Here is a 52,065-nt window from a genome sequence, read left to right as displayed (position 1 = left end):
CATTTCACCCATTGGGTGACTCCTGTCTTTAGTCCGAAAACCTTGACACTACTACGTTTGAGCTAATTTTTGTAGATCTAACTGAGGAAAATAGGATTATTGATTTGACTTGCGCTGATAAGCTTGAAAGCTTGCCTAGATGGCAGGTATTCAAAAGTCAGTGTGAATGCCTTTGGGAAATTAATATCTGCGAATAATGTCGGGATACCGGAAGTCGTGCTTGTATTTTGTTTCATGAGTCCGTATGAGACAACTAAGATGTTGTTTCTGAAATGCGCAATGGCTGCGATCTGTGAAAGATTAGTGATTAGAGGATCAATAGTTGTGATATTTTCAAAGGGTTCTTCAAGAGGTTCTATGCAGATATTGTCTTCAAATACCAGGTAGCCTCCAGTAAGCAGCAATCTATACTTATCATCTTGCAAGTTTTCGACGGTGCTGAACCTGCTCTGTGCGGCGGCAGAAAGTACCGCTGAATCAGCTTCGCACTCAAATCCGTCATAAACGATTGACAAAGCATAAGCTTTATTGGCGAAGATATAAAGCAGAAACACTAAAAAAAACTTTTTCATGGCTTATTCCTTGCGCGTCGGTTGATTTCGTCGATATATTTGACTGAAGGACACTACACTAGATATTGATGGATAGCAATCGATGACGCTAGTCATCATTATGAACAGCGCACGGCAGACAAAAAAACCATGCCTTGCAAACAACTGGCCGGTTGTCAGACTGTATCGCCACTTCTGTATTCTGATGCAAAAATTCTGCCGAGTATTGTTCTCTATTGTTACACGGCCTGATTACAGTATGTTCTCATTGAGTTCATACGGACCGGGCAGGTGCAATGCGGTCGAATAGAAAATCGATTTATCTTTTTTGAAAATGATTATTTCTGTTTTTTAAATTGCAGCTTGCGGACAGTTTTGTAGAACAGGTGCGGCAGCAGAATATAAAAAGGCATACGAATCATATGGCTGCGCAGATACAGCAACAGCCGTGCCAGTAATGCGGACAGCGCCGGTTTGTCAGGATGTTGCGGAAATAGCGCTAATGGTACCAGCCGGTGCATTAGCCACATGTTCAGCCTGCCCGGCCGTGCGTGCAGACGATTGTAAATTTCTTCCGGTACAGGTGTTTTGAATATCGATTGACTGAAATACAGGCCGTAATACACAATGCGCGCTAATTTCAGCTGGTTGGCGCGATCCGTTAACCGGATCCAGAAATCAATTTCCTGCATGCTGAAAAAAACCAATAAGTCATGCAGATCCAACAGGTCCCGTAAATCGTTAGCGATTTCATTATTTTGAAACAGGTTGACAGCGCAGTGTATCACCATGTCTACCGGGCTCAGCACGCTAATCGTTGTATCTTTGACTGGAATTGCGGCGTCAAAAAGCAGTTTTGTGTCAATTTTCAACCGGCTGGTCACCGGTATCAGCGTGTGATGGATATCCACTTCAGTTTCACGCTCGGCATGAATCAACGGCGGAATTTCATGACTCCAGACACGGTAGTAGTGCTCATCATAGGCGGAGAGCGGGAGATGCCTCCAGCCTTTAACCATCAGAAGTGACTCAATGTCTGCCAAATCTGCTTTGGGAACCAGCAGATCGAGATCGACGGATAATCGTCCCGCTGCATACGGTATTTGCGCCAATCCGTAAGCGACACCTTTGAGGACGATAATGGAAGTATCAAAGTCATTCAGCGCCCATAGGATCCTGTTTAATTCCCATCGATTCAGCTGTTGCAGTTTTTCGGCCTGAACAAGACCCGATGACAATTGGCTGGCGATTCTTGGTGGTAACTGATTCCAGAAACCGTGTTCTTTTACAAGGAATGCCAGGCGTCCAAGAAGCTTTACACGTCTGGCCAGCCGGATCAGCAGTTCCCAGTGCGAATCGCTATAGTCGATGAGACGCGCAGGGTTAATCAATCCTTGCAGCAGGGTCTGGCAATGTGGTGGCAGGTCAGGCCTCATTAATCAATTTGTGCAACACATCCATGACATTGTCGAAATCGGAATATACCAGTTTATAGCAATCACAGCTGCGAATCAGATCTGCAACAGCCATAAACCCTGTTGCGCCAAGCACCTCATAATTAAATGCATTACTTGCAAGCAGCATGAACGCCTCAGAATCGGAAATGGCTTCAATTTTTGCCGGTGAGCCGGCAATCCATTTGGGAAAAATTATCCACTTGGCTTTTGCAGTATGTTCTGACTGCAACAGGCTTTGCTCCGGTGGGCGGACATGCGCGACCGTACCCTTTTGCGTGTTTGGTATTGATTGACCCATGACGATTTCGGGAAGATAGCTGCGGATGACGGCGATAGATTCGTTTTTAAGCGGCATCAAACGGGGAATGGGAAGAAAAAGACGCCGTCTGGGATCCATGAGTCCAAACTCATCTGAAAGCAGGCGGAACCCGCGGTAACACAAAACCGTACACAAGGTTGTTTTGCCGCTGCCCGGCCAGGCCGGAAATAAAATTGCATGACCGTTTTTTTCGACTACGGCCGAATGTAGTATCAATAAGTGGTTGACGCGCACTGCAATAGCCAGATTAATGCCCCATTCCAGCACTGCTAGCGCCTGTTCCGGAGGAAAACTATTAAAAGGAGATTGACCGTCCAGAAGAAAACGTACATTTTGCCTGAATGGATTTTTGTAAAGACGTTCGGTTACGATGCGCACATGAAATTCGGCGATTTCATCCTGTACCAAACGGTAATGGCAGTACAGCTTATAAAGCTGTTCGGCGAGCGGTGCGTATGCGGTTTGAACACAAACGTTAAAAGGGCCGATTGCAACTCTGAGTCCCTGGTTGAGCAATAGCCTGTGGAATTCCTTATACGGAATCTGCTTGATCATCATGCCGGGAATCCTGATGTAGTTTACTGACTAAACCCAGTGTATCAAAATGATGAAGTACTTTTTCTATACTTCTCAGAAAGCTATTATCCGGCGTTTGCTGAAACTGCATGGCAAGATGGGTGCTGATTTCTTCCAGTGTCGCTGGATTCTGATCAAGGTAAATGAGCATTTGTATGCTCATCTGGTTGAAGAAATGTGTTTTTCCTGAGTCGGGCTGAAACACGGTATATTCTTCATTCCAGTCTTCGATTAATAATGTGTGAAATTGATTTGCTCGCCAGCGCATGGTAATACCGAACTATTTAAAGGATCGAAGTGTATCATTAGCGGGTTGCTGAAAAACGTTTTCGAGACTGGTGCAGGAAAGAACAGGCGAAAAACAGCGTCTATGTATAATACTTGCGCATCTTGAATCTGTTCTTAACGCTGCAGCGGCGGCGCGGAAGTTTTTTCAACGGTCTCTGTTAGACTGAATCGAAGGAATATTCATCAATCTAAGTTTAGTCTGGTTTAGCGTTTAGTAAAACTGAGTGGTGCACGTTTCGGATATAACGGGTATAACGAACGGAAACCGTATTGATCAACCTTAAACGATCAAATCGTTTAAGAACTAACTGGATTTTTCTGTGAGGTGTCAATCAATCATAGGATTCCATTTAACTGGTTTAATGTGTAAACCAGAATGTTGTTGTATGCAATGACACCTTTGCCTGTTACAAAGTCAGATTGATGTTGATATCAGCTTTGGTCATTATCGAAGTATAGGCGGCGGCTGAAATCATGATTCCACCACGGGTGTGACACGCTTCCAGTTGTTGCATTTTACTGGTTAAAACTGTGTCTGCACTTGCGGTGAGATCGATCTTGGGCTCTTGTATAAGCGTTGCCTGTGGTAGTGGACCCAGATCGTAAGGTCCCCCCGGAATCTGTGTCTGCATTGGATCAGGAAACACGCAGAGCAGTTGCGGACCATTGGGCGTGTCTTTAAAAACGGCGTTTTCAATGGAATCGGCTTCTCCCGTGATATTGCTGGTACGGGCCAGAGCTGCGCCACTATACAGTGTCATGACAACCGGCACTGCAACCGCACCTTTAAGTAATTTCCTTCTTTTGTGCTTGCGTATCTTCTTCACGGAAGTTTCCGCTGTTTGATGTGTTGAGTCCGTTTGTACGTGTGATTGTTCTTCAGTCATGCTTGGCACTCATAGGTGGATACTATTCATCAGTAATAAATACATTATCGCTATATCTAATTATAAGCAAATATTGGGCCAGTTTAGTATGAAAAATATAATATTGATAATACAACAAGTTATGCTGATCCCGGTAAAGAGAAGCCCGCCTTTACTAAAAAGTGTCAATAAATTCGACAATCATTTTTAATTCATGTTCACTTTTTTAACTTTTTTGTCCGTTAATTGAGTGTCTTTCCTGTAAGCAAGCTGGTACAAAACCGGTAGTACCAGCATAGTTAAAACTGTTGATGTTAATATGCCGCCAATCACTACAGTTGCCAGCGGGCGTTGCACTTCTGCGCCAATACTCACGGCGATCGCCATTGGTACAAAACCGATGGCGTCTGTCAAGCCGGTCATCAGTACAGGCCGCAGCCTTGTCAACGCGCCCGTCTGGATAGCATCTTCCAGCATAAGCCCCTGTTTGCGAAGATTGCGAATGAATGTTAACAAAACCAGACCATTGAGTACAGCAATGCCCGACAGGGCGATAAAACCGACAGCTGCAGAGATTGACAAGGGAATATCGCGTAGCCAGAGTGCAACAATGCCACCGGACAATGCGAATGGAACACCGGTAAAAACCAAAAGACCGTCCTTCAGATTTCCGAACATTAAATACAACAAGATAAAAATCAAGCCGAGTGCGATGGGGACAACGATCACTAGGCGTTCTGTGGCCGAAACCAGCTGCTCGTACTGCCCTCCCCAGGCAATCCAGTAACCAGGCGGGATATTTACATTTTCAGCGATACGGGTTTGTGCTTCGTGTACAAAAGTGCCCAGATCGCTGCCGCGAACATTCGCGCTGACAACCACCCTGCGTTTACCGTTTTCACGGCTGATTTGGTTGGGTCCGACTATGATTTCGAAATCAACGACATCACTCAGTGTCAGATATGCGAGAGGTGAGGGTGTACCCGGCTGCAGGTTCATCACTGCGCTTGGCAGTTCGACGGGTAATCGTTTGAGTGCTTCAATATCGCCGCGTAATTGTTCAGGTAAACGCACTACTAGATTGAAGCGCCTGTCACCTTCGTAAATAAGGCCGGCAGGCATGCCGCCGACTGCGATAGTAACGATATTCTGAATATCCGATACATTCAAACCATATCGCGCCATTTTTGCGCGATCCATGTTGATGGACAGCATGGGCAGACCGGTCAGTTGCTCAATTTTCGCATCAGCGGCTCCCGGAATCGCCTCTATAACCGCCAAAATTTTGTCGCCCATACTATGCAAGACATCCATGTCATCGCCGAAAACTTTCACCGCAACATCTGCGCGTACGCCTGAAATCAGCTCGTTAAACCGCATTTGTATGGGTTGAGTGAATTCGTAATTATTGCCGGGTACATCGAATACCGCTTTTTCCATGGCGGTAATAAGCTCGTCTTTGGTTTTATATGGACCCTCCCACAGGTCCTGATCTTTCAAAATGATAAAAATGTCAGCCACGCTAGGCGGCATTGGGTCAGTTGCAATTTCGGGCGTGCCGATTTTTGAGAAAACCCGTTCAACCTCGGCAAACGATTTGATTTTTTTCTCCAGCTCATTTTGCATTTCGATCGCAGTTGACAGGCTTGTTCCCGGAATGCGTATGGCATGCAGTGCAATATCGCCTTCGTTCAGGCTGGGAACGAATTCACTGCCAAGCCGGGTGGCGAGTAACCCGCAGAGAATCATGACCGTTACTGTGAGTGTTACGGTCAGCGCTTTGTTGCGCAAGACCCACAGCAGCATCGGCAGATATATTTGTTTGGAACGAGTGACTACCCGGCTTTCTTTGTCCTTTATGTCGCCTGTTAGAAACAGCGCAACTGCGGCAGGAACGAATGTAATCGATAAAATGATGGCGCCGAGTAGCGCCGTGACAACGGTATAGGCCATGGGGTGGAACATTTTTCCCTCTACCCCGGATAACGCGAAAATCGGAATATAGACAATCAGGATAATGGTCTGGCCAAATAGCAGCGCGCGCCGTGTTTCTTTGCTGCTGGAAAAAACGATTTCCAGCCGCTCGGAAAGTGCCAGGCGCCGTCCCAGTCGTGTCTGCTCTTGCGCCAAATGCCGTATACAGTTTTCAATAATGACGATGGCGCCGTCGACAATAATGCCAAAATCAAGTGCGCCAAGGCTCATCAGATTGGCGCTGACGTTGTTGGCAACCATGCCGGTTAAGGTGAATAGCATGGATAACGGAATCACCAGAGCAGTGATCAGTGCAGCGCGCAGATTACCGAGAAACAGGAACAGCACCGCAATGACCAGAATCGCGCCTTCGGTCAAGTTGGAGGCAACCGTTTGAATGGTTTTGTCAACTAAAGTTGTACGGTTGTATACCGGCGTCGCTGCAATGCCCGGCGGCAAATTGCGATTAATTTCTTCCAGCTTCGCAGCCGCAGCCTCTGAAACGATTTGACTGTTTTCGCCGATCAGCATATGCGCCGTACCCAAAACGGCTTCCTTGCCATTTTGCGTCGCGGCGCCATTACGTAATTCCTTGCCGATAAGAACGTCGGCAACATCTTTTATGAGAATCGGAATACCCTGGCGGCTGCCCAGTATAATTTCACCGATCTCGGGCAGATTGGTAACCTGGCCGGGCACTCTGACAAGGTACTGTTCGCCTCTTCTTTCGATATACCCCGCGCCAATATTCAGATTATTGCGTTCCAGCGCAGTCACAACATCCTGAAGAGTCAGGCCCAATGAAATCAGCTTTTCGGGATAAGGCGTTACATGAAATTGTTTGACATAGCCTCCGATAGAGTTGACTTCTGTAACGCCTTTGACAGTCAGTAACTGAGGGCGAATAATCCAGTCTTGGATTTCCCGCAGATCGGTTGTTGTATAGTCGGTACCGTCAGGTTTTTTTGCCCCTTTTAGCGCATCCACGGTCCACATGAAGATCTCGCCTAGACCTGTTGAGATAGGTCCCATGCGAGGTTCAATTCCAGCCGGCAGGAGGTCTTTGACTTCTTGTATGCGCTGACTGACTAGCTGGCGAGCAAAATAAACATCGGTGCCGTCTTTAAAGACGACAGTAACCTGAGACAGGCCATAGCGAGACAGCGAGCGGGTATAGTCGAGATGCGGCAATCCCATCATGATCGTTTCTATCGGAAAAGTCAGCCGTTGCTCTGTTTCCAGAGGTGAATAACCGGGGGCCTCGGTATTGATCTGTACCTGAACATTGGTAATATCCGGTACCGCATCAATTGGTATCTTCTGGTAACTGTATATGCCCAGCAAAGCCATGGCAAAAACAGCCACCATCACCAAGCTGCGATAATTTATGGATAATTGTAAAATTCGCTCGAACAAGGTTCTGTCTCGCTATCTGGTTAAAAAAATTGAATTCCCTGTCATTCGGCCTGAGTATTTATCGAAATGTGCCATTCTCACTGCTTGCTAATGGTCATGCTCAGCACCGGACTTTCCTAACTCAGCCTTGATTGCAAAACTGTTGCCTGCGGCGTAATGCTCGCCGGACTGCAGTCCTTCAAGCACTTCGATCATTTCACCATCATTACGGCCCAATTTGAGTGGACGTGCTTCGAAATAATCGTCATAGCGACCAAAAACGACTGTCCAGTCAAAAAGCGTCTGCAATGCATCCATGCTGACAGCTACCGGCACTTCAATTTCCTCGGTACTGATGAAACCATTGACAAACATGCCGTCACGCCACAACCCATCCTGATTGTTCAGGATGATGCGCGCCATTGCAGTGCGGGTTTGCGGGTCAACCATCGCAGTGATAAATGTAATTTCACCGGTACCTTCTATTTTCGCCGCTGTAGATTTGATAGTAGCTTGTTGGCCGATTTTTACCGTAGCCAGATCCTTTGGATATACGGTCAAATCAGCGTACATGGTGGAAGTGTCAACGACAGTAAAGATTGGATCGTGTTCTCTAAAAACCTGACCGCGGGCAATGGCTTTGCCTGTTATCAAACCTGCAATCGGTGATCTAATCTCGTAATGTGTCAGGTTTTTTAGTTGTTTTACCGCATCGGGTTCTTCGCCAATGGCGCGTAGTCTTGCTGCGGCGAGATCGAGCGCAATTTCTGCTTCGCTGAGTAATTGCTGTGTTGTCAGATACTCCTGCTTGGCAGTTATTTTTTCTTCCCAGAGTTGCTTTTCGCGTTGATAATTTACATTTGCCAATGCAAGCCGTTTATCTGCGGCAAGGTACTGACTGCGTAGATCAGCCAGCAACTGACTCTGGAAAATCGCCAAAACATCACCTTTTTCAACTTTTTCACCAAGGTCGCGAGGAACCTCAATAGCAATGCCGGTAGCGCGCGGAACAACTGGAACAATATTGAGTTTGTTAAAGGTGACAATACCAGGTAATTGAAGTTTGGGGCGAATGACGGCTGGGCCTGCCGTTTTAATTTCGATCCCTGTTTTGGTCAGGGTTTCGTCGTTCATTTCAATGCGGGCTTCAATTTGACTGTAGCCCCAGTGATATACCTTATTTTTCCATTCTGCGGCTATTGCAGCTTCAAATGAATGGGGTTCTTCTACAATCCCATCTCCGAGCAAGTAATCGCCAACCGGTTTGAAGGAAAATAATTGGGCTGAGCGACCCAGTCGAGACAGAGTAATAACAACTCTGGCTTCACCCGGTGGTATTGGCTTGTTCTTTTCATAAAGATAAACACGAAATTGTGGTTCAACGCCTCTTTCATAAATAGTGACTTCTACGCTGAAATCATCCGTGGTGAAAATCCTGCCACCTTTGGGGCCGGTCGCTTCCTCTTGATTTGATTCCGTTGATGCGCTTGACACACTGTCAGGATCGGCTTCCTCTGAAACGGTTGTTTTTTCCATATTAAGGATAACTGTTCCGAGTATGATGCCGACAACGATTACGATGATAATCGGCTTGAGATTGGTTTTGTTCACACTATGCTCCTTGATTCTTCAATAAATCAGAAGATTCCTGTACGCCACTGTTTAAATCTATTTTTGTGGCTTTTGGTTAGCAGGCTCCATGGGTGCGGCGGTCAGGCGTTCTACTTCATTGATCAATCGCTGGTAGTTGGATAATGCCTGAAGATAAAGCGTTTGATTTTGAAACAGAGTGCGCTGGGCGTCGAGCAATTCCAAAAAACCGAATCTGCCTAATTCGTAGCCGCGGTTTGCCATTCGGAATGTCTCCCGTGCACCGGGAAGAATTTCGTCGCGCAGCATGCTGATTTGGGTGTCTGCTGCGATAAGTGATTCATATGCCTGGGTGAGCAGCGTTCTCAGCTGCAACTCCATAGCAGCTTGATCATCCACCGCACGGTTGACGCGCTGCTGAGCAGCCATCAGATTGCCCTGGTTCCGGTCAAACAGCGGTAACGGTATTGAAAGACCGACCAGTGCCGTGGTGTCATTCGAAATGTCCCATCCATAGCGTCTGATACCGACATTTAGCGTGACATCAGGTATGCGCCGCGCTTTTTCAAGTGTATGTAATGCCCTTTGTTGCTCGAGATTCTTAAGGCTGCGAAGCGCGAGCGGGTTTTGCCGTAAGCGCGCTTCAAGAGCATTTAACTCAGGAATAACTACAAATGTTTCCAATTCACCCAAGGCGCTCGTAAAAGTAGGGGCTGGATCTCCCCACAGTAGAGTAAGTTGCCTGCGAAATGAAATCAGGTTGCGTTGGGCCTGCTCGACTTCGATATTCGCAGTTGCGAGCGCAACTTGAGCCCGTGTTTCTTCGATCGGCGGCGCTTTGCCTGCTATGACACGTTTTGACGCTGTATCAGCTACCTTTTGCGCGAGTTCCTGGCTGGCTAGAGCAAGCTTCGAGCGTTCCTGACCCGCTAACACATCCAGATATACATTGGCAACCCGGGCGATTAAATCCAGCCGCCTCGCTGCATAGTCCTGCTCGGCACTTTCCTGTCCCAGCAAAGCGGCTCGCGTGCGCGCAGAACGTTTGCCGCCGGTTTCGAACAGTTGAATTATGCGAAGCGAATCAAATCGCGCAGCTGGACCGTGTGAGCGGGAGCTGACATCCTCGCCGTCATACTGAATGACTGGGTTGGGTAACAATCCTGCCTGCAGTGTCAGGCCTTGTAATGCAAGTGCCTCTTTTGCAAATGCGGCTAGCTCTGGATTATGTTCCAGTGCTAATTGTACTGCATTGCGTAACGTAAGCTTTTTTTCTTCTGTCGGTGGCTGATAAGCGTCGCTTGTTTTCTCGTCATTTGGCTCAAAAGCGACCGGTGCTCCGTTTTCAGCTATGGAGACAGCAGCAAAACCCAGGCTGAATACTAATAGTGCTGATAATCCGAATGAATGGCGATGAAATATTAAACCTGCTAGTAATCCGTTTAGCTTCATGCATGAATCCTTGAGAGATTCTTCTTGCGCGAAATGGAACAAACATTTCGAGTAAATTGATACAAAATCGATTTTGTATCAATTTATAAAATTTTGATGAGTGAAGTATAGATCGTTGAAAAACGGCTTGGGTTATGCCAAAGGACTTATGTAAAGATCCAAAATCAGTGAATACTGTATGGAATTTACAGACGCTCGATTGGCTGCTTACTGTGCGTCCGCAAGCCTGAGAATGTTTTCCAGGAACCTGTCAGACAGTTTTTCGCGGTGGATGGTAGGGTGATTCGGGCACTGAGTCGGGCAAGACTAAAGGGATGTATACAGTGAGCTTTTCATTGCTTGCCGGTAAACAGGGTATGGATATGTGGATGAAATAAAAGGGTTGATATTGACCGGCCGCATGAAGGCATAAATGCGTTGCTTCATCCAGTCCTTTACCGTCAGTGGGTACATTGTTTTGGTGAGCCTGCAGGTGCAGTTCCGGGTTGGGCGAGAGTGCTTGACGAATATGATCAAGCTCATGAGTAAAGACCTCCCTCTTGAACGATATACCAAAACTGTTACCCAGTAAGGCAACAATCAAAGCTATGATGACAAGATAAACAGGACTCTTCCGCATTAAAAAGGATATGGATTTTTGAATCAACAAACACGGTACCATGCCATGCCATGGTAAGTAAATATATCTTCAAATAATAAAATGCTTGATTCTTATCAATTGGAATCTGGTGAATGTAGCATTCATTAGATTACTGTTCAAGGTATAGTTCGCCAGTAATTGCGGCCGTTGCAAATTCGGTGTGATGTGACTGCCCATTTATTTCCATTCAGTCTGGTTATGTCCGTTTTCAATGCTGTTGAATGTGGCTGGCGTTATGGAAAAGAAATTCTTGCGGAAAAATCTGCCCTCCAGGCAATATTGAAATGAAAGCGACAAACGGTGACAACAAAATTATCGTCGTTTTCGCGCCTTGGATATGCTCTGGCATGTCCTGCGGCACAAAACCTGATTCTTTTGTCCGGAACACAAACAGAATTGCACATAACACATGACGACACCCCCTAAGGAGCCGCGAATAAATAAGTGTTACAGTTATTTATAAACGACGCCTAAGTTACTGCCCAAACGATTTTGAAACGCCAGAGAATCGTTTGTCTATTTTTCTCGATTCTGGATCTGTTAGCTGTAAGTTGATGCCAAATCACGATCGCCACGTTTTGGCGTGGGCAAATATTGATTGCTGCAAGCAAAGCTCAGTTAACCCTTCTGTTTTTTGATCAAATCTCCTTTGAGGTTTGTGTTCAAAACCTTCCTGCATTAAGTCTTTGTCATATAAATAAAAATATCTTTATTTTTTCTTGACGTGTTGAATTTTTTTTATTAAAGTGGGAATAACTGTGAAATTGTGGTTAATAGTGGGTGAAAGTAGCTCAAATTAACTTTTCTAGTAACAATCGGAGGGCGAGATGTTTCGAGGTGTTACGCAGCTCAGTTTGGATACAAAAGGCAGGATTGCGATACCTGCAAGGTATCGCAATGAACTGGGTTCCAAATGTTCCGGACATTTGGTCGTGACCGCCGATCCGTCGAAGTGCCTGTTAGTCTATCCTCAGCCTGCGTGGGAACCAATTGAGAAAAAATTAAGTGAATTGTCCAGTTTTAATTCTAAGGTGCGCGGTTTGCAACGCTTGCTGATCGGAAGCGCCTGTGACGTGGAAATAGATAGTGCCGGTCGTATTCTGATTTCACAGCCGCTGCGCCGTTACGCCGGCTTGTCTAAAGACGTTGTTCTGGTTGGGCAGGGGGAAAAATTTGAACTATGGGATGAGCGGCAGTGGGATCTGCAGATAGAGGAGGCGTTATCTTTTTGTGAGGATGATATGCCGCCCGAGTTGGATGGGTTCTCTTTGTGATATGGCGGTGAAGATTTGTCAGAGCATATTACAGTTCTTCTGCATGAAGCAGTGGATGCGCTGGCGGTCAAACCGGATGGCATCTATGTTGACGGGACTTACGGGAGAGGCGGTCACAGCCGCTTGATCTTATCGCGTTTGGGTCGGTCCGGCCGGCTGATTGCCATAGACAGGGATCAGGCAGCTGTGGCGGCAGGCAGGCAGATGATGCGGGAAAGTTCGGCAAGCGCTGGCCCCGGGTTTGAAATCAGGCATGCTGCATTCTCGCGCATGCGGGAGATATTGTGTGAAATGAATGCGCCGCCAAAGGTGGACGGGATTTTGCTGGATCTGGGAATGTCTTCGCCACAATTGGATGCTGGTAGGGGTTTCAGTCTGCGCGCGGATGGTCCGCTGGATATGCGGATGGACGTCAGCAGGGGAATAACGGCTGCGCAATGGATTGAAACAGTTTCTGAAACAGAATTAGAGAAGGTGATTAGAGAATATGGCGAAGAACGGTATGCTCGGTCGATTGCAAGAGCGATTGTTGTGGCAAGAGCGCGGCAGTCTATTGTTACCACATTGCAACTTGCCAGGATTGTTACTGCGGCCGTCCGCTCACGTGAGCGCAGGCGGGAGGGCCGGCAGAGTCCGGCGACGCGCACTTTTCAGGCGATACGGATCGCTATCAATCAGGAGCTTGAGGAATTGTCGTTAGCATTGCAGCAGAGTGCGGGTCTGCTGAATGTTGGCGGGCGTTTGGTTGTAATCAGTTTTCATTCGCTGGAAGACAGAATGGTCAAGCGTTTTATGCGTGAGTGTGCTGGAGTTGATAGGGTGCCGCGCAACATACCATTGCGCCGGACAGAGTTGCAGCGATTTAACTGGCGGCAGTTTAAAGTGGTCGGAAAAGCGATACGTCCAAAGCAGCATGAAATTGCAGCAAACAGCCGGTCCCGTAGTGCAGTGATGCGCGTGGCTGAACGTGTATTGTGTGAAGCGGAAACATGATTTTGTTTAGGTTTAATTTAATTCTGATTGCATTGCTGGTGATATGCGCACTGGGCGTGGTGACAATACAGCATGAAGCGCGCAAACTGAATATGGCCTGGGAAAATGAAAGAAAAACAGCGCGAAAACTGCAAATTGAATGGGGGAAATTGCAGTTGGAGCAAAGCACGCTAATCGCGCGCAGGCAAATTGAGTATGCTGCAAGGGAGCAACTGAATATGGAGATTCCATCCGCAAATTCTGTCCAGATCATTTCGGCAAAAAAAGCGGATGAGTCGCGATGGGTGGTGCTTGATAATGCTAAGTCCTATTAATCAACATGCAACAGTACAGATAAAAATGCCTGCAGGGCGTGCCAGAATGGTTCTGGCTCTACTGATTCTGGGGCTGATTGGCCTGTTGATGCGTGCAGCCTATCTGCAGGGCCTGCAAAATGATTTTTTGCAGCAGAAAGGGGAAGCGCGTTATAGCCGGATCGTCGAAATGAGCGCGGACCGGGGTATGATCACTGACCGGAATGGCGAGATACTGGCTATCAGCTCACCGGTTGCTTCTGTGTATGCCGATCCGCAAGCAATAACCATAACCCCTGCACAATTGAAGGAATTATCCGAACTGCTGGCAATGGATGAAGCGGAAATCGAGCGGCGGATTAATCGTGAACAGAGTCGTTTTGTCTATCTTAAACGCCAGATTGTGCCGGAGATCGCTGAGCGTATCCATGCATTGCGTATCCCGGGCATTGCGTTTGAAACAGAATTTAAACGGTATTATCCCGAGGGAGAAGGCGCGGCGCACGTTGTGGGGTTTACAGATATCAACGATCAGGGTCAGGAAGGTGTTGAGCGGGGATGGAATGCGGTGCTCGCAGGAGAGATGGGCAGCCGCCGCGTGCTCAAGGATAATAAAGGGCGAATAATAGAAGACGTGGAAAATATCCGCGCGCCGAAACCGGGGCAGGATGTTATCTTGTCGCTGGATAGACGGATTCAGCATATTGCGCATCGCGAATTGAAAAAAGCTGTTGCGGTGCATAAGGCCAAAGCAGGCAGTATTGTCGCGCTGGATGCGCAGACAGGCGAAGTGCTTGCTTTGACAAATTTTCCGGTTTACAACCCAAATTCGCGGTCAAGTATCAATAGCGAAAGAATTCGTAACCGCGCACTGATTGATACGTTTGAACCTGGTTCGACACTGAAGCCTTTTCCTGTCGCGGTAGCAATTGAAGCCGGCCACGTGAATCCAAACACCCGGTTTCAGACTTCCCCCGGCACCTTCAAAGTCGGCCGCTCCGTTATACGTGACGTGCGTGATAAGGGCGTATTGTCGGTTGCGGAAGTTATTCAGGTTTCCAGCAATGTCGGTATGGTCAAGATAGCCTTGTCATTGCCGCCGCAGACGTTATGGGAGATTTACAGCAATACTGGTTTTGGGCTGCCTGTTGGTACTGGTTACCCAGGAGAAGCAAATGGTCTGTTGCGTCCTTATAACCGATGGCGGCCGGTCGAGCAGGCAACTATGTCGTTTGGTCACGGTATTTCAGTCTCGTTGATGCAGTTGGCGCGCGCCTATACAATTTTTACCACCGGCGGTGAGCTTAAGCCGGTTACATTGGAGAAGCAAGAGTTTCCGGTGATGGCGCAGCGTGTTATTTCAAGCAAGACAGCGCTGGCAGTCGGCCGGATGCTTGAAATGGCCACGCAGGCTGCTGGTACAGCACCGCTTGCCCGGGTAAACGGGTACCGTGTAGCCGGCAAGACGGGAACAGCGCATAAACTTGTAGACGGAAAATATGCTAAAGACCGATACATTTCTTCATTTGTGGGATATGCGCCCGTTTCAAATCCGCGTGTGATCATCGCTGTGATGCTGGATGAGCCTTCCGCAGGAAAGTATTTTGGCGGTGAAGTGGCCGCGCCGGTATTCAGTCGGGTAATGGCCGAGGCGTTACGCATCTTGAATGTGCCGCACGACGCATCGGCAACTGACATGGTGTGGTTTCCGGCAGCGTTAACGGAGGACCAAAAGGGGTGATGCCGCCGATGGTTGGTGCTATGAATAAATCGTTTGACGTTCATCAACTGGAGAAGCTCGGTGTGCCCGTAAAAAATCTTGCTACCGATAGCCGGCGCGTTCGACCAGGTGATACATTTCTGGCTTATCCGGGTGAACGGATTGATGCGCGCAAAATGATTGCGCAGGCGATATCGGCGGGTGCCAATGCAGTTATATGGGACGCCTATGGATTTTCCTGGAATCCCCGGTGGCAGGTGCCGTCATTAGCCGTTGCAAACCTGAAGGAAAAAGCCGGATTGATTGCCGATCATGTGTATGGTCATCCATCCAGTCAATTGCGGGTGATCGGGTTTACCGGAACAAACGGCAAGACATCTTGCAGCCACTGGTATGCACAGGCAATGAATGCATTGCGGAAAAAAACTGCTGTGATCGGAACGCTGGGTAACGGTTTTATTGATACGCTGGAAACAACAGCAAATACAACTCCAGATCCAGTGTTATTACAAAAGTATCTGGCGCGTTTTTTACAGTGCGGTGCCCAGAATGTGGCCGTAGAGGTTTCATCGCACGGGATCGAGCAGGGGCGAATCAATGGCACGGCATTGTCTGTTGCAGTGTTAACAAATCTGTCACGCGATCATTTGGATTATCACAAAGATATGGATGCCTATGCCGCAACCAAGGCGCGTATGTTTTTCTGGCCGAAGTTAAAATATGCGGTGCTCAATCTGGATGATGTGCTGGGGGTCGAGTTGCTGCAACAACTTGCACAACAGCCTACACAGATACTTGGATACAGTTTCAAAAAAGACGTTGTCAAAACGGTTTCTCAGCAATGCGGCATGGTGTACGGTTCGAATCTGAAATTTGATCTGCAGGGTCTTGCGTTTGATATTGAATACCAGGGGAATCGTGACAGGTTAAAAGCTGGTTTAGTGGGAAAATTCAATGCGGTCAATTTATTGGCAGTGGCCGCGGCGTTGCTTGCAAGCGGTGTGGCATTCCCGGATGCAGTAAATGCGTTGCAAACCATAAAGCCAGTTGCGGGACGAATGGAAAAGTACGGCGGTAATGGGCGGCCTGTAATCATTGTGGATTATGCGCATACGCCGGATGCGCTGGAAAAAGTGCTGATAACGCTGCGTGAAATGCTGCAGCATTCCCGTACTTTGAAAAAAACAATCCGTAAAACAGGTCGCTTGCATTGTGTGCTGGGGTGTGGCGGAGACAGAGATCAAGGCAAGCGCAAGCTGATTGGTGAAGTGGCGACACGGTATGCGGATGAAGTCATTTTTACCAGCGATAATCCACGTAACGAAGATCCAGGTGCAATCATAGATGACATCGTTGCCGGCGCAAGCCAGGCAAATTATCAGACGGAGGTAAACCGCGAATTGGCAATATACCAGTCAATCAGCAGCGCTGCTGCGGGCGATGTCGTTCTGGTCGCCGGCAAGGGGCATGAGACTTATCAGGAGATTAAAGGACAGAAATTTCCGTTGAGCGATGCGGCAATTGTGCAGCAGGTGTTACATGATTTGTCGACTAGAAAAAGAGGGCGGGCATGATGCTGTTGCAGGAAGCCGCTCAAGTTCTGCATGCGCGCTGGCAGGGCGAAAATGCCCGATTTACAGGGGTGAGCACGGATAGCAGAACCTTGCGGCAAGGCGATCTTTTTGTTGCCTTGACGGGCGAGCGATTTGAAGGATGCCGGTTTGTACAAGATGCGCATGATAATGGGGCGGCAGCGGCCATGGTTGGTTTGAAGGCGGATACAGATACGTTGTCTGCCGAAATACCGGTCATTTTTGTCAACAATACACGTTTGGGGCTCGGGCAGCTGGGGGCTTACTGGCGTGCACAGTTTTCAATGCCGGTTATTGCGGTAACAGGAAGTAACGGTAAGACGACAGTGAAAGATATGCTTGCAGCAATACTGTATCAATCCACGGCCGGTGTGAAAAATGCATCGAGGAATTCAGTGGTGGCGCAGTCTGTACTGGCAACAGAGGGAAATCTGAATAATGATATCGGCATGCCGCTCATGCTGTTGCGTATGCGCGACTCGCATCAATTTGCTGTGATCGAAATGGGTATGAATCATATGGGTGAAATTGCTTATCTGACTGAATTGGCAAAACCCGATGTGGCTGTCATAACCAATGCCGGCCTTGCTCATTTGCAGGGGTTGGGCTCGGTTGAAGCGGTTGCGCAGGCCAAAGGCGAAATTTTTGCCGGTCTTAGTGCAAATGGGACCGCTGTAATCAATGCGGACGATCCGTACGTATCATTATGGCGCACGCTCGCTGATGGACGCCAAGTTGTCGATTTTGGCATTGATAAACAGAGCAAGCACGCGCAGGTCTTTGCGGAATATCAGACGGATATCTGTGGCAGCAAACTGTTATTACAACTTCCGGATGGCGAAATCGATGTTAATTTGCACGTGCCCGGCGTACACAATATTCGCAATGCGTTGGCAGCTGCAGCTGCAGCGGTAGCAGTCGATATTGATAAAAAAACGATTGCGGCTGGATTGCAGTGTTTTAAAGGTGTGCGGGGAAGGCTGCAAATAAAGCGTGGATACAATAACGCCGTGCTCATTGATGACAGTTATAACGCCAACCCTGAATCAGTGCGTGCAGCGCTTGCAGTACTGTCGGCTGCAAAGGGCAAAAAAATTCTGGTGCTCGGTGATATGGGCGAGCTGGGCAGGTCTTCGATCGATTTGCACCGGACAATCGGTGAAGAAGCGCGGCGCGCCAGACTGGACAAACTTTTGACGCTTGGCGAGCTGAGCAGATATGCAAGCGAGGCATTTGGATGCAATGCCCGGCATTTCACCGATATGGATGTGCTGTTGGATTGCGCAACAGAATTGCTGGATGCGGATGTAACAATGCTGGTCAAAGGTTCGCGTTTTATGCATATGGAGCAAGTAATCAGGCGGCTGGAAGTTTCCAATGCCGGGGGCGAAACAGGTGTTGTTTGAATTGCTGACAGGCAAACATGAAAAAGACAGAAAAAGATACGGATTAATAATGATTATGCGGGCCGAAATGGTGCGACTGGAGAAATCGCAATGCTGCTAGAGTTTTCGCAATGGCTGGCCCAGGATATTCGTGCATTTAATGTTTTTAGTTACATTACCTTGCGTACTATGCTGGCGGCGCTGACAGCGCTTGCCATTTCGTTTTTGATCGGGCCGGTCATGATCCGCAAGCTCACTGCCTATAAAATCGGTCAATCGGTACGTGATGACGGGCCGCAAACGCATTTGATCAAAGCGGGGACGCCGACGATGGGCGGTGCCTTGATCCTGGTTTCAATTGTTTTGACTACTTTGTTATGGGCTGATTTAAGCAATCGTTATATCTGGGTGGTGCTTTTGACCACGCTGGGTTTTGGCATCATCGGCTGGATAGATGATTATCGCAAGGTTGTCTACCGGAATCCAAAGGGTCTGTCTGCCGGTAAAAAATTTTTTTGGCAGTCGGTAATCGCACTCGTTGTGGCGTTATATCTGGCGCTGACAGCTGAACTGCCCGCGCAGACTAATATGATAGTCCCGTTCTTCAAGGAAATTTCGATTCCGCTGGGCGTGACGGGCTTTGTTGTGCTGACTTATCTGGTTATTGTCGGCACCAGTAATGCGGTAAATCTGACAGACGGACTGGATGGTCTGGCAATTATGCCGACGGTCATGATTGGCGGTGCGCTGGCAATTTTTGCGTATGTAGCTGGTCATGTTGTTTTTGCAAACTATCTGGGTATTCCTTATATCCCGAATGCTGGCGAATTATCGGTTTTTTGCGGCGCATTAGCGGGCGCCGGACTGGCTTTCCTTTGGTTTAACACATATCCGGCAGAAGTTTTTATGGGTGATGTGGGCGCTCTTTCACTGGGTGCCGCGCTTGGCGTGATTACCGTGATTGTTCGCCAGGAAATCGTATTGGTTATTATGGGTGGCGTGTTTGTAATGGAGGCACTTTCGGTCATGTTGCAGGTGACCTCATTTAAATTGACAGGAAGGCGTGTGTTTCGAATGGCACCGTTGCATCACCACTTTGAATTACAAGGATGGAAGGAAAATCAGGTTGTCGTGAGGTTCTGGATTATTACCATTATTCTGGTGCTGGTGGGTTTGTCGACATTGAAACTGCGATGAATTTGAAAGGAAAACATGTGTTAGTGCTGGGTATGGGTGAAACAGGATTATCGATTGCGAAATGGCTGGCACGCCAAAGCGCCAGTGTACGCGTGGCCGACAGTCGCGCTAGCCCGCCTAATACAGCAGCCCTGGAAAGCCTGCGGCCGAAAGTCGAAATTTGTAAAGGTGCGTTCGACGACAGGATTTTCGACGATATTGAACTGATTGCCATGAGCCCCGGTGTGCCGATGGCGGAGCCGCATATTCAACAGGCAATTGCACGTGGTGTACCGGTTGTGGGCGATATGACATTATTTCAATGGGCGCTGGCGCTTGGGACTGCAGATTACAGAATCATTGCGATTACAGGCACAAATGGAAAAACAACGGTAACGGCGATGGTGGGCGCCATGCTGAAAAAGGCGGGATTTGATGTGGAAGTGGCGGGGAATATCGGACCCGCGGTGCTCGGCACATTGATGCGGCGGCTTGACAGTGGCGATCTTCCCCAAGTATGGGTACTCGAAATTTCCAGTTTTCAGCTGGAACTGACAGCGTTTCTCAATGCGGATGCAGCGACTGTGCTGAATCTGAGCGAAGATCATCTGGATCGATATTCGTGCATGCAGGACTATGTCATGGCAAAGGCCGGAATCTTTAAGCATGAAACCCATGGTGCGGGCGTACAGGTGCTTAATCGGGACGATGTGGGGTCAATGGCAATGGCGGCGGTGGAGAAAGCGCAGCTGACTTTTGGATTAAACAAACCGGAAACACCGATGGATTTCGGTCTCGTGCACAGCCATGACGATGTCTGGCTGGCCGAAGGTGATATGCTGCTTATGAAAACTTCCGATCTGGGCGTGAACGGTATGCATAATGCTGCCAATGCTTTGGCTGCGCTGGCATTATGCCGCGCACTGCAAGTGCCCGCTGATGCTTTGGTATCCGCGTTGCGGGAGTTCAAGGGGTTGCCGCATCGGATGGAGAAAGTGACGGTACTTGGCGACGTGACGTTTATTGATGATTCAAAAAGCACCAATGTCGGCGCAACGGTGGCTGCACTCAATGGTTTGCAACCGAGGGTGGTTTTAATAGCGGGCGGCGACGGCAAGGGTCAGGATTTTTCACCACTGCAGGATGCCGTTGCCAGGCATGTGCGCGCAGTCGTTTTGATAGGCCGTGATGCAGATAAGATAGCCAAGGCCATAGATGGCGGCGGAGTTCCGGTTCTGTTTGCCACAACCATGCAGGAGGCCGTACAGAAAAGTTTTTTACTGGCGCAGAGGCATGATGTGGTTTTGTTGTCACCGGCATGCGCAAGTTATGACATGTTCAGAAATTATATGCACCGCGCGCGAGTGTTTGTTGCTGCGGTCAGGGCCCTTGAGGCAAAGATGTGCGGCTCGGCAGAGAAGAGGCGCTAACGATGACCTACCGGGCAAGCCATGCGCAGTCTTACGGGATACCTGAGTTTGACCAGGCATTGATCTGGTCTGTTCTGTTTTTGCTGAGTATCGGGTTAATAATGGTTTATTCTGCGTCTGCGGCGATTGCCGAAGCGCAGTTTGGTGCGGATCAATCCGGGCATTATTTAGTACGTCATGTGATTTATTTGACGCTTGGCATATTGCTCGGTGTTGCGGCTTTTCAAATACCTGTTTATATCTGGCAAAAGTATGCCATTTTTATGTTGCTCGCTGGCGTGTTGCTGCTGGTGCTGGTGCTGGTGCCCGGCATCGGACGTGAAGTCAACGGCAGCCAGCGATGGATTTCCCTGTACCTGGTGAATTTGCAGCCTTCTGAAGTCATGAAGCTGTTTATGGTTATTTATGCGGCCGATTATGTTGTGCGCAAGGCGGCCGATATGAACCGTTTTTATAAGGGCTTTTTGCCGTTGCTGACAACGGTTGTCATCGTTGGATTTTTGCTGTTGCGGCAGCCTGACTTTGGTGCTGCCGTTGTAATTGCAGCGTTAACAATCGGTATCTTGTTTCTGGGTGGCATCAGTATAAAAATATTTGCCGGGCTTTTGGGTTTGGCAGCAGCAGGCATGCTGATATTGATTTATGTGGCCAGCTACCGCCTGGAACGCATTATCGGATTTATGGATCCCTGGGCAGACCCACTCGGTAAAGGCTATCAGCTCAGTCATGCATTGATCGCTTTTGGCAGGGGTGAATGGTTCGGCGTAGGGCTGGGCGGCAGTGTGGAGAAATTATTCTACCTGCCAGAAGCGCACACCGATTTTTTGCTGGCTGTGCTGGCTGAAGAACTTGGCTTTTCCGGTGTGGCGGTTGTGATTGTGCTGTTTGCGGTTTTAGTAACCCGCGCTTTTGCGATCGGGCGCCAGGCCGCCAGACTGGAATGTCATTTTGCCGCACTTGTAGCCCAGGGTATCGGTTTGTGGATTGGCATGCAGGCCATTATTAACATGGGCGTTAATATGGGTGTTTTGCCGACCAAAGGGCTGACGCTGCCGTTGATGAGTTTTGGCGGCAGCAGCATTACAGCTGTGTGTTTTGCGCTGGCTATATTAATGCGGATTGACTGGGAAAACCGGCAACGGTTGCGCGGCGCAACGATGGGGCCGGACAGCCCGCAGCACAAAATCAAAGGTGAAAGATGGTACAGACAATTTTGATTATGGCCGGAGGAACCGGGGGACATGTTTTTCCTGGACTGGCCGTTGCAGACCATCTTAAATCGGCCGGCTGGCGGGTGGTTTGGCTGGGTACTAAAACAGGCATGGAGAATAGGTGGGTAGTACAACATGACTGTGAAATTGAAACAATTGATTTTTCAGGCCTGCGGGGAAAGAATGTGATGACATGGATGATTCTGCCAATCCGATTGCTCCGTGCACTGATGCAAAGTTTGAGAATATTGCGCAGGGTGCGGCCCGATGTGGTGCTGGGTATGGGCGGTTATCCTGCATTTCCGGGTGGTATGATGGCTTCGCTGCTAAACAGGCCGCTTATTGTTCATGAGCAAAATTCTGTGCCGGGTCTGACCAATAGGGTGCTGGCAAAACTGGCTGACAGGGTGTTGTTGGGTTTTCCTGAAGCAATCAAAGCAGACAAGGCTAAGGTAACCGTTGTCGGAAATCCGGTGCGCGCGGAAATTGCCCGGTTGGAAGCGCCCGAGAAGCGTTTTGCCGGGCGCAGCGGCGCGCTCAGGCTGTTGGTGGTTGGCGGCAGTCGCGGTGCGCAGGTTTTGAACGCGGTTGTGCCGCAGGCGTTGAAGCTGATGCCTGAAAATCACCGGCCGGCGGTTGTTCATCAAGCCGGTGAAAACAACCTGGGTAGTTTGCGCGCCAATTACGCAGATCTCGATGTGGCGGCGCAAATTATGGAGTTTATTGATGATATGGCCGCGCACTATGCTGGCTGCGATCTGGTGTTGTGCCGGGCGGGTGCATTGACGGTGGCTGAGTTAGCTGCGGCGGGTGTGGCGAGCATACTGGTGCCTTACCCGTATGCAGTGGATGATCATCAAACAAGTAACGCACGTTTCTTGAGTGAACATCAAGCGGCGGTTTTACTGCCGCAGACCGACCTAAGCCCGGATAATCTGATGGCAATACTGCGTGATTTGACACGCGAAAAGCTGCTGGCGATGGCTGTCGCCGCACGTAAACGGGCTATGCCGGATGCAACCCGGCAAGTTGCACAGATTTGTATTCAGGCAGGCGGAGTATCGTCATGAAACATAAAGTTAAACATATCCATTTCGTCGGTATCTGCGGTTCCGGCATGAGCGGTATCGCAGAAGTGCTGTTAAATCTGAAATATCAGATCAGCGGCTCCGACTTGTCCGATAACTGGGTGGCGCAGCGGCTCAAGAGTCTTGGCGTCACGGTTTATACCGGGCACGCGGCGCAGCAGATTGCCGGTGCCGATGTGGTGGTGACTTCCACTGCAGTCAAGGCGGATAACCCGGAAGTGATTGCCGCGCATGAAAAAAATATTCCGGTCGTGCCGCGTGCATTGATGCTGGCAGAATTGTTGCGATTGCGGCGGGGTATAGCGATAGCAGGGACACATGGTAAAACGACGACGACCAGTCTGGTTGCCAGTATTCTGGCTGAAGCGGATATGGATCCAACATTTGTAATTGGCGGCAGACTGAAAGCCGCCGGTTGCCATGCAAAGCTTGGCAGTGGTGAATTTATCGTGGTCGAGGCAGACGAATCGGATGCGTCATTTTTGTATTTGCAACCGGTTCTTGCTGTTGTGACCAACATAGATGCAGACCATATGGAAACGTACGGGCATGATTTTAACCACCTGAAACAGACTTTTGTTGAATTTATGCATCATCTGCCTTTTTACGGTATGGCGGTGTTGTGTATCGATGATGCCAATGTGCGTGCGCTCATGCCCGACATTACCAAGCCCATAACTACCTATGGACTTGCTGAGGATGCGCAAGTCCGGGCTCTTGATATAGAGCATCGTTACGGCCAAATGCACTTTACCGCCTTGATTGGCGTGAACGGTTCAGCGCGTAAATTGCCGGTTAAATTGAATTTGCCGGGCCTGCACAATATACAAAATGCACTGGCAGCGATTGCTGTTGCGAATGAAATCGGCGTGCCCGATGCGGCAATGGTCAAGGCGTTATCTGTGTTTAAAGGTGTTGAACGACGTTTTCAGCATTACGGTGAGATTCGATTATCCAGGCGGCAAAGTTTTGCGCTTGTTGATGACTACGGTCATCACCCGGCCGAACTGGCTGCGACTATCGATGCAGCGCGCGGCGCCTTTCCCGGCCGGCGCCTTGTTCTGGCGTTTCAACCGCACCGCTATACACGCACACGCAATCTGTTTGAGGATTTCGTCAAGGTGCTCTCTCAGGCAGATGTATTGTTACTCGCAGAAGTTTTTCCGGCTGGCGAAGAACCGATAGTCGCAGCAGATAGTAAATCGCTGGCAAGATCGGTGCGTATCCAGGGGAAAGTTGAACCGATTTACGCCACAACAGTGGAAGAGTTGACTGCAGCCATTATGGGTGTGATTGAAGATGGTGATCTGGTGCTGGTAATGGGGGCCGGGTCAATATCCAAGGTGGCGCCTGGAATTGTAAAAAAGCAACAGAAATTGATGATTATTAATGAATGATCAAGTTGTAAACTGTCTGAAGGAAGCGTAGCTGATGCGCGCAATATTTCAAATGAACAGACAAAAAGCTTGCCACATAACGGATGTTAGAGAAACGAGTTTATATGGCGTACAAGGCGAAATTCGGGTCAATGAACCGATGAGCCGACATACTTCCTGGCGTGTGGGTGGTTTAGCCCGCCGTTATTATGTGCCAGCCGGTCTGGAAGATTTGAGTGCATTCTTGCAAAAGCTGCCGATCGACGAACCGGCATATTTGGTCGGACTGGGCAGTAATCTGCTGGTAAGAGACGGCGGTCTGCCGGGAACCGTAATTGCGGTCCATGCCCGGCTAGACAATTTGCAGTTGCTGGACAGTAATAAATCCGGCGGTTTGGTCTATGCCGGTGCAGGTGTGGCCTGCGCCAAGGTAGCGCGATTTTCGGCCAGGCATCGGCTTGCCGGTGCAGAATTTCTGGCAGGTATTCCCGGCACAATCGGCGGTGCATTGGCAATGAATGCGGGGTGCTATGGTTCGGAAGCCTGGGAACTGGTTGAACGGGTTCGAATAATTAGCCGCAGCGGGGAGATTTCTGAATGCTCGCCCGATAATTACACAATTGGTTACCGCAGCGTCCAATCCAAAACAAAATCCGGTAATCAATTCGAATGGTTTGCGGGCGGTTACTTACGATTGAAGCCGGGCGATGAGGCTGAGTCTCGTGAAAAGATCAAACGCCTGTTAACGTTGCGCGTGAACAGCCAGCCACTGAATAAGCCGAATGCGGGTTCGGTATTCAGAAATCCGCCCGGCGATCATGCCGCGCGCTTAATTGAGGCGTGTGGGTTAAAAGGCGCACAAATTGGTGGCGCGATGGTTTCAGTCAGACATGCAAATTTTATCCTCAATATGGGGCATGCAACAGCTGCCGATATCGAAGCATTGATCATGATGGTGAAAGCGCGTGTCGAGCAGGAAAAAGGTGTGGTATTGACTCAGGAAGTCCGGGTTATCGGTGAGGCGGGGAGAAGCGTATAGTGGTTGAACAGGATTTTGGCAAAGTGGCGGTATTATTCGGAGGGTGCTCCGCTGAGCGGGATATTTCGCTGCAGAGTGGACAGGCTGTACTTGAGGCGTTGCGGCAACGCGGCGTCGATGCGCATCCTTTCGATCCGGGAAAAAAATCGCTGGCTGCATTAGCGGATGCACAGTTTGACAGGGTATATATCGCATTGCATGGACGCTACGGCGAAGATGGCACGGTTCAGGGCGCTCTGGAATTAATGCGCATACCCTATACCGGCAGCGGAGTGATGGCCAGCGCGTTGGCGATGGATAAATGGCGTACAAAATTGTTATGGCGGGCGGCGGGTGTGGATTCTCCACGCAGTACTTTGTTAACTGCGCACAGCGACTTTGAAAAAATTGCGCAAATGCTGGGGTTGCCATTGATTATAAAACCGGTGCGCGAAGGCTCCACCATCGGCTTGAGTAAAGTTGACCGGGCGGAGGATATTGCAAAAGCTTACCGCGTGGCAGCAGAACATGACGCGCTGGTGCTTGCAGAAGAATATATCGCGGGCACCGAGTTGACGGCGGCAATACTTGGCGATACGCCGCTGCCCTTGGTAAGGATAGAGGTTACCGGGGAGCTGTATGATTATGAAGCCAAGTATCTTTCCGACAAAACCCGCTATTTTTGTCCCTGCGGACTGCCGGATGATCAAACCGGCCTGATACAGGCTCAGGCTTTGCAGGCATATCAGACGCTTGGATGCGAAGGATGGGGACGGGTTGACCTTATTTTAAGCCAGGATGGCCGGTTTTGTTTTCTGGAAGCAAATACTTCACCTGGGATGACAAGTCACAGCCTGGTGCCGATGGCGGCAAAGGCTGCGGGTATTGATTTTGAAGAACTGGTTCTCAAGATATTGAGTTTGTCGCATGTGGGATAACTGCCGTTTGTTAAATTTTGTGTCCGGTGCGCTGTTTTTGATGGCGGCAACGGTGCTTATTTATACCCTTGTGCAGCACTATGGTTTGCCGCGTTTTTTACCCTTGAAGACCGTGAATGTTCAGGGAATGCATGCTGATCATGACGAACTTAAGCATATTACCCGCGAACAGATTGAAACAATTGTGCGGCGTCATGTTCAAGGCAATTTCTTGTCAGTCAATTTGATTGCGGTACGAGATGCGTTTACCCGTTTGCCCTGGGTGCGGGATGCCAAGGTCGAACGGGACTGGCCGTTAGCATTGAACATCAGACTGGAAGAGCACCAGGTGTTGGCCCACTGGGGCAGCCATGCGCTGGTCAATTCCCACGGAGAGGTTTTTCGTGTCGTGCTAGATGAAAAGATGCCAGTATTCACAGCGCCAATGGAGGCGAATTCAAAGGAAATCACGCGGCGTTACCGGCAGTTCAGTAAAGCGCTTGCGCCATTGCAGCAGTCGATCTCAGAGATCAATTTATCTTCCCGGCATGCCTGGCGCATACATTTGAATACGGGAACGGTTCTTGAGTTGGGCAGGCATGAAATAGAAAAGAGGTTGCAGCGATATGTTTCAGTTTACCACCACAGCATCGCACATTTGAATCAGGATAAGCCGCTTGCTTATGTGGATTTGCGTTATACCAATGGATTTGCAGTGTATATGCCGGAAGCGGAAAAGCCATTGAAAAATAAGCAAATTTCAGAGAAAGAAACGTGAGATCAGGGAGATGTGACTAGATGGGTAAAGCTAGGGAAAGTAGAAAATTAATTGCCGGGCTCGATATTGGCACCTCAAAAATTGTGGCAATTGTTGCAGAGTTATTGCCGGAAGGTGGCTTTGAAATTATCGGTTTGGGCAGCCATCCATCCCGCGGTTTGAAAAAAGGCGTTGTCGCCAATATTGAGACAACTGTCAATGCCATTCAACGTGCGCTGGAGGAAGTCGAGTTGATGGCGGATTGTAAAATCAATGAAGTTTTTACCGGAATTGCAGGCAGTCATATCAAAGGGATCAACTCCGATGGCATGGTGCCAATCAAGGATAAGGAAGTCACGGAAGCGGATGTTGAGCGCGTGATGGAGGCGGCCAAGGCCGTGAATATACCGGCTGATCAACAGATTCTGCATATCCTGAATCAGGAATTTATTATCGATGGCCAGGAAGATGTGCGTGAGCCGGTGGGCATGAGTGGCATTCGGCTGGAAGTTAAAGTACATATCGTTACAGGGGCGGTTTCAGCGGCTCAGAATATTGTCAAATGCGTTCACCGCTGCGGATTGGAGGTGCGCGATCTGATTCTGCAGCCGCTGGCCTCAGCCATGGCCGTACTAACTGAAGATGAAAAAGATCTGGGTGTCTGTCTGGTCGATATCGGCGGTGGAACGACCGATATCGCCGTATTTACCAACGGTGCAATCCGTCATACAGCAGTGATTCCGATCGCCGGAGATCAGATTACCAATGATATTGCTATGGCGCTGCGTACACCGACTAAAAATGCCGAAGATTTGAAATGCCGCTACGGCTATGCGTTGAGAAGCCTGGCTGATACGCGTGAAATGATCGAGGTGCCGGATGTCGGCAACAGAGGGTCGCGGCAGCTTTCCGTGCAGACCCTGGCCGAGGTGATAGAACCACGGGCCGAAGAACTTTATACCATGGTGCAGGCGGAGTTGCGGCGCAGTGGTTTCGAAGAATTGTTGTCATCCGGTATTGTGATTACGGGCGGCAGTGCTTCTTTGCACGGGATGGTTGAACTGGGCGAAGAAATCTTTCATATGCCTGTGCGACTGGGTGTGCCCAATTACAAGGGAAGCTTACAGGACGTGGTGCATACGCCGAGGTATTCAACCGGCGTGGGACTCATTATGACAGGTATAGAACATATGAAGCTGCAGCAACACATGCGGTTGCAGGGCAGCTCAGCAAAACAGATTTTTTCTAGAATGAAAAATTGGTTTCAAAGGAATTTTTAATTCAATATTTTGTATGTAAAAGCTTTTTTTGGTTTTTGTCGTGCTGATCTAAAGGAGGGGTGTTATGTTTGAAATTATGAATAATGAAACGCAGGAAGCGGTAATTAAAGTAATAGGTGTTGGCGGTTGTGGATGTAACGCCGTCGATCATATGATTCAGAATGAAATGAAAGGCGTGGAATTCATCAGCATGAATACCGACGCACAGGCTTTGAAAAACACTAAAGCAGATATTATTTTGCAGTTAGGGTCCGGTATCACCCGGGGCCTGGGTGCAGGCGCCAACCCCGAGATCGGGCGCGAGGCGGCGGTGGAGGACCGCGATCGCATCGCCGAATTGATTCAGGGTTCCGACATGCTTTTTGTGACTGCCGGTATGGGCGGCGGTACAGGTACCGGCGCCGCACCGGTTGTTGCTCATGTTGCCAAGGAAATGGGCATTTTAACAGTTGCCGTGGTCAGCAAGCCTTTTGCCTTTGAGGGCAAACGCCTGAAAGCGGCGCAATTGGGTATGGAAGAGCTGTCGCAACATGTCGATTCGTTAATCGTAATACCCAATGACAAACTGATGGCGGTTCTGGGTAACGATATCAGCATGCTGGATGCATTCAAAGCAGCTAACGATGTGCTGCATGGAGCCGTTGCGGGTATCGCGGAGGTTATTAACTGTCCTGGTCTGGTAAACGTCGATTTTGCTGACGTGAAAACAGTGATGTCTGAAATGGGCATGGCCATGATGGGTTCAGCGATTTCAACGGGTGTTGACCGTGCACGTATCGCAGCCGAGCAAGCGGTGGCAAGTCCGTTGCTTGAGGATATATCGCTCGCAGGTGCCCGTGGTGTGCTGGTTAACATTACCGCAAATTCATCATTGAAAATGCGCGAGGTGCATGAGGTAATGGGAACCATAAAAGAGCTGACTGCTGAAGATGCGACAATTATTATCGGTACCGTCATTGATGAAAGCATGAGTGAAGATCTGCGTGTAACAATGGTCGCTACCGGCCTTGGCAATGTCCATAATCAGGGCAAAAAACCACTGTCAGTCGTTCATTCGCGCACTGGAACCGATGATCGCGAAGGCTTTATGTCTCCAGATGATCCTGCTGTAATACGGACAGGCAGAAGAAACGATGCGACTGTGGCCGCGATGCGTCAGTCAGGTGTTGACCCGATGGATATACCGGCGTTTTTGAGAAGGCAGGCAGACTAACCCTGCATTGCTCACTGCGTAAGGTGTGCAATTTGCTTTCCAGCATGATGGCGGCGTCTTGTGAGGTAAACAGACGCCGCCGGTTGTGCTGGAAAGCCTGCCAAATCAGTTGATGATTGTTTGAGTAGCTTGTGCGTCGCCGGGAAAAATCCGGTTTGACGGTTTCTATCCGAGGGACGCGTTAAAATCATGGCGCATACGCTCAATTATCGGAGCGTACATTAGATTCATTCAATCCTCGGTTGACCGCTACAACTATGGCCAATCTTATGAAATAAAACTAATATTTCTTTATACGCTACTCACCAAAAGGGTGGGCCACGCTATGATGCTTATAGCACACTGTTCTTCCTTTTTCGCTGCGTTGCAATTCGTTGCAATAACGCGTTATTACGCCTCATTGCGTCTTGTCAAAAAGGAAGAACAGTGTACTCTAAACATCATCCAACTGATTCTAGGTTCAATGGGTGCGGCCAGAAGTGTTTCATGGTTAGAAAAGTGAAGGAAGCCGGCCACGTTATTATTGCCAGTCCCACCGGTCCTTCTGCTGTGCTCAGTATGCGTAAGGCGCCGACTGGCAATAAATCACCAAAGCCTACCATTGTATAGACTACCGATGAATAGTAGGTGTAGTCAAGAAAATTACCGCCGTCCAGGTTTGTGATATGCCCTAAACCCTAAACCCTAAACCCTAAACCCTAAACCCTAAACCCTAAACCCTAAACCCTAAACCCAGCAGCTGTTGCATGATCATGTGCCCCAGGGCAAGCAGGATTATTTCAATGACATGCACTGCCGGCAGGCCGGGCATGACAATGAGTATGCCTATTCGTTTGTGCGCATGAGCGCTGGCGGCGTGCCTTAATAGCCGCAAGGCTTCATAGCATTGTCACGCAGCAGATGACGATGGCGCTTGAAATTAATAAAGCACTCAAATGATCGGTATATTCATTCATGTCGATAACGTTGGGAAAAACTTATGGCTGTTACGAATGTCCGGATATGTATTGCGATTGAAAAAGTCGTTTAGGATTATTCCAGAAGTATTATAGGGATGTCGTCATGTATTATGTGCAATTCTGTTTGTTCAAAGCGCTTGAACATAGCTATGGCTATGCTCTGCACGCTTTTCACAAACATTCATCAAAAATCTGCACGCGCATAAATGCACATAACACATGACGATACCCTCTAAGCGGATACGGCTAGTATTTAATTGCAAAAATAATGTGTATTATTTTTCAGATCAACCAATTGTTTTGTAATGAAATATTATTTAAAAAGTGTATGTCGAATTAATGCAATTAAACACTAAAATGAGGGTTGTTAAATGACGGGTGAAGATCCTTTCTCTTTGGGATATTCAAAAAAGGATCTTGTTGAACAGACCAATCGCTGTGTGTCATGCGGATTGTGTTTACCGCATTGTCCGACCTATCGTTTATTGAAATCCGAGGCGGATTCACCGCGTGGACGTATTGCGATTATCAATGGTGCTGTTAATGACCGGATTCCGGTGAATGGCAAATTCAAACTGCATCTCGACCGGTGTCTGACTTGCCGGGCGTGTGAAGCTGTTTGTCCGAACCATGTGGCCTATGGCCGGATTATTGATGAAGCGCGCAAGATGATCCGGGTGTCGGATACCTGTCACAGCGAAGAGTATTCTGCAAAACACAGTCTGAAACAGCTAATGCGTTTGCTAAATACATTGGTTATTCATCCGGTATGGTTTGACCGTTTGCGATGGTTGCTTTATTTATCTCAAAAAAGTGGCGTGTTGTCTGCAATACGCCGGTTGTGGCAGCACAGTTTCAAACACCGGCCCGGTATGCAAAATATATTGGCGCAATTGCCACCGGTGGTTTTTCCTTATACAGGGAACCAGAAAAAAAATACGCTCACACATGCCTGGCGGGATTTTTATCCTGCTGCCGGAGAGTATAAGGGTACGGTGGCATTATTCCTGGGGTGTATAGCGCGGTTAACGGATACAAGGACACTGAATGCCTGTATTTTTGTGTTGAACCGGCTCGGTTACAGTGTGCGGGTGCCATCAACACAAACCTGTTGTGGCGCGCTGCATCAGCATGCCGGTGATACTGAAAAAGCGGCGCAGTTGAGGGATAAAAACATGCAGGTATTTAGCGCGCTGCATGATGTGATTGCGGTCATCAGTGCAGCATCGGGTTGTGGTGCGCAGTTATGTGAGTATGTAGACCGTTGCGCAACAAATTTACGGGCAGGTGCCGAAAATGCAGAATTTCCCAAGACGCTCGATATCAGCAAGTTTCTGGCAACTGCGCCAGGATGGGATCAACTCGTCATTGCGCCTTTGGAAAGAAAAGTGGCCGTGCAGGATCCGTGCAGCCTGCGCCATGTATTGCGGGACCATGACTATCCATATCAAATCATACAAAAAATTCCGGGTGCACAGATGGTTGTTTTGGCGGATAATGATCAATGTTGCGGTGCGGCGGGTACTTATTTTATCAGGCAGCCTGAGTTGGCAGACAGTTTGCTGGATAACAAAATACGCATAATTATGCAAAGCGGTGCTGACGTGCTGGTTACTTCGAATGTGGGTTGCGCAATGCATATTGCCGCACGATTACGTAAGATTGGTTCCGGAATTGAAGTAATTCACCCTGTTACGTTATTGGCACGTCAACTGCAACAAATGGATGAAAAATAATCATTACCGCGCATCGCGATTGTTGTTTTATTTCACAAAGAGAGAGAGCGATGATGAATATCGACAAACTAATCATTGGTTTTGACAGTGCATTGCGCACACTGTTTACACCGGCGCATACTGCCAGACCCGTACCTGGCAACGATTTGCCAGAGCCTGATTTAACTGTTCCTGAAAAAGACCTGTCTGCCGCGCTGATGCGTGTCAACCATGTCGGTGAAGTCTGTGCGCAGGCATTGTATCAAGGGCAGGGTCTGACCGCACGCAATCAGGCAGTACAGAAAACGTTGATGGAGGCCGCGCGCGAGGAAACCGAACACTTGGCCTGGACCGAGCGGCGCATCGAAGAACTGGGGGGACGGAAAAGCGTACTGAATCCGTTATGGTATGGTGGTTCCTTTGCAGTCGGAATGCTGGCAGGCGTCATGGGTGACAAGTGGAATCTGGGCTTTCTGGCCGAGACCGAAAAACAAGTAGGCGAACACTTGTCCGGGCATCTGCAGCGTTTGCCTCAACACGATGTAAAAAGCCGCGCCATTGTGGCACAGATGCAGATTGATGAATCCAGTCATGCAACAATGGCCTTATCCAACGGCGGTGCTGAATTACCTTTGCCGGTTAAATTTGCGATGAAACTTAGTTCCAGGGTGATGACTCAAACCGCATATTGGGTTTGATCGCATCACCGTGTCAGTGGCAGAGATTGGTAATGCGTCATTTAATAGTGGAAAGACGAATTCGCCATGGAAAATATCAACTTAACACATCATTTCTTGATAGCTATGCCTGCAATGGAGAATTCCTTTTTTTCCAAAACGGTCACTTATGTCTGCGAACATAATGAGCGTGGAGCGCTGGGCCTGGTCATCAACCGGCCGATGGAGTTGTCCATGATCAGTCTGTTTAAACAACTGGGCATCGTTACCAAGGATCCGCTCTGCCATGAATCGTCCGTATTGTTCGGAGGACCTGTTCAGGTTGATTGCGGTTTTGTATTGCATCGGCCGGTAGGGCAATGGCAGTCGACGCTGACGATCAATGAAAAGTTAGGGCTCACAACTTCATTGGATATATTAAAAGCGATTGCCGAGGCTGAAGGTCCGGATCAAATGCTGGTTGCCATGGGATATGCGGGATGGGCCGCCGGGCAGCTTGAGCAGGAAATGGCCCAAAACGCCTGGTTGTCGGTGCCGGCTTCAGTGCATGTGATTTTCGATTTGCCTTCAGAGGAAAGGCTGCCGGCGGCAATGGAATTGCTGGGCGTAGACTACACCCGGCTATCCAATGATGTCGGCCATGCTTGACAAACGTTCAATACAATTAAAAACCGCACGGCATGACTGAAACATCAGTGCGTCAATCCGGCTTGGTATTCGAAGCCGGTCAATTTCCCGGTTTGTTGATTCAGGGTACGGTTCTGGCCTTTGACTTCGGGCAGAAGCGTATTGGCGTGGCTGTCGGCGATACTGTTCTGAGGCTGGCGCATCCGTTGACGACGATTAACAGCGAGAAAAACGAGCAGCGTTTTTCTTTAATTGGCGCATTGATTGAAAACTGGCAACCGGTGTTTCTGGTGGCTGGATTGCCCTGTTACAGGGACGGTTCGGCGCATGAAATGACACGTTTAAGCCGGCGTTTTGCACGACGTCTGGCCGGACGGTTTAACATTCGAGTACTATTGGTGGATGAACGTTATACATCCAAAACAGCATGTGCCGCATTACGGCAAGCTGGCGTGCCGGCGAGGAAACAAAAACAGCACTTGGATCAGGTCGCAGCGCAGCATATACTTCAGTCTTTTTTTGATGAATACCATGCGCAACATTCCATTGCCTGACGCAGAAATACTGCTTAATCAACTGCTCGACCAGATTCAAGCGGACAGCGATAACAATTATACTGCTTTAGTCGGTATTCATACCGGCGGAGCGTGGTTGGCGGAACGCTTGCATCAAGCGCTTTCAGCAACACGATCCCTGGAACCGTTGGGATTGCTCAGTGTATCGTTCTATCGTGATGATTTTGACAGAGTAGGTTTGCATGCGCAGGTCAGACCGTCTGAAATTCCCTTTAATGTCAATGGCGCACATATTTTGCTGGTAGATGATGTGCTGCAAACGGGTCGTACGATACGTGCGGCCATCAACGAGCTGTTTGATTACGGCAGACCGGCCTCGATAGCACTGGCAACCCTGATTGACCGCGGTGGCCGGGAACTGCCCATCTGTGCGCAGTATATAGGGGCCGGGCTGCGTCTGCCGGCAGAAAGTATTCTGGTGTTTGATCGAGATGTACAAGGGCGGTTTAATCTGCGCCTGGAAAATAAAAAAGGCGTAGTGAACGGTGCAGAAGATATGCCGGCATGATCAATAGAAATCCGCAATTGAACAAACATCGTAAACTACAGCATCTGTTGACAACAGAAGAGCTGCCGGCTGCAATTCTCTTGCAGATATTAAATACGGCAGAAACATTTGTGGGCGTAACCGAACGCGATGTCAAGAAAGTGCCCTTGTTACGCGGAAAGTCTATTTTCAATCTTTTTTTCGAACCCAGCACACGCACGCGGACAACTTTTGAAATCGCCGCCAAACGCTTGTCTGCCGATGTGTTTAATCTGAATATAGCTGTTTCCGCGCAATCCAAGGGTGAGACCTTGCTTGATACTGTGAATAATCTGGCTGCGATGGATGCCGATATGTTTGTGGTGCGGCATGCACAAAGCGGCGCAGCGCATTTGATCGCAAAACATGCGCGCCCGGGTATTCATGTAATTAACGCCGGTGACGGCCGGCATGCACACCCGACACAGGCGCTGCTTGATATGTTCACCATCCGCCGCTTTAAACACGAATTTCACAATCTGCGCGTTGCCATTATTGGCGATATTCTGCATTCAAGGGTGGCGCGTTCCCAGATTCATGCGCTGACAACACTGGGCGTGCCGGAAGTGCGTGTGATCGCACCGAAAACCCTGTTGCCAAACAATGTGGAACGACTCGGCGTGCGTGTATTTCATGATATGAACAGTGGATTAGAGAATATCGACGTCTTGATGATGCTGCGTTTGCAAAAGGAACGGATGCAAGGCGCGTATCTGCCGAGCTCTGAAGAATACTTCAAAAACTATGGACTGACACCTGAAAAGCTGTCAATGGCCAGGCCAGATGCCATCGTGATGCATCCGGGACCGATGAACCGTGGCGTGGAGATTGATTCGGCCGTTGCCGATGGCGGCCAGTCTGTTATTTTGCCGCAAGTGACATTTGGCATTGCAATCCGCATGGCGGTGATGTCAATTCTTGCGGGTCAGCAAGTCTAGTAGTCAAAGAATTTCATGGACATTGCTCAGATGAAAATTTACATCAAAAATGGCCGCTTAGTTGACCCAAAAACAGGAACAGACGCCATTCAGGACGTTTTTGTCGCCGCTGGTAAAATATTGGCTGTCGGGAAATCGCCCGTTGCATTTCAGCCGGATTATGTTATTGATGCCGGTGATTTGATTGTGTGTCCTGGACTGGTTGATATGTCGGTCCGCCTGCGTGAACCGGGACTGGAATACAGAGCGACCCTGGAATCTGAAATGAATGCCGCCGTGGCTGGTGGTGTGACCAGTTTTGCTTGTCCGCCGGATACAGATCCGCCGCTTGATGAGCCTGGACTGGTGGAAATGCTCAAGCATCGCGCCAGAAATCTGAATCAGGCGCATGTTTATCCGATTGGCGCGTTGACGCAGGGTTTGCTTGGAAAATATTTAACCGAAATGGTGGAACTGCATGACGCGGGATGTATCGTTTTCGGCCAGCCTGATGGCATGGTGGCCAATTTGAGAGTGTTGATGCAGGCGATGCAGTATGCGTCTACATTCGGCTTCAGTGTGTGGCTCAGTCCACAGGATTCCAATCTGGCGTACGAAGGTGTAGCGCATGACGGCGAAGTTGCAACCCGTCTGGGACTGCCGGCAATACCCGTGTGCGCGGAAACAGTCGCCATTTCGAATATAATTCTGCTGGCAAAAGTAGTGAACGTGCATATTCATCTATGCAGGATCTCCAGTGCCGAAGGATTGGCAATGGTACGCGCGGCCAAGCAGCAAGGTGTATCGATTACCTGTGATGTATCAGTCAATCATCTGCACTTGTCGGATATGGATATTGATTATTTTGATGCCAATTGTCATGTTTTACCGCCATTGAGAAGTATCAGCGATCGTGATGCATTGCGTCTGGGTCTGCAGGATGGAACAATTGATGCAATTTGTTCTGATCATGCGCCGGTTGATGAGGATGCCAAAATGCTGCCTTTCGGTCAGGCGGAAATTGGTGCGACAGGTGTGGAATTATTGCTGCCGCTTACTTTAAAATATGGCTTGGAAATGAAGCGCCCTCTAGTAGAGGTGCTGGCTACGATTACGGCCAAACCCGCAGCTGTGCTTGGTATAGATGCCGGGTACTTGTCGCCAGGTGCGGCAGCGGATTTATGCATTTTCGATCCAGAAACCTACTGGAGAGTGACTGCAGGCGCATTGCTGAGTCAGGGTAAAAATACGCCGTTTCTGGGTATGGAAATACCAGGAAAAGTCAGATATACCTTAGTCAATGGTAATATTGTCTACCAATCTTAACTTTAACCTTAACGTAAATAATCTCCAGTATATGAATACGCCATCGAATCCACTACTCGATTTTTCGGGATTGCCCCGGTTTGAGGAAATTAATACAGCGCATATTACGCCTGCCATTGAAGAATTGCTTAATGAAAACAGGTCAATCATTGACCGCATACGCAATGATTCGCAAACGCCAACCTGGCAGTCATTTGTCCAACCCATGGTGAATGCTAATGAACGTTTGTCACGTGCATGGGGACAGGTTTCGCACCTGAACGCCGTCATGAATACACCGGAGCTGCGCGAAGTTTATAATAAGAATCTGCCGCTGATTACGCAGTTTTATGCCGAGCTTTCGCAAGATCAGCAGTTATTCGAAAAATTCAAACAATTGCAGGCAAGCACGGAGTTCGGCATGTTGAGTCCGGCGCGTAAACGAATTGTTGAAAATGAGCTTAGAGATTTTCGTCTTGGGGGGGCAGAGCTGTCGCCGGAAAAGAAAAAGCGCTTTCTCAAAATTCAGGAAACTTTGTCGGCGCTGTCGTCAAAGTTTAATGATAATTTACTTGATGCTACCAATGCTTTCTCGTTATTGATTGAAAATCAGGACGAAATTTCCGGGATACCGGAAGATGTTTTGCATACTGCCAGGCAACTGGCAGAGAAAGATTCCAGGCAGGGTTGGAAATTTACATTGCATATGCCGTCCTACTTGCCGATACAGCAGTACGCCGATAATCGTGCCTTGCGTGAAAAAATGTATCATGCGTTCTACACCCGTGCCAGCGAGTTTAATGAACCTGCAGGTGGGTCGGAAAATAAGAACTGGGACAATATGCCTTTAATCAACAAAATACTCGAGTTGCGCGAAGAAGAGGCGAAACTGTTAGATTATCGAAATTATGCGGAGATTTCTCTGGCCGCTAAAATGGCTTCTTCACCGCGTCAGGTATTGGATTTTCTCAGGGAGCTGGCGGCCAAAGCAAAGCCATATGCAGAGAGAGATTTACAAGAATTGCAGCAATTTGCAACTGAATCGCTGGATTTGCCAAAACTTGAAGCCTGGGATATTCCTTATGCTAGTGAGAAATTGCGTCAGGCGCGATACGCCTTTTCAGATCAGGAGGTCAAGCAGTATTTTCCGGAAGACAAGGTTTTGCCGGGTATGTTTAAACTGGTTGAAAAACTGTACCGTATTTCCATCGTGCAGGCCGATGCAATAGAACTCGAGCGCAAGGTGCAGTACTGGCATCCGGATGTCAGACTGTTCGATATTTTTGATGCCGGCGGTGCATTGATCGGGCGTTTTTATGTTGATTTGTATGCACGCGAAACAAAGCGTGGCGGAGCCTGGATGGACGGTGCCATTGCGCGCCGACAAATGGATTGCGAGCAAGGCGGCAGCGCAGTGCAAATACCGGTGGCCTATCTGACTTGCAATTTTTCTGGTCCTGTATCTATTGATGGCCAGCGCAGACCCGCGCTGTTTACGCATAATGAAGTAATTGTGCTGTTTCATGAATTCGGTCACGGCCTGCATCACTTGTTAACCCAGGTGGATGACTTAAGTGTTTCCGGTATCAACGGTGTAGAATGGGATGCGGTGGAGCTGCCCAGCCAGTTCATGGAAAACTTTTGCTGGGAATGGGGTGTGGTGAGTGAGATGACGCGTCATGTCAAAACCGGAGAACCGTTACCCAAAGCGCTGTTCGATAAAATGCTGGCCGCCAAGAATTTCCAAAGTGGCATGCAAATGGTGCGCCAGATAGAATTTGCGCTGTTCGATATGCATTTACATTTCGATTTTGATCCACACGGTGATAAGACCGTTATGCAGCTGCTCGATGCGGTGCGCCAGGAAGTGGCCGTCATTATTCCGCCAGCATACAATCGCTTTCCCAACAGTTTTGCGCATATTTTCGGTGGCGGCTATGCGGCGGGCTATTACAGCTATAAATGGGCGGAAGTGCTGTCGGCGGATGCTTACGGCCTGTTCGAAGAAAACGCGCCGAATAGTGTGTCTGGTGTGATAGATGCGGATACCGGTTCACGTTTCAGAGATGAAATTCTGGCCGTGGGTGGCAGCCGGCCGGCGCTTGAGTCATTCGTAGCCTTTCGTGGACGTGAACCGCAAATGGATGCGCTGTTGCGCCATAACGGAATGACAGCCTGATTCTGACACAAATATCTGTAGACGCAGATTGCCGCGTATGCGATATAACGAAGTAAAGTCAAGCTGCGTCCGGCATTGGCAATGATGCAGCAGTTTTCCAAACAACGCCTCATACAAGGTATACGGTTTGTCCTCACTCATGCGTGCAAGGCTGGCGCGTGCCAGTTTCGCACTGCCAAGATGATAAAGACGGTGCGCCTGTGCGGCTCACGCTGCCAACAATATCGCGCAAGCTGATACGGCCAGACAACTGTGCCATTGCCATGGTGACAAACTGCGGCCAGCGGCTTGCTGTACGAAAAGCCCGGCCCGAATGATGGCGATTGACCAGAGACTCAAGTTCATGTCTCGGAACAAATCTTAGAATTTGTGACAGGATTGTATTGCAATGGGCCATGGCCTGATTAAAATTTTCATAGTTCATAGGCAGTATCCAACAATAGCAATATTGACTGCTTTAAGAAAGCTAACACCAAAATCAACAACCTCAAACATCATTCAAATAATAATAAGCCATGCCATCAAGCCGTTCTTTCACTTTTTCCCAGTTCGGCATGACCTGCTTCATAAGCCGGTAAAACTGTTCGGAATGGTTATGTTCCGCGATATGGCAAAGCTCATGCAGCAGAACATAATCAATGCATTCCCTGGGTGCTTTCACCAAATGGGGATTGATTGTTAATTGCCCTTTGGGCGAGCAACTGCCCCATTGGGTTTGCATGGATAATAATCGTATCGGCGGTTTTTCTTTCATCCACAGGGTTTGTGAAAGCACTTCGTCCAATCTGCGTTCGAACACTTCTCTGGCCTTTTTCTTATACCAGTCAAAGAGCAATGATCTGATTTTCTCGGATTGCGGGGTTCTGGTTTTCACTTCCAACACGCCGCGCAGCAGTTTGACTTCCGGTGCAGATCGTGGGGCTTCATGAATTTTCAGCACATGTCTGCGTCCCAGGTAAAAATGACTTTCGCCGCTTACATAACGGCGCGGCAGAATATCTTTCCGTTGATCTTCAAAATAGCGCATTTGCCGGTAAATCCAGCGCGCGCGTTTTTTAACAGCCTGGACAATTTCATCATCGGATGCCAGTGGCGGGGCATGTGCCACCACACGACAATCGGGATGGACTTTGATCAGGACTTTAGGGGTATCGGTTGATCGGAGTTCAATGCGGGATTCAATGGCAAATTCTATGGCACACTCGCCATATTGAATCGAAGCTGTTTTTTTTCGGGCAGGATAAATCATGACTTGTTCAATCCCTCCCGCACCACTTGCACAATCCGCTCGATCATCGCTTTGGCCTGATCCATGCCGGAGCCGATTTTTTTACATTCGGCAAAAATCATCGGCAGGAGGTTTTTACGGATTTCCGCCTCGATGTTTTGTGGATTGATCGAATGCTCGGCAACGGCGTTGGTGATGATCTCGTCGACCTTGAATGAGAGTTCCACCCAGCGGTCGGAGGTTGCCTCGTCAATTTTGGCAAGATTTTCACCAATCATCATTTTCAGCACTCCATAATAGGCTTGCGCATGTTTGTTGTCGGCGAATTTGTCCGGCAGGCCTTCGACTTCACGCTTTTCGACCTTTTCTTCAAATTCCCGAAACAGCATATATTGCTTGAGGGGATGATCGAATAACGCTTCGGCCTCTTCGATGATCTTCTTTAACAACCTGGAAAACACTTCCTGCGCGTAAGGGTCATCGCGCAAATTCTGTTCGATCATGAGTGTGATGCGGGTTTTGATGATATCGGTTTCATTGCGGGTTTTCTCATCCGACCATTCTTTGGGATCAGCCGCCTTGCCCATTTTGTTGACTTCATAAACGCCTTCGGGTTCTCTGACCTCTACACCGACCACATGTTTATCCATCAGCTTTTTGATCTGCGCGGCATATTCATCGTAATCGACAGATTCTCCGGCGTCGGTTTTGGCAAGCTGCCGCAGCGCGGTGAACTGCTTGACCGTTTCCTTGTAATGCTTGCGGTCGTCTTCAGAGAAACTCTTGTCTTCGTAGAAAGTGGCCGATTGCAGCGCAATCTTGAGGCAATTAGTGAACTCACTGAGGCGGTCATAAAAATCCTCGCGGATTTTCTGATTCACGTCGATCATCTCGCCATTGCGTTCCTGCATGCGCGGCACAATCACCTGGCGCAGTTGTTCGAAATCGCCCTTGTTTTTGACATCCTTAAAGATCGCCCATAAATCCGCATAAAGACGCGGCAGCTTTTTATATTCGGTGCTCATTTGCTGATAGAGCCCCTCGATATCGCCGATATCAAAACCGCCTTGCGTGCGGCTGGCCAAGTCCTGATATTTGGCGATGGTGGTATCGAGCTCCGCCAATATGCCGCGATAATCAATCAACAGGCCGAATTGCTTTTTCGGGTGCAGGCGGTTAACCCGCGCGATGGCCTGAATCAGGTTATGTTCCTTGAGCGGTTTGTCGATATACAGCACGGTATTGCGGGGTTCATCAAAACCGGTCAGCAATTTATCGACTACGATCAGAATTTTAAGATCGTCATCGTTTTCAAACCGCTCAACAATGTGCTTTGTGTAGTCTTTTTCATCCTGCGTGCCGACATGCCCGTTCCACCATTTTGTGACTTCAGGAATGCCGGACTCATCCACGTCCACATTGCCTTCGCGTGTATCGGGCGCGGACATGACAATCGACGATTCAAACAAGCCCAGTTCATCCATGAATTGCTTGTATTTGATCGCCGATAATTTGCTGTCACAGGCGAGCTGGCCTTTCAGTCCTTCATCAATATTTTTAACGAAGTGATTGGCGATATCATAGGCAATCAGGCGAATGCGGTCTTCGGATTGATAGAGATGACCCTTTTTGGCGAATTTTTTCTTGAGATCGGTCTTTTGTTCGTCGGTCAGCCCTTCAGTGATGCGTTCGAACCAGCTGTCAATCGCGCGTTCATTGACATCCAGATCGGGAATGCGCTCTTCATACAACAGCGGGGTCACGGTTTTGTCTTCCACGGCCCGCTGCATGGTATAGGCATGAATGATCGGGCCGAATTTGTTGGTGGTTTTATCGTCTTTGAGCAGCGGTGTGCCGGTAAAGGCGACAAAGGCCGCATTGGGCAGCGCCCGGCGCATGCGGATATAATTCTCCCCGCCTTGACCGCGGTGGCCTTCATCGACCAGCACGATAATGTCAGCGCTCGGGTTGTGGCATTCCGGCATTTTAGCGGCGATGGCGAATTTATTGATGATGGTAAAAATAATGCGTTCAGTACCCGTAGCAATCTGCTGAGCCAGCCGCCTACCGGAAGTCGCCATTGCTGCGGCTTTGTCTTTCTTGCTCGCCAGCTCTCCGCCGGTGCTGAATGTTCTGCTGAGCTGGCCTTCCAGATCAACGCGGTCGGTCACGACAACAATGCGGCATTGCTTTAAGGAGTCATGCAAAATCAGCGCCTTGGACAAAAACACCATGGTGAAGGACTTGCCTGAGCCAGTAGTATGCCAGATCACACCACCTTGCCGACCTTTTTGTCAAACAACACAAAGTATCGGCTCATCTCCAGCAACCGAGCTGGAGAGAGCAGGCTGATCAAAAGCCGGTCTTGTTCGGTCACGGCCAGTTCTCCGCCAGCAATCAGATTTTCATACCACTTCTGATCCTGACCTGGCCGATGTGTAAACAAGGTAGCCTTGGCCGATTCGTCCAGTGTTTTGTTTTTGAGTGCGTAGAATTCCGGCTCGCAGATGTCTTCCTCGCGCCAGCGCGACCAGAATTTAAACGGCGTGCCTTGCGTGCCGTAACGTCCATCCGCGCCGTTGATCGAAAACAGAAGCTGAGCATAGGCAAAAAGATGCGGGATTTCGTCATTGCGCTGGTTACGCAGGTTCTGCGAAATCCCTTCGTCTATCGTCGGGCCTTTATTACCATGATTATCCGGGCGCTTGGCTTCAATCACGGCCAGCGGCAGGCCATTCACAAAACAAACAATATCCGGTCTTCGGTGATCCACGCGGCCGGTGCGCTGCACGTTGTATTCCTCGGTAAACAAAAAGCTGTTATTGGCAGGGTTGTCCCAGTCAATAACTGGGAGCGTCGGGTTGGTTTTCTTGCCATCGACAAATTCCTTTACTGAAATGCCATAGAGCAAATGGTTATAGATTTTCTCATTGGCCACGCCCAAACCTTCATTCAGCGCCGGACTGCACAGCTCGGTAATAACGTTATCAATCGCCTGCTCGGAAAAAGCGCGTTCTTTCCCAGCGTAAACATAGCGTCGTTTGCGCAGCTCACTCCGCAACACTTCACGCAAAACCACCTCACTGGTTTTGCCGTCGCGTGCCGATAAAGCTTGCTCCGGTGACAGAAAGCGCCAACTCAGATGATGCAGCAGCGTGAGCGCCGGTATCTTGGCGCTGTATTCTTCCTGGAATTTTGGTGTGTGCCGTGTCATTCGTTATCTCTTTCCATACTCCGAAAAAGAGGTGTAAGCAGCATTAAAAAGACTTTTCCGTTCATGAGCTTTTATCCCAGATTTCTGATGCGGCTTGCTCTATTTCCAGATATGACTTAGGAATTAGTGGTGTTCTGATCGGTGCTTTTGCTTTATCCCAATCTAGTATTGAGCCCTCTTTGTCTTTGCGTCGTAACTTGGAACCAGCTCCTAAGCTCATTGAGAATAAATCAAGAAAACGTCTTGGCCCTACACCAATAAAAGGCTCAAACGCGACCAATTCATTGGAAGTAGATGTTGTATCGAACTCTGAACGTAATTGAATTGACTCAGAATAGAAATCAAGTGCACGACTTTTCGGATATGGTTCGACGTAAACGACTCGCTCAATACCACTTGCTATGATGTGTTTTGCACAGTTGTGACAGGGAAATGTCGTGCAATAAAGGGTGGTACTGGCAGTTGGAATTCCAGCACGGCTACATGAAAGCAAGGCATCCATTTCAGCATGCACTACACGGCCAAATTCAGTAAGGTCAGAGATTTTGCTTTCGTTCAAAGCCTTTTGTAGGTCAAGCTCTTTATCGGTAGTAACTATCCCTTCGTTCATTAGGTTCTTGGCAATTTCTTGTATTATTTCCGCTTGCGCTTGCTTATTAGAATCTCCATCTCTGGTGTAGTCTTTTCCATCTGGGTGGTCTACAACTTCTCCAGTTGTTGAATCTATCTCTGCCCAATACAAGCCTCCACCATATTTCGGTACATCGTTTGCACCAGTAGCGATAATCTGTTTTTCACGGCTAATAACAGCACCGACCTGACGGGATAAATCACCCGAACGTACTGAACTGTTGAAAGCCATAAACATGGCAAACTCATCAAAAGTTGGATTTTTATATGGGTGTGAGAAAATGAGTTCTAAAAAGCGCTGAAGTCCATTTTTGACTTGATCATTGTCGCTACCGAGATTCAAGAAGAAGTCTGAAAGATGGTAGGTATCCCTTGTTTTTTGACCGTGATCAATACTTTCATCTTCGTCTATCTTAATAAGCTCTTTTGCTTGTTCTTGAGTGCACCCTTTGTCGTCAGTCAAATATTTGTGACGGCGTTTTTCATCTGCATGGACACCGATCAGATAAAAACCATTGGCATAAACTTTTCTCAGAAACTCAACTTCGCGTGGATGCTTGAGTGAATTAACAATGTAGGCTCGCTTTTGCGATTTTGTAATTCTTTTTTTTGAAATTTCTTTGGCGACTCCTGCCGCCAAAATAGCATTATTAGTACTTTTTTCCCTTAGAGAATCACCAGCTGACATAAAATGTTTGATGCGATCGTATTCACTGCCGCCAGAAAAGGTAGATAATATCGAGGAAACACGTATTACTTCTACTGTGTAACCGAAGCCTTTTAGCCGATCAGTCAAAGGATCAATTACCCGCTTAAATTCTGTACCTACTGCACTGACGATGCCTATGATAAGCTCGCCGTCATTGACGCCTGTAGTTAGGAACTGTCTTTCCAATGAATCGTTCTGTGATGTAACATGCTGCTCTTTTGTGGTTATGTCGGCATGTTCTGGAGCGGTTCTAGTCGAAACCGAAACAGTGGACTCATCTGGATAAAGTAACTGGGGAACTTTACTTTCAAGGGTAGATTTTTCCGGATCTTTTCCTTGGAAGTTGATTGAACCAGTTGTCTCAAACCAGTTCATTACCCCATCATTTACTCGCAATACTTTCTTGTTAAGTTGAGATTCATCCCAGTCACCATTCAAGGAAGATAATTTGCTTTTAAGGTTTTCATAGCTACCAGTAAATTTCAATCCCATGATTACCCTCTTTGTCAGTTGATTTGCACGCGGCGTTTACCGGTGAGGAGTTGTTGCATTAGCGCCTTTTTCTCCTGACGGAGGCAGCTTAGTTTTTTTTCGAGGATTTCGATCTCACTTTCAGCGGCTTTTAGGATTTTTCCAATAGCTATTTGTTCGTCATAGTTAGGAAACGTTACCTGAATTTTTCGAAAATTTTCTTGAGAAATTACATAGCGCTGGCCACTACCATCAGCAAGCATATATGCTTGTCTTCTGAATTGGCTAGTTGTGAAAACATAAGCCTTAAAATTCAAATCCCATTTTTCGGTAAACCTTAGTCGCACGACATGATAGCTATAACAGCATTGATCTATATTTTCAGCAGCTACCGCAGGTATTCCTGCCTCATCCCTGGTTTCAGATGATGGTGTAAAGAAAACATCACCAATCCGAACATCACATCCAGATATTTTTGATTCCGGCGCTGTAACCCAATGGTTAAGTTGGTGGGAATAGATGAAGCTTCGATTGAAGACATCAGTGAAATTCAACAAACGAACTGGTTTCTCACCGTCGATAATTTTCTTATCAACCCCGGCGCTTTTTATTTCACCAATCTCACGTAGAGTTTTGGTTTCCCACTCCCCACTAAAACCGGGCAGGCGTTTTTTGCCGGTGAGGAGTTGTTGCATGAGGGCTTTTTTTTGCTGCTGGCTGTTGTTCAGCAGCTTTTCCGTGACCTCAATCGCCCGATCCCATGTGGAAAGAATTCTGGCGATTTTCTTTTGTTCTGGGAGGGGTGGAACGGTAACTCTAATGGATTTAACTAAAGCCCCACTTAAGTTACTCTGCCCAGCGGAATTACTAAAATTTCGAATATTTTTATACTGAGCAAGAAGGAAATTATAGTAAAACTCGGGTTCCTGGTTTTCATCGAAAATAATTGCGGCGCAATTTTGATTTGTAGTCGCTTTGAATTTAAGAAGTGCAACTTGGCCTCGTGTTTTACCTTGGCCAATCATAGCAAGCAAAATTGTATTTTTAGGAACAAGCTTTGCTGATGAATTTTTAAGACCCTCTTCACTAATATATTCCTGGACATCTGTTTCATAAAGCACACAGTTCTGTACTTCTGTGGTTCTTATCCATGGTACAGTGCCATTCCAGTAAGAAGGTTTTTTTCTACTTGGCGTGCCACCAGAGGTCACTTCTGCTATCTCTTGAACAGTTTTAATATCCCACCCCTCAGGAACGTTCATCTTCAGTTCCTTTTTCCCGGCTTTCAATATCTTTTGCCATTTTTTTCAGCACTTCGGTATCTTCTTCATCGGCGGCAGTTGTCAAGGATTCCTTGACAACTGAATGCTTTATCAATTCGCCGCCTTCAGCTTCTTTATAATGTAAGACATTGTAATCTTTACCATACACGGCAGTTTGTCGGAATTTCAGACAAACTGAATCCTCAATCAATTCACCGGAACTCATTCCACATACCCCAATTCTTTCAAATAGCCGTCCATTTCCGTTTCCAGCGCGGCGAGTTGTGTTTTGAGTTCGGCACGTTCCTTGCGTACAGCCATAAGGTCGATTTCGGCTTCTTCCTCAAACGTATCGACATAGCGCGGAATGTTGAGGTTGTAATCATTTTCCTGAATCTCTTCCAGACTGGCCAGATAGGCGTATTTATCGACACTTTCGCGAGCGCGGTAGGTCATTACGACTTTGTCGATATTCTTGGACGTGAGTAGGTTCTGGTTTTTTCCGGCCTTGAATTCGCGGCTGGCGTCGATGAACAGGACGCTGTTATCGGGTTTGTCTTTTTTGAAGATCAAAATCGCCGCCGGGATGCCGGTACCGTAAAACAGCTTTTCCGGCAGGCCGATCACGCAATCGAGCAGGTTTTCCTCAATGAGTTGCTGGCGGATTTTGCCTTCCGAACTGCCGCGAAACAGTACGCCATGCGGCACGACCACGCCCATGCGCCCGGTCTTGGGTTTGAGCGTTTCGATCATGTGCAGGATAAAGGCGTAATCGCCCTTGGTCTTGGGCGGCACGCCCCGGCGGAACCGTCCGAACTTATCATGCTCAGCCTCGTCATGGCCCCATTTATCGAGGCTGAACGGCGGATTGGCGGTAACGATATCAAAATGCATCAACCCGCCATTGTTATCGAGCAGCTTGGGGTTGCGGATGGTGTCGCCCCATTCGACTTTGTGATTATCCTCGCCATGCAGGAACATGTTCATCTTGGCCAGCGACCAGGTGGAGCCGATGGCTTCCTGCCCATAGAGCGCGTATTTCTTGCTGTTGAACCGGTCGCGTACTTTACGTCCGCATTTCATCAGCAAGGAACCGGAGCCGCAAGCGGGGTCGCAGATGGTGTCGCCTTCCTGCGGGTCGAGAATTTCCGCGATGAGGTCGGAGACTTCAGGCGGGGTGTAGAATTCCCCGGCTTTTTGTCCGCCACCGGCGGCGAACAACTTTATCAGGTATTCATAGGCGTTGCCGATGACATCGAGCGAACCCACGCGGCTGGGTCGTAAATTGAGTTCAGGCTTGGCGAAGTCTTCCAGCAAGTGGCGCAATATGGTGTTTTTTTGTTTTTCCTCACCGAGCTTGTCGGTGTTGAAACTGATATCCTGAAACACCGATTTTGACGCATCGCGCAGCTTGGTGCCGTTGGCTTCTTCCAGTGCGTGCAGCGCCTGATCAATAACCGGGCGGAAGCACGAAACGCTCATTCTTCATCATCTCATTGATGAGTTCCGGCTCGTCGCCATATTGCTTTTTATATTCGTCGTAATGATCCTGCCAGACATCGGAGATGTATTTCAGGAACAGCATGGTCAGGATGAAATCCTTATAGGTGTCGGCACTGACCGTGCCACGGAAGGTATCGCATGCCGTCCACAGAGCTTTATTGAGTGCGCCCTGATTAATCGGTGTGTTCATGGTTGTAGTTCCCTGTGCGTGTTTACTGTCTGTAGTGTTTTGCCTGCCGTCAAATCGGAGGCAAAGGCATGCATCAATTTGTCGGCGTTTCTGATCAGCGCAGTATACAATTTCTTTTCTTGCAGTATCGCTTTATGCAATCCAAGGATTTTGTGTTGTGTTTCCAGAGGGGGCACGGTGATTTGAGTTTGCTCCAGTATCGCGCGCCGGATGCTTTTGGTAAGCGAGCCTTCAGCTGCGCTGTCGAAATACTTTGCAAAGACCGTTGATTGAGCTCCCAGACCAGAAAGGCCGGTAAGAGTGCATGATCGGTTACGCGCAAGATATAGAAGTGGGGTGCGCAAATCGCTTATATCATAATGGGGCCACAGGATATTCCCGACACCGGACGGCACAGCTTTTTGTCTGTTCCAGTATCTGGATCAATAGTACAGTGTTTTAATACTGAACGAATTGAAGCTTATATATTAAACGCTATTTATCCAAAGCCTCACTGCGTTCTCTCTCGTATTGATCAAACGGCTTACTTGCTCTTTCCATACATTCATCGTATTGCGATCCGGGTAATTTCATACATTCGTTTCTTTGATTGTATTGGAAAGAATCGTAGATTTGCCGTGAACTGCACCCGGTTATCAACAAGACACTCAACACTATCAATAAAGTGCGATTTTTCATCCGGTATACTTTTTTCAGGGTTTTACGATCAGGTAGCTGCCTGCACCGATCATGAGAGTGCTGAAACCAGCCGGGTTTTATTGGTGGTTCTCAATTCCTTGTTCATCACCATCACTTTCGTGGCCGCAAAAGCATAGGCCAGTTTGACGCCGCCGACTGTTGCGGCTGTAATGAACAGAATGGCCGCTATGTCCGGCAACGTCAGCGCGGATATATCGATGATTGCCGGAAACAGGCTCGCATAGAAGAATATCGCCTTCACATCCCCAAGCGTAACAAACAGGCCTGCGAGGAAACTGGCGGGTAATCCGCCGTCGGTGCCGGAATATTTGCAGGTTAAATTTTTCGTCCGGCTTCGGATCAGATTGATACCGAACCAGATCAAGTACATGCCCGCCGCGACTTTGACCGCTAAAAAGAATCCGCCCATCAGTTCGGAAAGTGTCGTCAATCCCAGTAGTGCCAGTCCGACAAAAATCAAATCGCCGAGCACGATGCCCATGGAAACGGCAACGCCGTTCACCAGATTCATCGTGGCCGAGCGGGCGACAACCAGGGCAACACTCGTGCTGGGCATGGCGGCAAGCGTTATCATGACGATAACCAACGCTGAAACATCAAAAAGGCTCATGGGAATTCTGAACTAAAGTTTCACGCTTTTTCGGAAGTTTCGGTCTGATTTCATCAATTTTTTGTGGTCAGCGCCGATTCTACACATCCATGGTCTCTGTTGTGAGAACTAGTACAGTATCTTTCAAATGGCTTTACAATTTTATGTTTCTGGCTTGCCTGTAGACAACAGTGTCAACTTCAATCGCAGCCCTCAGCTATATGAATGCTTATTTATAAGACACTACACTAGAAACCTAGAAAACCGTCGTCGTCATCATCTGCTTGCATTATTTGGCCGCGGATTACACCGGCTGGAAATTCGGCGCTGTGTACGTTCACGTAGATTTTTCCGGCGCGCATCGCAAAAGCGAGGGAAGCGATGTTGTTAAGCGGAACACCACACGTATCAGCAGTGTGGTCGTCAGGCGTTTCAAACGGGATAATGTTGCTGTTTACCAAGGTGACGTCGACCGATCCTTCAGACACATCCACCGGCGGGTCAGCCGGGCCGAAAAGAAAAGCCACTACCGACCCGTTTTCGCCGGCAGAAGCGCAATGAAAGTGAGCCTGAGTGATTCCAGTGCCATTGCGAACAGTCAGACTAAGTTGAGCTTGAGTTAATGCTTTATCGAATTCGATTTCGATCGAACCGGTGGCTGGCGTCTCCACTCCGGCAGGCGGTGTTGTAACTTCCTGAGCGCCACTTAATTCCGCTTCAAATTTCAATTCTTCGGCGGCAAGCCTGCTGGCACTCAAAGTGAGCCATAATAAAGAAATAGCTAGGAAAATCATGCCAATGTGTGTTTTATTCATGTTTAATCTCCTGAGGAAGCGGTATTTCTTGTGCACCTTGTGACCCAATGATTTACCAGAGGCGCATCTTGGGATCGTTCAAAGGTGATCATTTGTCTGAGTACAATGTTTGAATTTTATTCGTCCAAAATCCCGTCAAATATTTTTTGATATTTCTTGGGGCAAGTAGTTGCAAAAAAAGAATCTTTTAGAATTGTACCGCCTAAACCAGGGTTGTTGCACTAAATTTCGCGCACGATTGAAATAGCGGAAAATTCCGGGCTTTACTACGTTCTCAAACGCCATTCGTTTGCTTTTTTGATTGGATCAGAAGGAATATAGGACATTATGTATTGTTAATGATCAGCTTTACCCGTTTATTAATGGTTTCCTTTAGCACAAAATAATTGTTTCCCCAATGTCAGCATTAACCAGGGTTTATTAATATGACGCTTTGCTAATTTATTTAAAGTTATTGCGGCTATGAAAACAGGAGAATCCCGGATCGTTTTTTCATTGTTGATGTTTTCTTTAAATACTGTTACCAGCAAAGATTAATTTTCCGGTTCCCGCTATTGCCGGTAGTTAAAGTCTTTCCATGCCGCCGGCAAAAGTTTCTGTTAAGCGTTAAATTAAGATTTCACGAGAGAAAAGATGAATTCAATATTATCAACAAAACGGATCGAAATCGTTATCGAGACGGAAAAACTTGAAGAGCTTGTCAGCTTGTTAATGGAAGCCGGCGCCAAAGGCTACACGGTAATCAAAAAAGCGGGTGGTCTGGGTTTGCGTGGCTTACGCAATCCGGACAACGCGCTATGGGATGAGGGAAATGTTTTTGTCACCCTGGTCTGTAAAGAAGATCAGACGGTCAGGATTGTGCAAGGATTGCACCCCTGGCTAAAGAAATTTGGCGGAATGTGCCTGATTTCAGACTGTGTACGGCTAGAAGTAGAAGGTTCCGCTGTTTCATAGTTATACCTGGCTCTCTCCGCTAAGCTGAGTACGATAATTTTCAATAGCTGAAATTGTTGATTGCGGGACACCAGTTAATTCAACAAGGCTGTTTTAGCTTAACTCCTGCAGCCTCGCGCATAATTCTGACAGTATTCGCCATCTGAGACATCTATGCGCGTTTTTGCTTTTGCGTGATGTCTCGCGATTATCGCGAGACATAACACGTACAATTTCTACGAAAATTCTCTTGTTTTCATTCACACTATATTGCCGGTTATGCGGTATGACCCTCATCTTCGGCCCTTTCATTCGCAGCTGAATAATTATTCACGTAACCATTTGATCTTGAGTGTATTTTAAAGTTTAACCTTGTCCATGTGATATTGCGCATTGTTTAAAAACACGCCTATTCCTAACGAATAAGATTAGATCGCGCGCGGAACGCGCCGCGATCTGAATCGTTTGTTGGACGAGTCCGTTGTTGAATTGACTATGGAAATATCTCCGA

The 52,065-nt window shown here is 48.3% G+C and carries 48 protein-coding genes; 26 read left to right on the top strand and 22 right to left on the bottom strand.

Translation table 11 applies throughout. The annotated features are described in order from the left end of the window. Positions 1 to 77: 77 nt before the first annotated feature. From BMY60_RS08035 to BMY60_RS07990, 9 genes are all read right to left on the bottom strand, one after another. A complete protein-coding gene (locus BMY60_RS08035) occupies positions 78 to 572 on the bottom strand; it encodes a hypothetical protein (RefSeq protein ID WP_090332744.1) in 495 nt (164 codons plus the stop codon). Positions 573 to 889: 317 nt separating this feature from the next. Continuing rightward, positions 890 to 1,987 carry a nucleotidyltransferase domain-containing protein gene (locus BMY60_RS08030; protein ID WP_090332743.1) on the bottom strand — a complete coding sequence of 366 codons (1,098 nt, stop codon included), beginning with the start codon at positions 1,985 to 1,987 and terminating at the stop codon, positions 890 to 892. Continuing rightward, a complete protein-coding gene (locus tag BMY60_RS08025) occupies positions 1,977 to 2,885 on the bottom strand; it encodes an HprK-related kinase A (RefSeq protein ID WP_090332741.1) in 909 nt (302 codons plus the stop codon). Before BMY60_RS08025 ends, BMY60_RS08030 begins: the two co-directional genes overlap by 11 nt. Further along, positions 2,860 to 3,171: an HPr-rel-A system PqqD family peptide chaperone gene (locus BMY60_RS08020; protein ID WP_090332740.1), complete on the bottom strand. Its 312-nt coding sequence runs from the start codon at positions 3,169 to 3,171 to the stop codon at positions 2,860 to 2,862. Before BMY60_RS08020 ends, BMY60_RS08025 begins: the two co-directional genes overlap by 26 nt. A gap of 427 nt (positions 3,172 to 3,598) precedes the next feature. After that, a complete protein-coding gene (locus tag BMY60_RS08015; RefSeq protein ID WP_090332738.1) occupies positions 3,599 to 4,078 on the bottom strand; it encodes a hypothetical protein in 480 nt (159 codons plus the stop codon). 186 nt (positions 4,079 to 4,264) lie between these two features. Next, a complete protein-coding gene (locus tag BMY60_RS08005) occupies positions 4,265 to 7,447 on the bottom strand; it encodes an efflux RND transporter permease subunit (RefSeq protein WP_090332735.1) in 3,183 nt (1,060 codons plus the stop codon). Positions 7,448 to 7,534: 87 nt separating this feature from the next. Continuing rightward, entirely contained in the window at positions 7,535 to 9,037 is a 1,503-nt protein-coding gene (locus BMY60_RS08000) for an efflux RND transporter periplasmic adaptor subunit (RefSeq protein ID WP_256250762.1), read from the bottom strand. Between the two features lie 57 nt (positions 9,038 to 9,094). After that, positions 9,095 to 10,468, bottom strand: coding sequence for a TolC family protein (locus BMY60_RS07995; protein ID WP_090332734.1), 1,374 nt, complete (start codon positions 10,466 to 10,468; stop codon positions 9,095 to 9,097). Positions 10,469 to 10,718: 250 nt separating this feature from the next. Next, positions 10,719 to 11,087 carry a hypothetical protein gene (locus BMY60_RS07990; protein ID WP_090332754.1) on the bottom strand — a complete coding sequence of 123 codons (369 nt, stop codon included), beginning with the start codon at positions 11,085 to 11,087 and terminating at the stop codon, positions 10,719 to 10,721. An 848-nt stretch (positions 11,088 to 11,935) separates the two neighbouring features. Between BMY60_RS07990 and mraZ the strand changes: the two genes are divergently transcribed. The 16 genes from mraZ to ftsZ all read left to right on the top strand — a co-directional run bounded on the left by mraZ (position 11,936) and on the right by ftsZ (position 29,831). Next, on the top strand, positions 11,936 to 12,382 hold the full coding sequence (gene mraZ, locus BMY60_RS07980) for a division/cell wall cluster transcriptional repressor MraZ (protein WP_090332731.1): 447 nt from the start codon (positions 11,936 to 11,938) through the stop codon (positions 12,380 to 12,382). Between the two features lie 15 nt (positions 12,383 to 12,397). Next, positions 12,398 to 13,375, top strand: coding sequence for a 16S rRNA (cytosine(1402)-N(4))-methyltransferase RsmH (gene rsmH / locus BMY60_RS07975; protein ID WP_090332730.1), 978 nt, complete (start codon positions 12,398 to 12,400; stop codon positions 13,373 to 13,375). Then, positions 13,372 to 13,689, top strand: a complete 318-nt coding sequence (gene ftsL / locus BMY60_RS07970; protein ID WP_256250761.1) for a cell division protein FtsL — start codon at positions 13,372 to 13,374, stop codon at positions 13,687 to 13,689. The genes rsmH and ftsL overlap by 4 nt, the downstream gene beginning before the upstream one ends. 25 nt (positions 13,690 to 13,714) lie before the next feature. Beyond that, positions 13,715 to 15,409 carry a peptidoglycan D,D-transpeptidase FtsI family protein gene (locus tag BMY60_RS07965; protein ID WP_256250760.1) on the top strand — a complete coding sequence of 565 codons (1,695 nt, stop codon included), beginning with the start codon at positions 13,715 to 13,717 and terminating at the stop codon, positions 15,407 to 15,409. Positions 15,410 to 15,429: 20 nt separating this feature from the next. Continuing rightward, positions 15,430 to 16,962 (top strand): UDP-N-acetylmuramoyl-L-alanyl-D-glutamate--2,6-diaminopimelate ligase, encoded by a 1,533-nt coding sequence (locus BMY60_RS07960; protein WP_090332751.1) that lies wholly within the window; start codon positions 15,430 to 15,432, stop codon positions 16,960 to 16,962. Next, on the top strand, positions 16,959 to 18,386 hold the full coding sequence (gene murF / locus BMY60_RS07955) for a UDP-N-acetylmuramoyl-tripeptide--D-alanyl-D-alanine ligase (RefSeq protein WP_090332728.1): 1,428 nt from the start codon (positions 16,959 to 16,961) through the stop codon (positions 18,384 to 18,386). Before BMY60_RS07960 ends, murF begins: the two co-directional genes overlap by 4 nt. Before the next feature lie 90 nt (positions 18,387 to 18,476). Continuing rightward, on the top strand, positions 18,477 to 19,562 hold the full coding sequence (gene mraY, locus BMY60_RS07950; protein WP_090332727.1) for a phospho-N-acetylmuramoyl-pentapeptide-transferase: 1,086 nt from the start codon (positions 18,477 to 18,479) through the stop codon (positions 19,560 to 19,562). Beyond that, positions 19,559 to 20,971, top strand: a complete 1,413-nt coding sequence (murD, locus tag BMY60_RS07945) for a UDP-N-acetylmuramoyl-L-alanine--D-glutamate ligase (protein WP_090332726.1) — start codon at positions 19,559 to 19,561, stop codon at positions 20,969 to 20,971. The genes mraY and murD overlap by 4 nt, the downstream gene beginning before the upstream one ends. Positions 20,972 to 20,973: 2 nt before the next feature. Then, positions 20,974 to 22,188 carry a putative lipid II flippase FtsW gene (ftsW, locus tag BMY60_RS07940; RefSeq protein ID WP_090332725.1) on the top strand — a complete coding sequence of 405 codons (1,215 nt, stop codon included), beginning with the start codon at positions 20,974 to 20,976 and terminating at the stop codon, positions 22,186 to 22,188. Beyond that, positions 22,170 to 23,252 (top strand): undecaprenyldiphospho-muramoylpentapeptide beta-N-acetylglucosaminyltransferase, encoded by a 1,083-nt coding sequence (gene murG, locus BMY60_RS07935; RefSeq protein ID WP_090332724.1) that lies wholly within the window; start codon positions 22,170 to 22,172, stop codon positions 23,250 to 23,252. The genes ftsW and murG overlap by 19 nt, the downstream gene beginning before the upstream one ends. Next, positions 23,249 to 24,667 carry a UDP-N-acetylmuramate--L-alanine ligase gene (gene murC, locus BMY60_RS07930; protein ID WP_090332723.1) on the top strand — a complete coding sequence of 473 codons (1,419 nt, stop codon included), beginning with the start codon at positions 23,249 to 23,251 and terminating at the stop codon, positions 24,665 to 24,667. The genes murG and murC overlap by 4 nt, the downstream gene beginning before the upstream one ends. A gap of 52 nt (positions 24,668 to 24,719) precedes the next feature. After that, positions 24,720 to 25,685, top strand: a complete 966-nt coding sequence (murB, locus tag BMY60_RS07925) for a UDP-N-acetylmuramate dehydrogenase (protein WP_090332749.1) — start codon at positions 24,720 to 24,722, stop codon at positions 25,683 to 25,685. Continuing rightward, entirely contained in the window at positions 25,685 to 26,602 is a 918-nt protein-coding gene (locus tag BMY60_RS07920; RefSeq protein WP_090332722.1) for a D-alanine--D-alanine ligase, read from the top strand. The genes murB and BMY60_RS07920 overlap by 1 nt, the downstream gene beginning before the upstream one ends. After that, positions 26,592 to 27,359 carry a cell division protein FtsQ/DivIB gene (locus BMY60_RS07915; protein ID WP_090332721.1) on the top strand — a complete coding sequence of 256 codons (768 nt, stop codon included), beginning with the start codon at positions 26,592 to 26,594 and terminating at the stop codon, positions 27,357 to 27,359. The genes BMY60_RS07920 and BMY60_RS07915 overlap by 11 nt, the downstream gene beginning before the upstream one ends. Before the next feature lie 20 nt (positions 27,360 to 27,379). Beyond that, positions 27,380 to 28,618, top strand: coding sequence for a cell division protein FtsA (ftsA, locus tag BMY60_RS07910; RefSeq protein ID WP_090332720.1), 1,239 nt, complete (start codon positions 27,380 to 27,382; stop codon positions 28,616 to 28,618). A gap of 64 nt (positions 28,619 to 28,682) precedes the next feature. Next, positions 28,683 to 29,831, top strand: a complete 1,149-nt coding sequence (gene ftsZ / locus BMY60_RS07905) for a cell division protein FtsZ (protein WP_090332718.1) — start codon at positions 28,683 to 28,685, stop codon at positions 29,829 to 29,831. Positions 29,832 to 30,271: 440 nt separating this feature from the next. On the opposite strand, the gene BMY60_RS16265 is transcribed toward ftsZ, so the two are convergent. Next, the gene (locus BMY60_RS16265; protein ID WP_371264197.1) at positions 30,272 to 30,433 is read right to left on the bottom strand and encodes a hypothetical protein; all 162 of its coding nucleotides are present in this window, start codon (positions 30,431 to 30,433) and stop codon (positions 30,272 to 30,274) included. Between the two features lie 140 nt (positions 30,434 to 30,573). Here BMY60_RS16265 and BMY60_RS16260 point away from each other — a divergent pair, with 140 nt between their 5' ends. The 9 genes from BMY60_RS16260 to BMY60_RS07860 all read left to right on the top strand — a co-directional run bounded on the left by BMY60_RS16260 (position 30,574) and on the right by BMY60_RS07860 (position 39,311). Further along, positions 30,574 to 30,696, top strand: a complete 123-nt coding sequence (locus BMY60_RS16260; RefSeq protein WP_256250759.1) for a hypothetical protein — start codon at positions 30,574 to 30,576, stop codon at positions 30,694 to 30,696. Positions 30,697 to 31,161: 465 nt separating this feature from the next. Further along, a complete protein-coding gene (locus BMY60_RS07895; RefSeq protein WP_090332717.1) occupies positions 31,162 to 32,526 on the top strand; it encodes a (Fe-S)-binding protein in 1,365 nt (454 codons plus the stop codon). Between the two features lie 50 nt (positions 32,527 to 32,576). Then, the gene (gene coq7, locus BMY60_RS07890) at positions 32,577 to 33,203 is read left to right on the top strand and encodes a 2-polyprenyl-3-methyl-6-methoxy-1,4-benzoquinone monooxygenase (protein ID WP_090332715.1); all 627 of its coding nucleotides are present in this window, start codon (positions 32,577 to 32,579) and stop codon (positions 33,201 to 33,203) included. Between the two features lie 66 nt (positions 33,204 to 33,269). Continuing rightward, positions 33,270 to 33,830, top strand: coding sequence for a YqgE/AlgH family protein (locus BMY60_RS07885; protein ID WP_090332714.1), 561 nt, complete (start codon positions 33,270 to 33,272; stop codon positions 33,828 to 33,830). A gap of 32 nt (positions 33,831 to 33,862) precedes the next feature. Further along, positions 33,863 to 34,363 (top strand): Holliday junction resolvase RuvX, encoded by a 501-nt coding sequence (gene ruvX / locus BMY60_RS07880; protein ID WP_090332712.1) that lies wholly within the window; start codon positions 33,863 to 33,865, stop codon positions 34,361 to 34,363. After that, positions 34,350 to 34,892, top strand: coding sequence for a bifunctional pyr operon transcriptional regulator/uracil phosphoribosyltransferase PyrR (gene pyrR, locus BMY60_RS07875; protein ID WP_090332748.1), 543 nt, complete (start codon positions 34,350 to 34,352; stop codon positions 34,890 to 34,892). Before ruvX ends, pyrR begins: the two co-directional genes overlap by 14 nt. After that, the gene (locus BMY60_RS07870) at positions 34,889 to 35,848 is read left to right on the top strand and encodes an aspartate carbamoyltransferase catalytic subunit (protein ID WP_090332711.1); all 960 of its coding nucleotides are present in this window, start codon (positions 34,889 to 34,891) and stop codon (positions 35,846 to 35,848) included. Before pyrR ends, BMY60_RS07870 begins: the two co-directional genes overlap by 4 nt. A gap of 30 nt (positions 35,849 to 35,878) precedes the next feature. Next, positions 35,879 to 37,153: a dihydroorotase gene (locus BMY60_RS07865; protein ID WP_090332746.1), complete on the top strand. Its 1,275-nt coding sequence runs from the start codon at positions 35,879 to 35,881 to the stop codon at positions 37,151 to 37,153. 31 nt (positions 37,154 to 37,184) lie between these two features. After that, the gene (locus BMY60_RS07860) at positions 37,185 to 39,311 is read left to right on the top strand and encodes a M3 family metallopeptidase (protein WP_090332747.1); all 2,127 of its coding nucleotides are present in this window, start codon (positions 37,185 to 37,187) and stop codon (positions 39,309 to 39,311) included. A gap of 133 nt (positions 39,312 to 39,444) precedes the next feature. Here the strand turns inward: BMY60_RS07860 and BMY60_RS07855 are convergent, their stop codons facing one another. The 12 genes from BMY60_RS07855 to BMY60_RS07805 form a co-directional block, all read right to left on the bottom strand. Beyond that, positions 39,445 to 39,735: a DUF4372 domain-containing protein gene (locus BMY60_RS07855; RefSeq protein ID WP_090332709.1), complete on the bottom strand. Its 291-nt coding sequence runs from the start codon at positions 39,733 to 39,735 to the stop codon at positions 39,445 to 39,447. Between the two features lie 63 nt (positions 39,736 to 39,798). After that, positions 39,799 to 40,560 carry a M48 family metallopeptidase gene (locus BMY60_RS07850; protein WP_090332708.1) on the bottom strand — a complete coding sequence of 254 codons (762 nt, stop codon included), beginning with the start codon at positions 40,558 to 40,560 and terminating at the stop codon, positions 39,799 to 39,801. Further along, positions 40,557 to 42,812: a type I restriction endonuclease subunit R gene (locus BMY60_RS07845; RefSeq protein ID WP_218141661.1), complete on the bottom strand. Its 2,256-nt coding sequence runs from the start codon at positions 42,810 to 42,812 to the stop codon at positions 40,557 to 40,559. The genes BMY60_RS07850 and BMY60_RS07845 overlap by 4 nt, the downstream gene beginning before the upstream one ends. Beyond that, the gene (locus BMY60_RS16005; protein ID WP_218141660.1) at positions 42,809 to 43,753 is read right to left on the bottom strand and encodes a type I restriction endonuclease; all 945 of its coding nucleotides are present in this window, start codon (positions 43,751 to 43,753) and stop codon (positions 42,809 to 42,811) included. Before BMY60_RS16005 ends, BMY60_RS07845 begins: the two co-directional genes overlap by 4 nt. A 61-nt stretch (positions 43,754 to 43,814) precedes the next feature. Next, the gene (locus BMY60_RS07840) at positions 43,815 to 45,584 is read right to left on the bottom strand and encodes an anti-phage dCTP deaminase (RefSeq protein ID WP_090332706.1); all 1,770 of its coding nucleotides are present in this window, start codon (positions 45,582 to 45,584) and stop codon (positions 43,815 to 43,817) included. 14 nt (positions 45,585 to 45,598) lie between these two features. Next, the gene (locus BMY60_RS07835) at positions 45,599 to 46,825 is read right to left on the bottom strand and encodes a restriction endonuclease subunit S (protein ID WP_090332704.1); all 1,227 of its coding nucleotides are present in this window, start codon (positions 46,823 to 46,825) and stop codon (positions 45,599 to 45,601) included. Beyond that, positions 46,812 to 46,994, bottom strand: coding sequence for a hypothetical protein (locus tag BMY60_RS07830; RefSeq protein WP_143057397.1), 183 nt, complete (start codon positions 46,992 to 46,994; stop codon positions 46,812 to 46,814). The genes BMY60_RS07835 and BMY60_RS07830 overlap by 14 nt, the downstream gene beginning before the upstream one ends. 53 nt (positions 46,995 to 47,047) lie before the next feature. Continuing rightward, positions 47,048 to 48,307: a type I restriction-modification system subunit M gene (locus BMY60_RS07825; RefSeq protein ID WP_256250758.1), complete on the bottom strand. Its 1,260-nt coding sequence runs from the start codon at positions 48,305 to 48,307 to the stop codon at positions 47,048 to 47,050. Next, complete coding sequence (locus BMY60_RS16255) at positions 48,276 to 48,518, bottom strand: type I restriction-modification system subunit M N-terminal domain-containing protein (protein WP_256250757.1); 243 nt, start codon at positions 48,516 to 48,518, stop codon at positions 48,276 to 48,278. The genes BMY60_RS07825 and BMY60_RS16255 overlap by 32 nt, the downstream gene beginning before the upstream one ends. Then, positions 48,515 to 48,862 carry a restriction endonuclease subunit S domain-containing protein gene (locus tag BMY60_RS07820; protein WP_143057396.1) on the bottom strand — a complete coding sequence of 116 codons (348 nt, stop codon included), beginning with the start codon at positions 48,860 to 48,862 and terminating at the stop codon, positions 48,515 to 48,517. The genes BMY60_RS16255 and BMY60_RS07820 overlap by 4 nt, the downstream gene beginning before the upstream one ends. Positions 48,863 to 49,245: 383 nt before the next feature. After that, a complete protein-coding gene (locus BMY60_RS07810; RefSeq protein ID WP_218141659.1) occupies positions 49,246 to 49,827 on the bottom strand; it encodes a LysE family translocator in 582 nt (193 codons plus the stop codon). A 227-nt stretch (positions 49,828 to 50,054) separates the two neighbouring features. Then, positions 50,055 to 50,621, bottom strand: a complete 567-nt coding sequence (locus BMY60_RS07805; protein ID WP_090332698.1) for a CHRD domain-containing protein — start codon at positions 50,619 to 50,621, stop codon at positions 50,055 to 50,057. Positions 50,622 to 51,254: 633 nt separating this feature from the next. On the opposite strand from BMY60_RS07805, the gene BMY60_RS07800 reads away from it, so the two are divergent. Next, positions 51,255 to 51,575 (top strand): P-II family nitrogen regulator, encoded by a 321-nt coding sequence (locus BMY60_RS07800; protein WP_090332695.1) that lies wholly within the window; start codon positions 51,255 to 51,257, stop codon positions 51,573 to 51,575. Positions 51,576 to 52,065: the final 490 nt, after the last annotated feature.

The sequence above is a fragment of the Nitrosomonas sp. Nm51 genome (assembly GCF_900111165.1).
GTDB lineage: Bacteria > Pseudomonadota > Gammaproteobacteria > Burkholderiales > Nitrosomonadaceae > Nitrosomonas.
Note: the sequence above shows the minus strand (reverse complement) of the source record. Positions and strands in the feature narration are given on the sequence as shown.

Bases quoted from the DNA above. Each gene is read 5' to 3' on its own strand.
- BMY60_RS08035 (WP_090332744.1), bottom strand. From the start codon at position 572: ATGAAAAAGTTTTTTTTAGTGTTTCTGCTTTATATCTTCGCCAATAAA.
- BMY60_RS08030 (WP_090332743.1), bottom strand. From the start codon at position 1,987: ATGAGGCCTGACCTGCCACCACATTGCCAGACCCTGCTGCAAGGATTG.
- BMY60_RS08025 (WP_090332741.1), bottom strand. From the start codon at position 2,885: ATGATGATCAAGCAGATTCCGTATAAGGAATTCCACAGGCTATTGCTC.
- BMY60_RS08020 (WP_090332740.1), bottom strand. From the start codon at position 3,171: ATGCGCTGGCGAGCAAATCAATTTCACACATTATTAATCGAAGACTGG.
- BMY60_RS08015 (WP_090332738.1), bottom strand. From the start codon at position 4,078: ATGACTGAAGAACAATCACACGTACAAACGGACTCAACACATCAAACA.
- BMY60_RS07995 (WP_090332734.1), bottom strand. From the start codon at position 10,468: ATGAAGCTAAACGGATTACTAGCAGGTTTAATATTTCATCGCCATTCA.
- BMY60_RS07990 (WP_090332754.1), bottom strand. From the start codon at position 11,087: ATGCGGAAGAGTCCTGTTTATCTTGTCATCATAGCTTTGATTGTTGCC.
- mraZ (WP_090332731.1), top strand. From the start codon at position 11,936: ATGTTTCGAGGTGTTACGCAGCTCAGTTTGGATACAAAAGGCAGGATT.
- ftsL (WP_256250761.1), top strand. From the start codon at position 13,372: ATGATTTTGTTTAGGTTTAATTTAATTCTGATTGCATTGCTGGTGATA.
- BMY60_RS07965 (WP_256250760.1), top strand. From the start codon at position 13,715: ATGCCTGCAGGGCGTGCCAGAATGGTTCTGGCTCTACTGATTCTGGGG.
- BMY60_RS07960 (WP_090332751.1), top strand. From the start codon at position 15,430: ATGAATAAATCGTTTGACGTTCATCAACTGGAGAAGCTCGGTGTGCCC.
- murF (WP_090332728.1), top strand. From the start codon at position 16,959: ATGATGCTGTTGCAGGAAGCCGCTCAAGTTCTGCATGCGCGCTGGCAG.
- mraY (WP_090332727.1), top strand. From the start codon at position 18,477: ATGCTGCTAGAGTTTTCGCAATGGCTGGCCCAGGATATTCGTGCATTT.
- murD (WP_090332726.1), top strand. From the start codon at position 19,559: ATGAATTTGAAAGGAAAACATGTGTTAGTGCTGGGTATGGGTGAAACA.
- ftsW (WP_090332725.1), top strand. From the start codon at position 20,974: ATGACCTACCGGGCAAGCCATGCGCAGTCTTACGGGATACCTGAGTTT.
- murG (WP_090332724.1), top strand. From the start codon at position 22,170: ATGGTACAGACAATTTTGATTATGGCCGGAGGAACCGGGGGACATGTT.
- murC (WP_090332723.1), top strand. From the start codon at position 23,249: ATGAAACATAAAGTTAAACATATCCATTTCGTCGGTATCTGCGGTTCC.
- murB (WP_090332749.1), top strand. From the start codon at position 24,720: ATGAACAGACAAAAAGCTTGCCACATAACGGATGTTAGAGAAACGAGT.
- BMY60_RS07915 (WP_090332721.1), top strand. From the start codon at position 26,592: ATGTGGGATAACTGCCGTTTGTTAAATTTTGTGTCCGGTGCGCTGTTT.
- ftsA (WP_090332720.1), top strand. From the start codon at position 27,380: ATGGGTAAAGCTAGGGAAAGTAGAAAATTAATTGCCGGGCTCGATATT.
- ftsZ (WP_090332718.1), top strand. From the start codon at position 28,683: ATGTTTGAAATTATGAATAATGAAACGCAGGAAGCGGTAATTAAAGTA.
- BMY60_RS16265 (WP_371264197.1), bottom strand. From the start codon at position 30,433: ATGGTAGGCTTTGGTGATTTATTGCCAGTCGGCGCCTTACGCATACTG.
- BMY60_RS07895 (WP_090332717.1), top strand. From the start codon at position 31,162: ATGACGGGTGAAGATCCTTTCTCTTTGGGATATTCAAAAAAGGATCTT.
- coq7 (WP_090332715.1), top strand. From the start codon at position 32,577: ATGATGAATATCGACAAACTAATCATTGGTTTTGACAGTGCATTGCGC.
- BMY60_RS07885 (WP_090332714.1), top strand. From the start codon at position 33,270: ATGGAAAATATCAACTTAACACATCATTTCTTGATAGCTATGCCTGCA.
- ruvX (WP_090332712.1), top strand. From the start codon at position 33,863: ATGACTGAAACATCAGTGCGTCAATCCGGCTTGGTATTCGAAGCCGGT.
- BMY60_RS07870 (WP_090332711.1), top strand. From the start codon at position 34,889: ATGATCAATAGAAATCCGCAATTGAACAAACATCGTAAACTACAGCAT.
- BMY60_RS07865 (WP_090332746.1), top strand. From the start codon at position 35,879: ATGAAAATTTACATCAAAAATGGCCGCTTAGTTGACCCAAAAACAGGA.
- BMY60_RS07860 (WP_090332747.1), top strand. From the start codon at position 37,185: ATGAATACGCCATCGAATCCACTACTCGATTTTTCGGGATTGCCCCGG.
- BMY60_RS07855 (WP_090332709.1), bottom strand. From the start codon at position 39,735: ATGAACTATGAAAATTTTAATCAGGCCATGGCCCATTGCAATACAATC.
- BMY60_RS07850 (WP_090332708.1), bottom strand. From the start codon at position 40,560: ATGATTTATCCTGCCCGAAAAAAAACAGCTTCGATTCAATATGGCGAG.
- BMY60_RS16005 (WP_218141660.1), bottom strand. From the start codon at position 43,753: ATGACACGGCACACACCAAAATTCCAGGAAGAATACAGCGCCAAGATA.
- BMY60_RS07840 (WP_090332706.1), bottom strand. From the start codon at position 45,584: ATGGGATTGAAATTTACTGGTAGCTATGAAAACCTTAAAAGCAAATTA.
- BMY60_RS07835 (WP_090332704.1), bottom strand. From the start codon at position 46,825: ATGAACGTTCCTGAGGGGTGGGATATTAAAACTGTTCAAGAGATAGCA.
- BMY60_RS07825 (WP_256250758.1), bottom strand. From the start codon at position 48,307: ATGAGCGTTTCGTGCTTCCGCCCGGTTATTGATCAGGCGCTGCACGCA.
- BMY60_RS16255 (WP_256250757.1), bottom strand. From the start codon at position 48,518: ATGAACACACCGATTAATCAGGGCGCACTCAATAAAGCTCTGTGGACG.
- BMY60_RS07810 (WP_218141659.1), bottom strand. From the start codon at position 49,827: ATGAGCCTTTTTGATGTTTCAGCGTTGGTTATCGTCATGATAACGCTT.
- BMY60_RS07805 (WP_090332698.1), bottom strand. From the start codon at position 50,621: ATGAATAAAACACACATTGGCATGATTTTCCTAGCTATTTCTTTATTA.
- BMY60_RS07800 (WP_090332695.1), top strand. From the start codon at position 51,255: ATGAATTCAATATTATCAACAAAACGGATCGAAATCGTTATCGAGACG.